Below are 46,215 nucleotides of genomic sequence, written 5' to 3'. Positions count from 1 at the left end.
CCTGACCGCCCTTCAGGACCGGCGCGGCACCCCGGTTCCGGCCCGGCGGCCGGACGCAACGGTCAGCGCTGCGGGCCCTTGTTCTGCTGGTTGAACATCTGCTGCAGTTGCGGGGGCAACTCAAAGTTCGACATGGCCTTCTGCAGATCGGCCTCGCTGGGCTGCTCGTCGCCCCCGAGCCCGAAGACGCTGGCCGGATCGATGGCCGGCTCCGCAGGCTGACCGGTGACCTGTGCGGCACGCTTGGCCGGGTTGCCCGACTCTCCCTTCTTGCCCTTGGCAGACTTCTTGGCCTGCTGCTTCCGCGGCCGTCCACCACCGGCGCCGGGCATCCCCGGCATGCCGGGCATCCCCCCGCCCATCATGCCGCCGGCCATCGACTGCATCATCTTGCGGGCCTCGACGAAGCGGGTGACCAACTGGTTGACGTCACTGACCTGGACGCCGGCACCGCGGGCAATCCGGGCACGCCGCGAACCGTTGAGGATGCCGACATCGGCACGCTCGGCGGGGGTCATCGAGTAGATGATGGCCTCGACGCGGTCGACCTCCTTCTCGTCAATGTTGGCGATCTGGTCCTTCATCGCCCCCATGCCGGGAAGCATGCCGAAGATCTTCGACAGGGGCCCCATCTTGCGCATCTGCTGCATCTGGCCCAGGAAGTCGCCCAGGGTGAAGGTGCCCTTGCCTGCCAACAGCTTCTCGGCGGCGAGCTTGGACTGCTCCTGGTCAAAGGTCTTCTCGGCCTGCTCGATCAGGGTGAGCATGTCGCCCATGCCCAGGATCCGGCTGGCCATCCGTTCCGGGTGGAAGACGTCAAAGTCCTTGAGTCCCTCACCGGAGGAGGCGAACATGATCGGCTTGCCGATCACCCGCGCGATCGACAGCGCGGCACCACCGCGGGCGTCACCGTCGAGCTTGGTCAGCACGACGCCGTCGAAGCCGACACCCTCCTGGAATGCCAGGGCGGTGTTGACCGCATCCTGGCCGATCATGGCGTCGACGACGAAGAGCACTTCGTCGGGGTTGACGGCGGCCTTGATGTCGGCGGCCTGCTGCATCAGGTCCGCGTCAATGCCCAGCCGGCCGGCGGTATCGACGATGACGTAGTCGTAGAGGCGCTGATGGGCGACCTGGATGGCGGAATGGGCCACCTCGATCGGGTTGCCCACCCCGTTGCCGGGCTGCGGCGCGTGCACATGGACTCCGGCCCGCTGTCCGACGACCTGCAACTGGTTGACGGCATTGGGGCGCTGGAGGTCGGCGGCGACCAGCAGCGGCGAGTGACCCTCGGACTTCAGCCAGTGGGCCAGCTTGCCGGCCAGGGTGGTCTTGCCCGCGCCTTGCAGGCCGGCCAGCATGATCACCGTCGGCGGGTTCTTCGAGACACGGATGGTGCGGGTCTCACCGCCCAGGACCGAGACCAGTTCGTCGTTGACGATCTTGATGATCTGCTGGGCGGGGTTCAGCGCCTGCGACAGTTCGAGTCCCTGGCAGCGCTCGCGGACGTTCGCGATGAACTCCTTGACGACCGACAGGTTGACGTCGGCCTCGAGCAGCGCGATGCGGATCTCGCGGGTGGTCTCGTCGATGTCGGCCTCGGTGAGCCTGCCCTTGCTGCGCAGTCCCTTGAAGGTGGCGGCAAGCCGGTCCTGGAGATTCTCGAACACGGTGTCCTCTGGGGTCGCGGGGACACCGGTCGAACACTGCCCGATGGGTCCCCTGAGCGGTCAAGGGACCATGCTACTGCCTTCGTGGCCGGGCAGCCGCTGCCCTATTCGCCGAGAATGCCGGAGACGAATCCCTCGGAGTCGAAGGGTGCGAGGTCGTCGACGCCCTCGCCCAGACCGATCAGTTTCACCGGCACCCCGAGCTCGCGCTGCACCTGGACGACAATGCCGCCCTTCGCCGAGCCGTCGAGCTTGGTCAGCACGATGCCCGACACGTCAACGACGTCACCGAAGATGCGGGCCTGGGTCAGGCCGTTCTGCCCGGTGGTGGCGTCCAGGACCAGCAGCACCTCCGAGACCGGTGCCAGCCGAGCGATGACGCGCTTGACCTTGCCGAGCTCATCCATCAGACCGGTCTTCGTGTGCAGTCGTCCGGCGGTGTCGACGATCACCACGTCCACCCCCTGCTTGATGCCGGCCTCCACGGCTTGGAAGGCCACCGACGCGGGGTCCGAACCCTCCGGACCGCGGACGGTCTGGACGCCGACGCGCTCGCCCCAGGTGGTGAGCTGCTCGGCGGCAGCGGCGCGGAACGTGTCGGCCGCACCCAACAGCACGGTCTTGCCCTCGGCGACCAGCACCCGGGCGAGCTTGCCGACGGTGGTCGTCTTGCCGGTGCCATTGACGCCAACGACGAGGACGACGGCCGGCAGTCCGTCCTGGCCGGTCAGCCCCAGGCTGCGGTCCAGTCCGGGGTCGACCAGCTTCACCAGTTCCCGACGCAGCACCTCGCGGGCCCGGGCCGGGTCGGAGATGCCCTCGACCGCCAACTCCTTGCGCAGGGTGGTGACCAGTTCGGTGGCCGGCCCCACCCCCAGGTCGGAGCTGATCAGGGTGGCCTCGAAGTCGTCCCAGGTGTCGGCGTCGATCCGGTCGCTCGACAGCAGGTCGGCCAGGCCGCGGGCCAGGGCGTTGTTGGAACTGGCGAGGCGACGACGCAGCCGCGCCATCCGCGAACTGGCAGCCTCCGGGACCTCGAGGCCGGTCTCGGCGGGCGCCTCCGGTGCGGTCGGGGGTCCCGGTTCGGCGGTCGGCAGCTGGGGCTTCGGCTGCTGTTCGAGCTCCTTGGGCCCGAACTTGGCGACGAGGTAGGCGACCCCCGTCAGGGCGACCATGAGGCCAATGATGATCCACGCGACGATTTCCCAATTCACGTGAACATCCTAGGCACAGTCACACCCACCCCATGCAGCAGCCCTCAGCGCTTGGCCGCCTGACGCACGCGCTGGCTGCTGGCCTCGTAGAACTGGACCAACGATTCGGGAGCGTCCGCGTCACCGTTGAGGTGCTTGGCCACCATGCCGAGACGTTCGGCAACCGCGGGGTTGCGGTCGCTCATCTTGCCGCGCATGCCAATGGCCACGACGGCGGCGACGGCGACAGCAAGACCCACGATGATGATCATGGCCACGACGACTGAGGGCATGGCACTTCCTTCCGATGCGGTTCGCAGGCGCCACCACGCAGCGCCTTACGACAGCCATTGTCTCATTGACGAGCAGGTGGGCGCGCCGCGACGGCCGTGTCGCGAACAGCGAACTAGGCGCCCTGGGCCGCTGCCGGTTCGTCGCGCAGACGCTGGGACACCACCGTGGAGACCCCGTCACCACGCATGGTGACCCCGTACAGCGCGTCGGCGATCTCCATGGTGCGCTTCTGGTGGGTGATCACCAGCAGCTGGGAGCGTTCGCGCAACTCCTCGTAGATGCCCAGCAGCCGGCCCAGGTTGGTGTCGTCCAGGGCAGCCTCGACCTCGTCCAGGATGTAGAACGGGCTGGGGCGGGCCATGAACAGGCTGACCAGGAAGGCGACGGCCACCAGAGAACGTTCCCCACCCGACAACAACGAGAGCCGCTTGACCTTCTTGCCCGCCGGTCGCGCCTCGACGTCGACCCCGGTGGTCAGCCACTGTCCCGGCTCGGTCAGGATCAACCGGCCCTCACCCCCGGGAAACAGCCGTGAGAACACGTGCCCAAAGGTTTGCTCGACGTCGGCATAGGCCAGTGCGAAGACCTCCTCGACCCGGCGGTCCACCTCGGCAATGATGTCGACCAGGTCCTTGCGGGTCTTGTTGAGGTCCTCCAACTGCTCGGCCAGGAACGCGTGCCGCTCCTGCATCGCGTCGAACTCCTCCAGCGCCAACGGGTTCACCCGGCCCAGGACCTGCAGGTTGCGCTCGGCGGTGCGCAGCCGCTTCTGCTGGGCCTCCCGGTCGTAGGGGACGGGCTCCGGCTTGTCCTCGTCGTCGGCGGCCACCGGGCGTCCATCGGGGTGCACCAGCACGGGTACCCACTGCTCGGGACCGTACTCGTCGAGCAGGATCTGGGGCGCCAGGGCCAACTCGTCCATGGCCTTGTCCTGCAGTTGTTCGATGCGCATGCGTTGCTGCACGCGGGCCATCTCGTCGCGGTGGGCGCCCTCGACGAGCTTCTCCAGGGCGCTGGCCGACTCCCGCGCGGTCCGCCTGGCCACGCCCAGCTCTGCCTCGGCGAGCTGGCGGTGCTGTTCGGCGGCGGTGCGTTCGGCGGTGGCGCCCACCCGGGCGACCTCGACCTGTTCCAGCAGCCAGACCGCGGCCAGGTGGACGGCCCGGGCCGCCTCGGCCTCACGCCTGACCTGGTCGGCGCGAGCCTGCGCCTTGGCCCGCTGCACCCGTTCGTTCTGGGCGGCCCGTTGCAGCGAGTCGGCGCGCCCGGCCAACGCCCGGGCGCGTTCCTCGGCGGTGCGCAGGGCCAGCCGCGCGTCCATCTCGCCCTGTCGGGCAGTCCGCGCCGCCAGGGCCAGGTCGTCGCGTTCGGCCGGGTCGGGCTCGACGACGTCGGCGTCGTCGCTGGCCAGGTCGAGGCGCTGCTGCAGTTCGGCCAGCGCCGCCTCGTCCTGGTGCCGTTTGGCGGTCGCCTCGAGCGCCGTCTGTTCGAGTCGTTCGGCCTCGCTGCGGGCGGAGCGGGCCGTCTCGGACAGCTGCCCCAGCCGTTCTGAAAGGGCGGCCCATTCCGCGTCCGAGGCGTGCAGCCTGGTCAGCGCCTCCTCGGCACGCTGTCGGGCCTGCTGGGCGGCGTGGTTCTTCTCGGCGACGGCGAAGCGCAACCGTTCCAGGTCGTGGTCGCACTCACCCAACTGGGCACGGGCCTCGTCGACGGCGGCCTGCACCTCGATCAGGCTGGCGCCGCCACCGGAGCCGGCCTGGGCGAACCAACTGGACAGCGAGTCGCCGTCGCGGGTGACGGCCGTCACGTCGGGTCGCCCGTCGACCAGCGCGCGGGCCGCGTCGAGATCGTCGACCAGGGCCACCCTGTGCAGGGCGCGGGTGAGCGCCCCGTCGAGTTCCGCTGGGGCCCGGACGACGTCGCGCGCCCAGACGGCGGTGCCGGGCAGGGCCGGCCAGTCGTCGCGGCTGACCGGAGGGCCGCCGAGCAGCAGCCCGGCACGACCCAGGTCCTCGGCACGGACATGGCTGATGGCGGCCAGCGCGGCCTCGAGATCGGCGACGGCGACGGCGTCGGTCGCCTGCCCCAGCGCGGCGGCGACGGCTGCCTGCCAGCCCGGCTCGACCTGAAGCAGACCGGCGACCTGGCCCAGCAGCCCGTCGACGCGGTCCGAGGCGGCCAGCAGCGAGGAGTTGGCGTCGGCTCGCTCGAGCCCCATGCTGAGGCCGTCGATGCGTGAGACCAGGGCGGCGCGGGTCTGCGACAGCGCCGCCTCGTCGGCGCGCAAGGCGGCCAGTGCCTCGTCCAGGGCGCTGACCTGGGCCGATGCCGTCTCGTACTCCTCGTCCAGGCCCTCCTCACCGGCGTCGAAACCGGCCATCGAGGACTCCACCCGGGCGAACTCGGCCGTGGCGGCCCCGGCGCGGGCCATGGCGTCGGCGCGGCGGGCCTCGAGGCGCGCTGCCTCGTCGGCGCCGGCGTCCAGCCGCGACTTCAGGGAGTTCACCTGACCGGTGAGCCGGGCCAGGCCCTCACGGCGGTCCGCGATGGCGCGCAGTTGTGCCGCGTAGGCCTTTTCGGCGGTGGCCAGTGCCTGCTCGGTACTGCTGCGCAGCGCGGTCGCGGTGCTCATCTCCTCGGCCCGGGCAGCGACGTCGTCGCGCAGCAGGGCCTCCTGCTCGCGGACCTCTGCCGCTTCCTTCTCCAGCGACTCGGGGTCGCGTCCTCCCCGGTTCAGCTCGGGTTGGCGCTCGGCGTGGCGCATCCGCTCGGCGGCGATCTGGCGCGTCGTCTGGATGCGTTCGACCAGGGCGGCCAGCGCGTACCAGTTCTCCTGGGCGGCATTGACCCTGGGCTGGGCGGCGCTCAGCGCCGACTCCGCCTCGACCTCGCGGGCACGGGCCGCGTCCAGATCGTGCTGGGCCTTGGCGCGGGCGGCGGCGAAGGCGCGTTCGTCGGCCAGGTCGGACTCGAGCGCCAGGGTGGCCTGGCTGAGGTCGTCGGCGAGCAGCCGGGCCTTGGCGTCACGCAGTTCGGCGGCGATCACGGCCGCCTTGCGGGCCACCTCGGCCTGCCTGCCCAGCGGCTTGAGCTGCCGGCGGATCTCGCCGATCAGGTCGCTCAGCCGATCCAGGTTGGCCGCCGTCGACTCCAGCTTCCGCTGGGCCTTCTCCTTGCGTTTGCGGTGCTTCAGCACCCCGGCGGCCTCCTCGATGAAGCCGCGACGGATCTCGGGGGTGGCCTGCAGGATGGAGTCGAGTTGGCCCTGGCCGACGATGACGTGCATCTCGCGGCCAATGCCGGAGTCACTGAGCAGTTCCTGGACGTCGAGCAGGCGGGCCGGGTTGCCATTGATCTGGTATTCCGAGCCGCCGCTGCGGAACATGGTCCGGGTGATGGTGACCTCGGTGTAGTCGATGGGCAGGGCGCCGTCGGTGTTGTCGATGGTCAGCACCACCTCGGCGCGTCCCAGCGGCGCCCGGCCGGTGGTGCCGGCGAAGATGACGTCCTCCATCTTTCCGCCGCGCAGGCTCTTGGCGCCCTGCTCGCCCATCACCCAGCTCAGGGCATCCACGACATTGGACTTGCCCGACCCGTTGGGGCCGACGATGCAGGTCACCCCGGGCTCGAAGTTCATCGTGGTGGCCGAGGCGAAGGACTTGAACCCGCGCAGGGTCAGCGACTTCAGGTACACCGGCTACTCCGCGTCACTGCCTGCCACCGTCACCGCGCGACGGAATCGCGCCGAGCGGAAGGTCCACAGCTTGTTGACGACGAAGTTGATGGGCATGGTGACCCCGATCTGGATCAGGGTGGCCCAGTACAGCTTGGTGCGCAGACCGTTGGAGTCGTCCAGCCAGTCGATCCGGCCCAGGTAGAGCGGGGAGTCGGTCTTCAGCAGCAGGGTCTGGATGCCCAGCCCGACGGCGAGGGCGACCAGGCCAATGCTCATGAACGAGCCCAGCCCGCTCCACCAGGGGGTGTGGGTGGCGGTGGCCCGGAATGTCCAGGACCTGTTGAGCTGGTAGTTCCAGGTGTTGGCCACCACGAAGGCGGCGACCGCGATCACGTGGTACCAGTACACGCCGAAGGGGGTCGCGGGGATCGCGAAGACGCGCTCCTGGTAGTGGGGCACCAGCCATTTCAGCACGACCGTCACCGCGAGGTTGACCACGATGCCGGAGCCGCCGACGACGCCGAACTTGATGAACTGGCGCAGGTGGCGGCCGCTGCGCTGGAAGTTGGTCTCACTCACAATGGTCTCGACTCTAGTGGGCAGCCGCGGCGGGACGTGGTTGGCGGGGCCGACGCTGGCAGTTCGGACAGCGGTACGAACTGCGGTTCATGAAGGCCTCGCGGACGAGCAGCCGCCCGCAGCGCGTGCACGGCTCCCCCTCGCGTCCGTAGGCCTGCAGTCCGCGTTCGAAGTAGCCCTACTACTCACGCTGGGTACATTGAAAAACGGGTTGACCCGAAGAGAACATTTCCCCGGGTCAGGGACTGTTTCAGTCCCGCAGAACGTCGCCGCAACGCCTGCCTACGCCCTAGAGTACGACCTCTGGATTTGCAATCTGGATGGAGCGCGGTCGAAGGGAGAGGTCGCCGCCCTGAGACCGAACGTGCCGGAAGTCGGGGCCGTGACAATGCCCCGGCCCCGTCACCACCGCATGGGGAAACAGCGTCAGACGAGTTCCATCACGGGCCCGCAGTGCACCGCGCGGTAGATGTCGTTGCGGATCTCATTTGCCTCGTCCGAGGTCAACGTGCGACCGATCGGTCGCAGCATGATTCGTAGCAGCACGTTGCACTGGCCAGGCTGAGTGCCAAGCCGGTCACGGGCCGCCTCAGGAAGGTCCGCGTGAGTAGTCCGGCTGAGCATCTCGACGGACTCGATGACCTCAGCACCATCACCCAGGGCGGTACGGATCACGTCTCCCAGGGTTTCCTCGTCCTCCTCTGCAGCGACGACCACCGAGATATCCCGCCGCGCATGAGGCAACGGCGACACGTGCTGCCACGGATCCAGGTGCCGCATCTGGGCAGCGATGCGCGGATCGCTCGCCCGCAGGTATCGGATGTCAGGAATGGATTTGCGCAGCATCAACGCCCGTTCGAGACCCATGCCCAGGGCCAATCCCGACCACCGCTCGGGGTCGAGGCCGGCACTGTGCAGAACACCGGGATGAATGCGGCCGCATTCGGCCAGCTCGAGCCATTCACCGCCCAACCGGACGTCGATCTGGCGAGCGCCGACGGTGTACGGATGCACCGTGTCGGTGACCATCCACTCGGCCCCGGGCAGCACCGCTTCGACAAGGCGGTCGATCATGTCGAGCATGTCCTCATCGTTCATGTCGGGAGCGTCGCGGATGCGCCATAGATCGACCTGGTGCGGTTCTCCGACATGGCTGCGATCAACAGCATCCCGACGATAGACCAGGCCAGGGACCACGAGGAGCTCATCGATTCCGGCGCGTGCCGAGTATGACTCCAGAGCAGTCGGGATCTCAGCACTGGTATGACTGCGCAGCATGGCGGTCGGGCTGAGATAGCGGGTGTACCGACGGTCTCGAGTGACGTCGGCGGGATCGTATCCGAGGCGGTCGTAGTTGTCACTGACCGCGACCACGGGCGGATTCCGGACGTATCGGACGGTGCACTGCCATCGGTCCTGCAGAGCCGATACGCACGAGGTCAGGAGCTGCTGGATCGCATGCTCGCCTTGGGCGGGGTCGGTCAGGTCGCGTAGGGCAAGCGCCCGCTGAATCTGGTCAGGTGTGAGGTATGTGGCGGACATGGTGAGTCTCCGATTTCAGGGTGGCCGTGAAGGATGCATTGCTTCCCCCGGCCGTGCCTGCGGAGACTCCCGGCGACTATCGGCGCGCGTGAAGGGCCCCGCGGCCGTCTCCCGGCCGGGGGTCAAGAAATCGCTGCTGCCAACTCACAGGTGCAACCTACCACCCGCGCTTGGTCGCGAGCTACCCCCGGTCTACCTGGGAACCTCCCGTCACTGATCCTTGCTCCTGACGCTGGGGAGCCGATTCCGTGACCTGCGGTTGGCCGCACTGGCCCGTTTCCCCGACATGTTCACAGGGCCGGGTGCAAGGCATATCGCCGCCCAGGATTCCAACCCACAGGGCATCGGGAGCACCTTCGCGAGGCTCGCTACGCGATGTGGATGATGAAGCCGCTTCTGTCTCTGCGCAACTCTGGCCGGTCGAACACGCCCGTGACGGACCGGCTTCCTGTGATCCTGGCAGCCCACCGCGACGCCCTGACGATGCTCACTCGCTATCGTCGTCGCCCGACTGGACACCGGGATGCACCCGATCGGCCGATCCGCAGGCTGCGTCCCTCGCGGAGTCTGGAGGCATCCCACTCAACGAAGGAGGAAACATGGACTCCCGCCAGTCATCTCCCACCCCCGGGCGACCCCGGAGTTCCCTGCGCGCAGCGGTGCTCGCTGTCCTGCGTGGGAACGTGTCCGCGCACCAGGCGAAGCATCCGAGGGACCAGGCCGCACGGGAGAACGCACGTCTAGAACTCTCGATCCGCAACACCCAGCGGTGAGCAACCTCTGGCCGGCCGAACTGCAGACGTCCGGCGTCAGAGGAGGCCGCGTTCGTAGGCCACGCGGACGGCGGCCGCACGGTCGCCGACGCCGAGCTTGTCGAAGGCATGGGCCAGGTGGGTCTTGACGGTCGCCTCACTGACGTGGAGCCGGGCGGCCGCGGCACGGTTGGTGAGCCCCTCGGCGATCAGCCGCAGCGATTCCAGTTCCCGGTCCGTCAGCTCCTGCTCGGTCCGCCTGCCCGTCAGCACCGCCAGGGCCTCGGCGGTGAGGACCGGACGACCGGCGGCCACGTCGGTGACGGCGCGCACCAGCTCGGCCCGGCGGGCGTCCTTGAGCAGGTACCCGTCAGCTCCGGCCTCCAGGGCGGTGCGGATGTCGCGTTCGGTGTCATAGGTGGTGAGCACCAGGATCCGTGGCGTGGTGCGGCCCTCGGCCCGCAGGGCGGTGATCGTCGCGAGGCCGTCGCCGCCGGGCATCCGCAGATCCAGCAGGACCACGTCGGGAATCGTCGCACCGATGACGACGAGCCCCTCGCGGCCGTCCGCGGCCTCGCCGACGACCTCGATGCCGGCCTCGGCGGCGAACATGCCGACCAGCCCGTCCCGCACCACGGGGTGGTCGTCGACGATCACGATGCGCACGGGCGGAGCGTTCATCGCGGGATGGCTGCGCGCACGGTGCAACCGCCTCCTTCGGAGGACTCGATGGACAGCGTGCCACCGGCGGCCCGCGCCCGGTCGCGCATGCCCGGCACCCCGTGGCCGGTACTCGCGACATGTTCATCGAAGCCGATCCCGTCATCGCGGACGGTGAGCCGGATCTCATCCTCAGCGTAGGCGATGTCCACCTCGGCTTGGGTGGCGGCCGAGTGCTTGGCGATGTTCGCGAGGGCCTCCTGGCAGATCCGGAGCAGCTCGGCATCGCTCGCGCTGGCCGAGGGCGTGCCCGTGGTCCGGAAGGTCGCTGCGACCCCCGAGGCCTCGGACCAGCCACTGGTCAGGGTCTGCAGGGCGTCGGGCAGTTCTGCGTGGTCCAGCCTGGGCGAGGCCAGGGCCCGCACGGCCCGCCGGGCCTCGGCCAGGCCGTCCCGGGCCGTCCCGTCGGCCCGGTCCAGGTGCTCCCGAGCCTCCGCGAGGGTGGCCGCCTCGCTGGCCGCTTCGATCTGGCGCAGCAGGGCCACCAGCCCCTGGGCCACCGTGTCGTGGATCTCCCGGGACAGCCGTTCCCGCTCCTGCAGGACACCGGCGGCCCGCGCCTGCGCGACCACCTGGTCCTGCAGTGCCCGGTTCGCCCGTTCAGCCTCCTCCAGCTGCTCCAGGGCCTGGGTCAGTCGGCTGACGGTGCGCTGCCGGGTCCGGTCGATGCGCACCATGGCCACCGCCAGCGCGCCGTTGACCACCAGCAGCAGCACGAAGATCAGCGGCTGCTGGAGGACCTGGCCTGGTCCCCCGGACTGAGCGAGGGCGTTCTGGGACGCCGTAGCCACCAGGGCGATGACCTCCGCCGCACCGGAGAAGAGCACCACGGCATCCAGGTAGCCGACGAACGCGTAGATCCCGTACAACGGCGACAGGCTGACCAGCGTCAGGGTCAGCAGGAAATTGGCGACGAAGCCGGCTACTCGCCAGGGCGGGGAGGCTCCGCCTACCTGCCACCAGATGCGGTACCCCACGGCCAGCATCGTCAGCACCACCATCCACGGCACGCGCCCCTGGCTGCTCACCGGGCCGACAGTGGCCAGCGCCGCGCCGAAGGCGACGGCCAGCAGCACATAGGGCAAATACGCCAGCGCAGCCTGCAGCCGCGCACCCTCCGAGGTTGGTTCATCATGCTGATCGAGAACCTGGTCCACGTCGGTCGGGGTCATCGGGCCGCCTCGAACCGGAAGGTCCTGGCCGCGACGCCGAACCCGACTGCCGTCCACACCAGCAGCACGACGATGCCGGACAGCTCCGGCCAGTCCCCGGACAGGGCGCGCAGCATGCCCTCGGCCGCCGCCCCCCCGGGGGTGAGGTCCACGATCGAGGCCACCACCGGAGGCAGCAAGGCCTTGGGCACCCACATCCCGGCAGCGAACCACGTGCAGGCGGCCACGAATCCCCCGATCCCCGCGGCGACCCGCGTGCTGCGTGCCACCCCACAGAGCAGCGCGCCGAGGGACAGCAGCGATACGGCGGCCAGCACGCTCATCAAGAAGAAGGCCGCGGCATTGCCCGGCATCGGCACTCCGAGCACCGCCGGGACGACCACCAGCAGCACGCCCATCAGCAGGCTCACACCCAGCACGAGGGCCACGACCGCGGCCAGGAGCTGCCACGGGGGCACCGGAGTGGTCCGCAGCCGACGCAGCACGCCGTATTCGCGGTACTGGGTCACAATGGTGGGCAGCACCTGCAGGGCCAGGGTCGAGGACGTGAACAGCACCAGCACGGGCTGGTAGACCTGGGCGAAGCTCAGGCCCTGCAGGTAGTCGTGGCGCACCCCCAGGGCGGGCACCAGGGCGGTGACCACCGCGGCGATGAAGGGCAGCACCACCGCCCAGATCACCGGTGCCGGCTCACGTGCCAGCAGTCGCAACTCATTGGACAACAGGGCACCGAACGGTACGGTCGCGCTCATCGGATCTCCTTCTTCCGGGTCAGGGCCAGGTAGGCCTCGTCCAGTGTGGGGGTGCTGACCTGCAGGCCCTCGACGCGCACGCCGGCCCTTGTCAGGTAGTCGAGCACCGCAGTCGGAGCGGCCTGGTTGCCGCGGATGGAGATGCGCTGCCCCTCCACGGAAAGTTCGAGAACAGAGGGCAGGTGCGCCAGACCCGACAACTCATCGGCCCGGCCCGTCGTGAAGGCGATGCGGGTCCTGCCACCATTGTGCGCCAGCACGGCGGGGGTATCGAGGGCCGCGACCCGGCCGTCGTCGATGATCGCCACGCGATCGCAGAGCGCCTCGGCCTCCTCCATCGAGTGCGTTACCAGCACGATGGTGACACCTTCATCAACCAAGCCTCTGAGGAATTCCCAGATCTCGCGACGAGCCGCCGGGTCCAGCCCTGTGGTCAGCTCGTCCAGGATAGCGACCCGTGGATTGCCCACCAGGGCCAGCGCCACGGACAGCCGCTGCTGCTGGCCGCCGGAGAGGTGCTCGAACCGGGTTCCGGCCTGGCCGGTGAGTCCGAACCGCTCCAGCAGCTCGCGGGTGGCCCGCGGGCGCACATAGAACGAGCGGTACAGCTCCAGGGCTTCCCGGACGGTGACCTTCGCCGGCTGCCGGGATTCCTGCAGCTGCATCCCGAGCAGTCCCCGCAGCTCCCGCGGCTCCTCCTGGGGGTCGAACCCGGCCACGCTGACATGTCCGGCATCGCGGGACCGGAGTCCGCCGATCAGTTCCACGGTCGTGGTCTTCCCGGCCCCGTTGGGCCCGAGGATGCCGAACACCTCGCCCGGCTCGACGGAGAAATCGATGCCGCGCACCACGGGTCGGGCGGCATAGGACTTCGTGAGCCCGTGGACATTGATGATTCCCATGGGTCAATCCTCCTTTCCCCTCCCCCTGCGGCATCATCTGATCGGCTAGGCGTCCCTCGCCGATCAGCCACCGAAGCCACAATGCAGGGCCATGAGCCGTCAGCGTGCGCTCGGCCACCCGGCCGCTGTCCCGCTCGTCGGCGGCCGCCCTCTGATCTCTGAACGACGGCAGGATGCCATGGTCTGCTGCTTCAAACGACGTTCAGATGCCTGCAGCAGGATCGCGCACCATTGTCAGCGCCTTCAGATCCCAGGGGTTGGTTCCCTGGCCCCCGCGAGGGCCGAGGGGCGCAGCAGCGGGATCGATATCGCTGCCAGTACGAGCGTGATCACTGCCGACCCGGCGGCGATGAGGCTGAAGGAGTGGGCGAATGCGGCATGGGCGGCCTCGGCCAGGCCGGGAACGTGTTGGATGGTCTCCATCACCCCCTGGCGCACGGCGTCGGTCTGCGCGGCGTCGAGTGTCCCTGAGTACGGTGTCAGGTGGCCGCGGTAGAGCACGGTGCCGATGCTGCCGAGCGCGGCGATTCCGAGTGCCTGGCCGAGTTCGGTGCCGGTCTCGGAGATCGCAGAGGACGTTCCGGCCTCGCGGCTCGGAGCGGTCCCGACGATGATGTCGGTGCCCAGGGCCGCCCCGGGCCCGAATCCCAGGTAGGCCAGGGAGAACCCGAGGACGGTGGGCAGGACTCCGCCGCCGTCCGCGGCGGCGGCCAGGACTGCGAAGCCTCCCGCTGCCACGAGCAGGCCGGCGGCGAGGGTCTGGGCCGGGGTGAGCCAGCGGGCGGCCATCGGCCCGAGGCCGCAGCCGAGTCCGAACGCGACCGCGGGGACGATCATCACCAACCCGGCTTGAAGGGGTGAGAGACCGGCGGCGAGCTGGAGGTACTGTGCGAAGTAGAAGTGGGTCCCCCCGATCAGCGCGGCGCAGATGGTCATCAGTCCCACCGCCGCGGCGAAGCGCCGTTGGGCGAACAGGGACAGGTCCACGAGCGGACGCACCTGGCGGCGCGAACGCCGGACGAACACCAGCAGCGCCACGGCGCTGAGCGCGAGCCCGGCCACCGCCGGGCCTCCCCCGGTGTCGCTCGACAGGACGGCCGATTTGAGGCCGAAGAACAGGCTCAGCATCACCGTGGCGAGCAGCAGCGCGCCCGCGATGTCGATCCGCGCGTCGGCGCTGACCTCCGATTCGGGCAGTGCGCGTCGCGCCCCGACCAGCACGGTGAGCATCACCAGCACTCCGGGTAGGAACACCGCTCCCCACCAGAAGTGGTCCAGGAGCAGACCGCCGAGGCTGGGACCCAGCGCGATGCCGACCATGAAGCACCCCATCCACACTCCGATAGCCCGAGCCCGCTCGTCCGGTGCCGGGAACAGCGTCACGATCAGCGCCAGGCTGGCCGGGGCAATGGTGGCCCCGGCGATCCCGAGCAATGCACGCGCGGCGATGAGGACCTCGACCCGCGGGGCAACCGCGGCGACCAGCGAGAAGACGGCGAACCCGGCGGAACCGGCGAGCAGCAGCCGGCGACGCCCGATCCGATCCCCCAGTGCACCGAAGGGGATCAGGAACACCGCCACCATCAGGCCGTAGATGTCGCTGATCCACAACTGCTCGACGGCACTCGCACCCAGGTCGGCCGTCAGGGTCGGGAGCGCGAGGAACAGGACGTTCTGATCCATCGCCACGACCAGTGCCGGCAGCGCCAGCAGCGTCAGTGCCCGCCAGGGTGCAGGGCTGTTCACGGCGCATCCTCGAACAGCACCCGACGGATCTCCACGCTGCCGTAGTCCGTCACGGGCATCCGGTGGGCCCATTCCTCGACTTCCGCCAGGGAGTCCGCCTCGATCAGGTACTGGGCGAACACCACCTCGCCCTGACTGCTTCCGAGCCGTTCAGGGGGAAGGATGCGTGCCGACGGGTCGAAGCCGAAGGACTGCACGAGCCGGCCCGAAGCCGCGAGTTCACGGTTGACGCGATCCCAGGCGCGCATCTCCTCGGCGTGCTCGGGCGACCCCTCGGCGGGGCCGTGGCCGGGAACGTACTTCGTCATCACCACATAGCGAGACATGACTACTTCCTTTCCAGTTGCAATGTGCAAGTGGTCAGAAACTAGCGTAGACTGCTTGCATGTCGCAACTGGAAAACGATGTTCTCGCCGTCGAGGTCGGACGGTCCGCCTGCCCGATCAACCTGAGCGCCGAGCTGCTCGGCGACCGCTGGAGCATCGTCGTACTGCGCGATCTCACCTTCCGCGGACCACTGCACTTCCGCGAGATCCTGACCGGTTCGATGGAAGGGATCGCGACGAACATCCTGACCAGCCGCCTGAACAAGCTCGTGGCCGCGGGCATGCTCACGCGCCATGGCGATGAGCATCACCGGCAGAAGGTGCGCTATCACCTGACGCAGGCGGCCATCGACTTCGTGCCCGTCCTCACCGCGATCGGAGCATGGGGCAACCGGTGGCTGCCGGCCGACCCCGATCTCGGCAGCGCCGCTGCGGCGCTGTCCTCGGGCGGACTGCAGCTCCAGCAGGAGCTCATGGTCGAACTGCGCCGAGAACACCTCGACGGTCAGCATCTGGGCCCGGACAGCCTCCGCCACCGCCTGCTGCAGAGGTAGACGACGACGGTTGTACAGGATCTCGGTGGGCGGGCGCTACTTCGGATCGGTCAACACGCAGCACCTGTTGGAGGATCCCGACGTGGTCATCCAGGGCAACCGGGTGCTTCACCTGCGCTATCGGGTCCGCCCCTTAACGAGCTGATCCACCGCCCTGAACTGACGATGGTCCACGGTGAAATCACATCGACCGGGGGCCAACTGGCTGCCCACCATCTTCAGGGTGCGAACGTCCTTTGGCTGCATCAATGGCACAGCGCCGCGGTCATGCGGGGAGCTTCTGCCGCGAGCCAGCGTTCGGCCCGCACAGGGCGGTCCTTGACCCCTTGGTTCCACCACCCTCGGAAGACCGGGTCGGCCGCGGCGGCCGCCCCCATCGTGACGAGGGAGTTCTTTGATCGTTGAATGGCCAAAGGGACGACTCGGTGACGTTGGGCGGCGCTCATTCCGTAGGCATCGGCGAAGAGCTGAAGCCGACGGGCCGCGTCGGTGCGCGCCAGCGACGGTGCGCGGTCGGCCGGGTGCAGCAGCGGAACCCACCAGTAGGCAGCGTTGACACAGTCGGCCACCCGCGTCGTGGGCCGGGCAAGGTCGAAGTCGATGAACCCGAAGGGCCGCCCGTCGCGGAAGACAACGTTTCCCGGACAGTAGTCCTGGTGAGAGACCATCTCCGGCAGGTCAAACAGCGGAGGGACAGCCACGTCGGGCGTGCCCGGGATGGATCCCCAAACAGCATCAGCGGGCGGTTCCCACAATTCCGAAGCATCATGGAGCCTGCGGATCAGCCGGGCCAGGTCGACCAGCGCCGCATCCGTGGCTGCCCACGCTGGCAATGGCTCGGCGGGTACAGAGCCGTGAAGGTAGGTCAGGATCTCGCGGCCCTGCTCGTCGTAGCCGAGTGGCTCAGGCACGAAACGGATCCCGGCCTCGCAGAGATGGCGGAGGTACTGGTGGATCGTCGCGGTGAATGGCCTGGCGGGCCGTCGCACCGTCTCACCGATCTTCACCACGTGCGTGGGACCACCCGCCCCCAGCAGCTGTTCATCTGCGGCCATCCCGGCTCCCCTCGCCAAATGTGATTGGTCCAGTACCGAGTGCGGTGTACGCCGTGGGGCGTCGCGTCGCCAAGACCGCCCGTGGCGGCTCGCCGGAGTAGCGGACCACCTCTCTGCTGAAGTGGCTCTGGTCGGCGTACCCGTGCTCCTCAGCGAGGTCGGCGAGCGGCCTACGGCCTATGTCGGCCATCGCGCGCTCGAACCGAACGACGCCGGCGGCGGCCTTCGGCGACAGCCCGACCTGGCCTCGAAAGCGGGCTGTCACGTGGCGATGACTCCAGCCGGTCTGGGCCACCAGGTCGTCGATCCGCGCGCGGCCGCCGGAGACGAGGAGCTGGTTCCACATCCATGCCACGACGGGATCCGGCTCGAGACCGGCGTCGAGCGCCGAGAGCAGTGCCTGCTCCACAGCGCCGATCCGTTCCGCCCAACTGGGGGTCGCGGCGAGTCGCTCGGGCAGCGGGCCGCCGAGGAACGGGGCGACATCCTCGAGGCTGACCACCCGCCGCGCAAGCTCCTGACCAGGGATGCGGAGCAGACGGTACGCGCCGAGCGGTGTCAGGTAGACCTGTACGCAACGCTGGGTCCCCGTGAATCGCGTGGTCGCATGCCCTGGCATGAACCCGGCGACGAACGAGGAGTATCGTCCCCTGCCCTCGCCGTCGGACAGGCTGAGGATCTCCAGGGGGTCGCCGAAGGACACGACCACCGGCAGCAGGCTGCCGGCCGGCTGCCGCCGTTCCACGCGAGTGTCGGCGTGCTCGGACAAGCCGACGATGCCCGCGACCAGCCCGGCAAGCCTGGGGTGCGAACGATGCCGCACCAGCTCAGGGTTCACCATGCCTCCATCATCACCGGTCAGATTTGTTCAAGCCATAGCCGATGCTGAGCACGGACCATGGAGACCAAACGAAACGAATGGAGTGGGGATCATGAGCAAGCTGGTAGCCGTCGAGTTCCTGAGCGTCGACGGCGTAATGCAGGGTCTCGGCTCGCCCGATGAGGACCGGGACGGCGGCTTCGAACATGGCGGCTGGGGTGCTCGGTACGCAGACGTCATGCACGAGGTCGTGGATCCCGGGGGCCTGGCCGCGACCTCGGCGTACCTGTTCGGGCATCGGACCTACGAGAAGCTGGCAGCTTTCTGGCCGTTCCAGCCGGCCGACAATCCGATGGCGGCCAGCTTGAACTCCTCGCCCAAGCACGTCGCCACGCGAACCCGCACGACACTCGACTGGACGGGAGCCGCGCCGCTGCGCGGAGAGCTGACCGAGGCGGTGCGAGACCTGAAGTCCGAGGGCGACGGCGATGTGGTGATCCTCGGCAGCGGCGATATCACACGACAGTTGATGGCATCCGGTCTCATCGACGAGCTGCGGCTGTTCATCCACCCTCTGGTGCTGGGCACAGGCAAGCGGCTGTTCGACGCTGTGCCGGCACCCCGGGCGCTGCGGCTGACAAGCGTGCGCACCACCAGCAAGGGCACCCTGGCGGTGGTCTATTCACTCGACTGTCGACCCTCACGCAGCTATTCACGGATGCGTGTGCCTGGTCCCGTCATGGCCTCATCTCGCCCGGCGGGTCGGAGCAAGGATGATGAGCCATGAGCTGTAGTGCTCGACCACACGACCGCCCAGATCCTGCGCCGCATCGGCGGCTCGGTCGACCTCTGCCGGTGACCAGTCGCTGAAAGTGCTGAACAGATCGTGCACCTGCTCACTGCTCAGCTCGATGTCCCACCGGAAAGTGGCGGTGTGCTCGACGGAGAACAGCCCCGTGCCAGTCAGTCGTGACGCTGTCGCGACGGGGTCCTCCGGGTCAGGTCCGCAGCGCGTTGGGGCACTGCGTTCTCGCACGATCTTGGCTACGCGATCGCGGAACGGGGTGCGGACGGACGGATCGCCGTACACGTTTCGCCAGACGAGCAATCGTCCCGTCGGCACAAGTAGGCGGTGCAGTAGCGGCAGCAAGGTTTCGATATCCATCCAGTGGATCGAAGTCGCGGCGACCGCCAGTTCGAAGGACGCATCATTGCCTTCGAGGTCCTCGGCGCGTCGAACGATCACTGTGGCCATCGGATGTTCCGTTGCGAGCCGAGATGCGAGGTGGGGACCTGGCTCGACTGCCGTGACCTCAAGTCCATCGGCAAGCAGTGGCCCGGTCGCCTGTCCGGTACCGGCACCAAGATCGAGCGCTCGATGCCCGGGACGCAGAAGACCGCGACTCCGCAACGTCTCCCACAGCTCCGGTGGATACGGCGGCCGGGCCTGACCGTAACGTGCAGCGTGACGGTCGAAATGGGCGGGATCGGGAACGTGCACGGCTCGTCCTCCTTTCGTGGCCGATGATCGCATCCGGCCCTGATGGCTCCCAGAACATGGCGTGCGCGTGACCGCCGTCGCCCGATTTTGGGATCTCTACCAGTCTGCCCCGCTATCCCAGGCTTGTCGCCAGCCGCAACAACCGCCTTCGGCCCCGTGATGCTTCCACCATGACGAGCCTCGTCGGCGAGTTGCGGCTGTTCAGACACCCCCTGCTGGTCGGTGCCGACACCCGGGCGTTCTCGCTGACAAGCGTCGGAACCACCAGCATGGGCACCGTGGCGGTGATCTACGCGCTCGAATAGCGGCGGAGGATAATTCAGGCGAACCGGGATCAACGCCGCACCACAACACGGCGACCCGCGCCTGCCACCACCGACACCGAGCAACACAAAAGGATGATGGAACATGGGCGAATACCGAGGCATTCATGACGCCACTCTGTGGGTCGAGGAGCGCGGCGAGGGCGATGCCGTTCTCCTACTCCACGGCGGCATGAGCGATGTGGACGAGTTCGACTCGAACCTCTTCCAGCTTGCGGACCGGTTCCGTGTGATCGGTTACGACAGGCGCGGCTTCGGACGCAGCGCCGACACCGGGCCGTTCACGATGGAGGCGATGGCTGACGATGCGTCCGTTGTCATCGAAGCGGTCGCCGGAGGACCGGCGCACCTGGTCGGCTACAGCGCCGGAGGGATGGTTGCCGCGCTCGTTGCGAACCGGCGACCCGACCTCGTGTCGTCGCTGACGATCATCAGCTCCGCACTGCAGGCCGCCGACTGGATGGTCCGGCCGCAGGCTCCCGCGGACGACTCCGCAGACGCCGGGTACCCAGCGGTCATCGTGGACCGGTACGCCCAGCTGTCACCTGACGGCCGGGAGCACTTTCCCGTCCTCATCCGCAAGGTCGCGGAGCTGGCGGCGCACGATGTCGCCCCCGCAAACGCACTGGCCTCCTACCTGGGCCGGACGCTGGTCGTGACCGCCGACGACGACTTCGTCACTCTGGAGAGCCAGATCGCCCTCTACCGTTCCCTGCGTCACGGCGAGCTGGCCGTGGTCCCGGGCACGTCCCACCTGCTGCTGCTCGAAAAACCCCGGCAGGTGACCGCCCTTGTCCGGGACTTCTTGGAGAACGATCCTTCGGTGACTTTCGCGCCGATCGGCCGGGCCGGATCATGAATCACACACTGCCCGGGACCTGACCCGACTCACGCCCCAGGAGCCGGAAAGCTCATGCGACGAACGGCAGCGGGTTTCGCCGTGAAGGGCGCATGAACATCATCAGCGCGTCTGCCGTGAAATGTGCTGCCTGAGCATCTCCGTCTGGGCCTCTCGACCTTCCGGCATCTGCTGGGTGCGCTCCCGGGCTGTCGTCGGCTGCTGATCTCGGCTGCGCCGGTCGGGCTGCAGCCCATCGCAGTGGCCGGCCGACGTAGGACCTCGAGCCGTCACCACCTCTTCCGTCCCGACCTCCACAGTCACCAGATGCAAGAGGACCATCAACGCGTCTGCCTCATCAGGTGATCCCTGAGCCCGCCGGAGGCCGTCCAACCCAACGAGTAAGTCAAGCAGCGCTGTACGACTAGACGGACTACACTAACTCGTACTTGACTGTTCGACATAGGTAGCTGGGTGGATCAACGTGAGTGATACCGACCGATCAGGTCCTGCAACGGCCGCAGGTGGCCGACTGCGCAACCAACGTGCCGATGCCCAGCGAAACCGGATCGCGATCCTCGCGGCGACGCCCGTTGCTCTGCGGAAGAATCCCGACGCCTCCGTCGCGGACATCGCGGCCGAAGCCGGCGTCGGGCGGATGACCCTCTACGGGCACTTCAGAACCCGTGCCGAGCTGATCGAAGCGGCCGTGATCGAGAGCCTGGACCGCGGCGACGCCGTCCTCTCCGAAGTGCCGCTCGACGGCGATCCCGCCGGGGCCTTGACCCGCCTCATCGCGTCGAGCTGGAACCTCGTCGACCAGTCTCGTTGGCTGCTCGCCGCTGCGCAGAAGGAACTCTCCGCGGCCCGCGTTCGCGAGCTGCACCAGAAGGCCGAAGCACGGATGCGCGGTCTGCTCGAGCGGGGACAGCGAGAGGGTGCATTCCGCTGCGACTTGCCGGTGAGCTGGTTGCTGACCACGGCACACGTCGTCATGAATGCCGCCGCCGACGAAGTCACCGCGCATCGGGTCGACCCCAGGGATGCTCCCCACTACATCAATGCCGTGCTTCAGCCCGCATTCACCCCCGCAGAGAAGAAGGAACAATCATGAGCCGACTCATCGTCAGCATGTGGACCACCATTGACGGCTATGTCGCGGGCCCCGACGACTCCATGGACTGGGTTCGTGCCGACGCCGATCTCATGGACTACGAGACCAGCCTGGTCGAGAACGCCGGAGCGCTGCTGCTCGGCAGGATCACGCACGGCGATTTCGCCTCCTACTGGCCCGCCGTCGCCGCCGGCGAGATCGACGCCGACGAGGGCACCCAACGCTACGCACGCCGTCTCGACCAGCTCGACAAGTTCGTCGCATCACGCTCCGGCGACGTCGCCTCCTGGCCGGGAACCCACCACGTCGAGGACGCAACGGCCAACGAGATCCAACAGATCAAGGACCGATCCTCCGGTGACGTGATCATCTACGGCAGCCTCAGCCTGATCGCCGCACTCAACGCGCTGAGCCTGATCGACGAGTTCCACATCATCGTCAATCCGACCTTGCTCTGTCACGGAAAACCCATCCTGGACGCAGGCCAGCGCCCAACCCAGATGGAGCTCTTGGAGTTCCGGCCATTCTCCACCGGTGCCATCCTGCTCCGGTATGGAGCCATTCAGGCAACCTGACCAATCTCGCGAGGGAGGGGAAACCCGATGTCCAGAGCACTGTCCGGTGAGAACGCACCGGCACATCAAAGGAGACGGCTGCTGCCATCACGAGGCCGGGCTCCCCCGGACTGGGAGGTTCCGTTCGCCGAGACCATTGATCGTGCGGAGAAGTACGTGGTGTCCAGCACGCCGAGCGGGGTCGATTGGAATGCCGAACTGGTGCGCGGCGACGTTGGGACGAGCGCGGCAGCGGCTCAAGCAGGAGCCAGGCGAGGGCCTGTGGGTGGGCGGCGTGACGCTCCCGCTGGCGTTGGCAGACCTGGGCTTGATCGATGTGCGTCGAGTCGCTGCTCGATGAGTACAGCGCAGTGACGGTTGCGGGTGCCCTCGGCGTCGCACGACAGAAGGTCTACGAACTCGCCAGGCCCACCGCCGATCCCGATTACATCCCGACAACTCCTTGGAGGCTTCGGTGAGCGACATACACGAGGCAGTGGTCCTGCCTGATCCGACCGTGAAACGGCTCCTACATCCCACCGACCTGCCCGAAGTGCGATCGTTGTATCTGCGCGGGTGGTGGTTCGGACGGGCGTGTTCCCTTCCGATCGTCGTCGCCCATCGGGGCGGTCGTCTGGATGCAGATCATCGAGCGATCGTGGCGATCGCGGGCAGACGGCACCCGGTTGCCCTGGCCGAACGCCTCGTCACGCTCGCGGCCGTCGCCGTATCGGCAGTGGTCGTCGCCACGGTGGGCCTGGACGGCCAGTGGAATTCGGAGCACTCGACGAGCGCGATCCTGGGCGCGGCCACGATCCTCTTGGCACAGTCACCGTGGGGGATCGCAACCGTTGCTCGGAACCGCCGTGAGCGGTCGAGATAGCGCCGGGTCAACGGACGTGGCGATCATGGGCGATCCTGGATCTGCGCATCGACCCGGTCCGCGGCTGGTCGTGCTGGGTGTCTTGATGGCGTGCTTCGCCTGGGCGGTGATCGTGCCGATATCGCTGACGGCACCGCCGACCGTGTTCCTCGGTGCGGCGTTCGTGGTCGGGATGGCGGGGTTCGGTGCCGCCCTCATGCTGGTCCTGTGGACGGTGGTGAGCCCGAGGCCGTCCCCCGCCAGCACCTGGGCCATGACCGTGATGCTCCTGGCCGTCTCGTTGGTGCTGTGGGCACCCGCTCACCTGTGGGCCGAGCGCCGTGAGCAGCCGTGGGCCTGGTTGGCGGGCTTCGCGATCGCCGCGTGTGCACTGCTGAGCTGGCAGTCGGGGGTCGTGATGGCAGTCGTCCTGGGGGCGGCTGCCTGGATCGGCGGCATCGTGTTCGACGGTGGGATCGCAGCCGCAGTCCTGACATTGCTCGGTAGCGCGGTTGTCGTGTGGGCGATGTGCCAGGCCCTCGTGTGGCTGCTGCGGCTGCTCTGGACGGCGCAGGCCGGAAAAGAGGCCCAGACCGCACTGGCGATCGCCGAGGAGCGCCTACGAGCCGGCCGCGAGCTCCACGACGTGCTCGGACACCGCCTCGGCATCATCGCGCTGAAGGCTGAACTCGCCGCGGACCTCACCGGCCGCGACCCCGGCCACGCCGCCACGGAATGCGAGGCCATCCGCGGGCTCGCCTCCGAGACGCTCGTCGAAGTCCGGCGAGCCGTTCACGGCCAGACGGTCGCTGACCTCGCGACCCAACTCCAGGCCGCAGACCTGGTGCTCCACTCGGCCGGCATCGAGGCGAGCGTCGATGCCGGCCCGGACGTGCTTGCACGCCTGCCCCAGGAACTGTCCCACCTGCTGGCAGCCGTCGTCCGCGAGGCGGTGACGAACCTCCTGCGCCACAGCCGGGCACGACGGGTGTCGATCATGGTCGCGGCCACCGCAGAGGGTCCTACGCTCGTCGTCGTCAACGACGGGGTCCGTGGGCCGGGGCGGAACGAGGCCTCCGGTGGCACCGGTCTGGCCACGCTCTCGGATCGATGCGCAGCGGCCGGTGCGCACCTGAGCGTGGACCGGCGCACCGAGGACCGGTTCGAGCTGCGCGTGGGCTGTCCCCGTGATGCGGTCCGGGCATCATGAGCGCGCCCATCCGGGTCCTGTTGGCCGAGGACGACGAGCTGATCCGAGAGGCACTGGTGGGGCTCTTGGAGCGCGAAGCGGACATCGAGGTCGTGAGCGCCGTCCGTGACGGCAGGCAGGCGACGGAACAGGCTTTGCTGTGCCGCCCGGATGTCGCGGTCATCGACCTGCAGATGCCCAAGCTCGACGGCTTGGGCGTCATCGAGGAACTCGGCCGGGCACTGCCCGACTGCGCCGGGGTGATACTCACGGCCCACGGCCGTCCCCACGTGCTCCGCCAGGCGCTAGCCTCCGGGGCGCGGGGCTTCCTCGCCAAGGGTGCCCCGGGCACCGCGCTGGCCGACGTCGTTCGGCGCGTGAACGAAGGACAGCGCTACGTCGACCCCGTGCTCGCCGCCGACGCGCTCACCACGCCGCCCTCACCGATGACGCACCGGGAGACCGAGGTACTCCTGGCCGCCCAGGCAGACCGGCCGGTCCGGGAGGTCGCGCGGGAACTCTTCCTCTCACCCGGGACGGTGCGCAATTACCTCGCGACCGTGAGCCACAAGCTCGGAGCCGAGACCCGTGCAGAGGCGTACCGGATCGCGCGCGAGAACGGCTGGGTCTGAGACAACTCGTCGGGCCGGGGTGCATAGATTTTCCATGCCAGATGCACGGGTTCACCACGCGGGAGCCGGGCAGAGACTGTCGATCATGAACAACAACACGAGGAATCTCGATACCCACGTCCCTACCCATTCGTCCGGCCGCACTGCGGCTTTCGGACACCATCTCCTGGCACGCTGGCCATCAGTACTCGGAGTGCTCGCGTTGCTCATCAACAACGCCGACGGTCCCGACCCGCATGTCACCGCGATGATCATCATCATCGCCTCGACGTGCTACCTGGCGGCCGCCGCCATCGGCTCCCGTCGAAGCGTCTGGGTCATGGTCGTCGTCGCGAGCGTCGCCGTCGTCCTCGCCGGCCTCACGGGACTCGATCCGACCGTCACCCTGCTCGTCATGGGAGCAGGATTCGCGACCTTCGGGCTCCTGCGCGGCACCGGGGCCGATCGTCGCGAGGTTGGCCTGCAGGCACTGGCGTTCGTCAGCTTCAGCGCCATCGCCCTGACCGCCATGATGTCCAGCCCCACGGTGGCCCTCTACCTGGCCGCGGCGGCGGCGCTCGGCCATACCGTCTGGGACGTGATCCACTTCATCCGCGACAAGGTCGTCAGCCGCTCGCTCACCGAGGCCTGCTTCGTCCTCGACCTCGGCCTGGGGGCTGCGCTGCTGCTCATGGCCTGGACCGTGCCCCCGCTGTGAACGGACGTCGATCCCAGGACGCCGGCACCCCTCGCAGGCGGTCGCTCGCGGTGACGGTAGAGCACGGGCGGTCCGGCTGCCCGGCGAGCCAGGCATCACCGAACTTCGCCGGTCAAGTCCCGGCAGGTGGTGTAGCGCGGGTTCCTTCGTTCAGGCGGTGAGGGCGAGGGGTTCGTTCACCTCTCGAGGTTGGTGTTGGCGATGGTGGTGAGTCGGCTGCGGGTGGACGTCGAGGCCGAAGTAGCGGCGGCCTTCGGCCCATTGTCCGGGTTGCGCGGGCTGAGAGAATAGAGGGCCGCGGTTGGTCTCACTCACAATGGTCTCGACTCCTAGTGGGCGGCCGCGGCGGGACGTGGTTGGCGGGGCCGCCGCTGGCAGTTCGGGCAGCGGTACGAACTGCGGTTCATGAAGGCTTCGCGGACGAGCAGCCGCCCGCACCGCAGGCAGGGCAGCCCGTCGCGTCCGTAGGCCTGCAGGCCGCGTTCGAAGTAGCCGGACTCGCCGTTCACGTTGACGTAGAGGGAGTCGAAGCTGGTGCCACCGACCTCGAGGGCCTCGGCCATCACCTGCCGGCCGAGGTCGAGCAGGTTGAGGGCCCGGGGGCGGCTCAGTCGTTCGCCGGGCAGGTCGTAGTGCAGCCGGGCGCGCCACAGGGCCTCGTCGACGTAGATGTTGCCGAAGCCGCTGACGACCTGCTGGTTCAGCAGCAGTCTCTTGATGCCGCTGCCGCTGCTTCGGATGCGGGCCGCCACCTGACCGGGGTCGTAGCTCGACTCGAACGGGTCGGGGGCGATGTGGGCGATCTCGGCCGGCAGCACCGCACCCTCCGGGCTGAGGGACAGCCCGCCGAACATCCGCTGGTCGACGAACCGCAACTGGACCCCGTCCGACAGGTCGAAGAGCACCCGGGTGTTCGGAAGCAGCGGGTCGGCGGGCGCATTGATCCTGAACTGGCCGCTCATGCCCAGGTGGGCCAGCATGGCGTCGCCGTCCTCGAAGGGCAGCCACAGGTACTTGCCGCGACGCCGCGGCGTGGCAAAGGTGCGCCCGACGGTCTCCACCGTGAAGCCCTCGACGCCGCTGGGGTGGGTGCGGACGGGGCGGGGGTGCAGCACCTGGGTGGCCAGGATCGTGCGGCCATCGATCAACTGCTCGAGACCGCGGCGCACGACCTCGACCTCGGGAAGTTCGGGCATCAGCCGCGCTCGGGCTGGTTGGCAGCGTCGCGGGTGAGCCGCCGGTAGGCCACCTCGGCGGCCCGGGTCTCGGCCAGCCGCTTGGAGGTGCCGTCACCGGTGCCGCGCCGCTTACCGTCGACGACCACGCTGGCCACGTACCGGCGCAGGTGGTCGGGCCCGGACTGGCTGACCTCGTAGCTGGGCACGCCGAGTCCCTGGGCCGCGCAGACCTCCTGCAGGGAGGTCTTCCAGTCCAGGCCGGGGCCCAGGGCGGCGGCCGTCTCGACGAGCGGGACGAACAGGTGCCGCACGAACGTCGCCGACGCCTCAGCCCCGCCCGAGGACAGGTGGATGGCGCCGATCAGGGCCTCGGTGGTGTCGGCCAGGATGGAACTCTTGTCGGCGCCGCGGGTGGTGACCTCGCCGTGGCCCAGCTTGATCATCGGGCCAATCCCCAGCCCGCGGGCGACCCCGGCCAGGCTGTGCGCGTTGACGACCGCGGCACGCATCTTCGCGAGTTGTCCCTCGGGCAGGTCCGGGTAGGCGAGGTAGAGGTGTTCGGTGACCACGATCTCGAGCACGGCGTCGCCCAGGAACTCCAGGCGTTCGTTGTGCGGCCCGTTGCCGTTCTCGTAGGCCCACGAACGGTGGGTCAGGGCAAGCGCAAGGAGCTGGGCGTCGATGGGGACACCCAGCTCCTGGAGCAGTTCTTGGAAGCGGCTCATGACGAGCTGCTCGCTGTGGTCAGCCGAGGGCTGACGGGCAGCACTCAGGCCTCGAGAACCTGACGACGCTCACCCTTGGGGCCGTACTGGCCGCAGGCGGGGCAGGCGGTGTGCTGCAGGTGGGGCTCACGGCAAGCAGGGTTGACGCAGACCACCGTGCTGACGACAGTGGTCTTCCACTGCGAGCGACGGTGGCGAGTGTTGCTGCGGGACATCTTCCGCTTGGGAACAGCCACGGTTATCTCCTCGATCATCCGGCCGGATTGCCGGAAATGTGTCCGGCCAAGAGCCGGTTGTGGTCCTATGACGGCCGAAGCCGATGGTGTGTTTCAGTTCTCCGCGCCCTCGGACAGGTCCAGGAGCTTGCCCCAGCGGGGGTCGATCCTGTCACCGTGCCCGTGGTCGGGGTCATCGTTGAGGTTGGCGCCGCAGACGACGCACAAACCTGCACAATCTTCCCGGCACAAGGGGGTGAAGGGCAAATCGAGTACCACGGCGTCACGGATCAGCGGCTCAAGGTCGACGCGTTCGTCGACCACGAGGTGCGCATCCTCCTCGATGTCGTCGTCCGGGTAGAAGTACAGCTCCTGCAGCTCCAGTGCGAGGTCATCCTCGATCGGACGCAGACACCGTGAGCACTCCCCGGCCAACGCCACCTCGGCGGTCCCCGAGACGTAGACGCCCTCCACCACCGACTCGAGCCTGAGCTCGAGCGGAATGTCGGAGCCTGCTGGCACTCCGATCATCTCAATGCCCAAACCTGCGGGTGCGGGGACGGTCCGGCTGACCTTCTTCATCGTTCCGGCGCGACGACCGAGCTCGTGGACCTCGAGGACGAGGGGCGAGCGGGCATCGAGCGAGCGCTGAGGATTGTTCATGACCAGACCTTCTTGCACCAACGGGGGTTTCCAGGGTGTTGATGACCGACGAGCAACTTTACGCTGTCGGGGCGCTGCGCCCAAATCGCCGGAGGAAACCCTCGTGGGTCACCCCCCGGCGCGGTGCTCGGCCACGCGGGCAACCAGGGCCTCGTTGACCAGCGGGGGCAGAAACTTGGCGACATCGCCGCCGAACCGGGCAATCTGGCGCATCATCGTCGAGGAGACGGTCCCGTAGGTGGGGCCGGCGGGCAGGAAGATCGTCTCGACCTGCCCGGCGTGGTGGTTCATGTGCGCCATCTGCAGTTCGTAGTCGAAGTCTGAGGCGAACCGCAGTCCCTTGACGATGGCGCTGGCGCCCTGCTCGTGGCAGAAGTCGACCAGCAACCCGTCGATGGCCTCCACGCTGACACCGGGCAGCTCGCCCAGCACCCGGCGGGCCAGGTCGATGCGTTCGTCGGTGCTGAACAGGTGGTTCTTGGTGGAGTTGCGTCCGATGCCCACGACCACCTCACCGAACAGGTCCCGGGCACGGCTGATCACCTCGACGTGGCCGAGGGTGATCGGGTCGAACGACCCGGGGCAGGCAACCTTCACGATGACTCCTCGGTGATGGGGTCGGGTGCCGCCGCTGGCGCAAACCAGTGCAGCGTGGTCTCGCCGTAGCGGCGATCCCAGGCGTCGGTGCCCGGCAGTTCGGGGGCAGGGCCGCGTCCGGAGCGTTCGACGACGACCACGCCGTCGTGACGCACCCAGCCGTTGGCCAGGATGCTCGCCAGCAGCGGGTTGAGGGCCTCGACGCCGACGGTGTAGGGCGGGTCGAGCCAGACGACGTCGTAGGCGTTGCCGGGGTTCGGGACGCCGACGACCGATTCTGCCCGGGCGCAGCGACTGGTCACCGCCAGCCCGGTGAGGGCAATGTTGCGGCGGACCACGTCGTGGGTGCGGGCATCGGCCTCGACCATGAGCACCGGATGCGCTCCCCTGCTGGCCGCCTCGAGCCCCATCGCGCCGGAACCGGCGTACAGGTCGAGCACCGACAGACCGGCGAGTTGCTCCTCGACCGCCCGGTCGGCGGTGCCGTTCCAACTGGCCAGCACCGAGAAGAAGGCCTCTCGCACCCGGTCGGTGGTGGGTCGGGTTGCGCCACCGGACGGCGTCTCCAGACGGCGTCCGCGGGCTGTTCCTGCCACGATCCTGCTCACCGTGGCAGCCTAGCGAAAGCCAGTCTGCGGTGCTTTCCACGCCGCGCACGTGAAAAGTCTCACAAACCCTGTGCAAGAGTCCACCCGACAGTGTTGAATTGAGACATGCACCACATCAACAGCAACGAATCAACCGAACTCGAAGAGGACACCTCGTGGGGATACCTCGACAGCGTCGAGGTGGGCCGCCTGGCCACCGCCCATGACACCCAGCCCTCGATCTTTCCCGTGAACTTCGTCGTGGACGGCTCCTCGGTGGTCTTCCGCACCGCCGAGGGCACCAAGCTCGCCGAGATGGTCCTGAACCAGCACGTCGCCTTCGAGGCCGACGACTGGGACGACACCGCCGGATGGAGCGTCCTGGTCCGAGGCACCGCCGAGCGGATCACCGATCCCGACGAACTGGCCCGCGCCGACAAGATGCCACTGCGGCCATGGACGGGAACGGTGAAGCACCACTACGTGCGCATCACCCCGACGACGATCACGGGACGCTACTACCGGTTCGAGTGAGGGCGGTTCGAGCGAGGGCGGTTCGAGCGACTCAGCCCTTCTCGAGCCACTCCCCCGCCGCCAGCAGTTCGGTCTGGCGCACCATGTCAGCCAGGTGGGGATCCTCGCGTTGCGGGTCGTCGGCTGCGAGGCGGTTCGCGATGGTGCGGGCCGCCTCAATGATCGGGGCGTGCTCCAGCACCCGCAGCAGGCGCAGCGTCGACCGGGTTCCGGCCTGGGAACTGCCCAGGATGTTGCCCTCCCGGCGCGCGGCCAGATCCTCCTCGGCGAGCGCGAAGCCGTCCCTGGACCGGGCGACCGCCGCCAGCCGCCGGGCCGCCGGGCTGTCCAGCGGCGCATGGCTGACCAGCAGGCAGACACCGGCATGCTCCCCGCGTCCGATGCGGCCACGCAGCTGGTGCAGCTGCGAGATGCCGAACCGGTCGGCGTCCATCACCACCATCATCGAGGCGTTGGGGACGTCGACCCCGACCTCGATCACGGTGGTGGACACCAGCACGTCGACCTGGCCCGACGCGAACGCCGCCATCGTCTCGGCCTTGTCGTCGGCGCTCATCCGCCCGTGCAGCATGGCCACCCGGCAGCCCCGCAGGGGGCCGGTGGCCAGTTCAGCAGCCAACTCCTCCACCGTCAGCGGCTCGGGCATGCCCTGCTCTGCCCCCGGCTCGATCTCGGGGTCGGCGTCGGTCTGGTTCTTGCTGATGCGGGAACACACCACGAAGGCCTGGCGACCCTCGGCAACCTCCTCGGTGATGCGTTGCCAGGCGCGCTGCACCCAGGCCGGGTGACGAGCGGCGTCCACGACGGTGGTCTGCACCGTCGACCGGCCGGCGGGGATCTCGCGCAGGGTGCTGGTCTCCAGGTCGCCGAAGACGGTCATGGCGACCGATCGAGGGATGGGGGTGGCGGTCATCACCAGCACGTGCGGACGCAGGTCGGCCTTGGTGCCGAGCGCGGCGCGCTGCTCCACACCGAAGCGGTGCTGCTCGTCGACCACGACCAGCCCGAGAGAGGCGAACATCACCTGCTCGGCCAGCAGGGCATGGGTGCCGACGACGATGCCGGCCTCACCGCTGGCAATGTCCAGCAGCACCTGCTTGCGGGCCGCCGCAGGCATCGACCCGGTCAACACCACCACCTTGGTGGCCTGCTCGGGGGCGCCGAGCACCTGCCCCTCACCCAGGTCGCCCAGCAGGCCCCGCAGGGTCTCGGCATGCTGGGTGGCCAGCACCTCGGTGGGGGCGAGCAGTGCCGCCTGGTAGCCGGCGTCGATGGCGCGGGCCATGGCTCGGGTGGCCACCAGGGTCTTGCCCGAACCCACCTCACCCTGCAGCAGCCGCTGCATCGGGTGCTCGTGCTGCAGTTCGCCGAAGATCTCGTCGCTGACGGTGCGCTGGCCCTCGGTCATGGTGAACGGCAGCCGGGCGTCCAGGGCGTCGAGCAGACCGCCGGGTCGGTGCTTCATGGCAGGCGCCGGTTCGCGCGCGGCGTCGGCCCGTCGATAGGCCATGGCCAACTGCAGCGCAAGCGCCTCGTCGAACAGCAGTCGCTCGATGCCATGTTCGGCCTTGTCGCGCGTGTCGGGCAGGTGGACGTCGGCGAAGGCGTCGACCAGGAGCGGCAGTTGTTCGGCCTCGCGCACCCAGTCGGGAAGGGGTTCAGCCAGGTCTGGCTGGACCTGGTCGAGGACCATGGCGATCGTGGCCGAAATCGTCCAGGTGGGCAGCGCCGAGGTCGCCGGGTAGATGCCCACCAGACCCGAACGCGAGACCGAAGCGACCAGGTCGTCCACGTCCCCCTTGCCGGTGGGGTTGCCCCGGTCGTCGAACAGGACGAACTTGGGGTGGGTGAGCTGCGGGCGGTGGTTGAACTCACCGACCCGGCCGACGAAGATGCCGCGGGGGCGGCCCGACAGCAGCGAGAACCAGTACTTGCAGAGACGGGCCTTGCCGAAGAAGGTGGCGCTGAGGCGTCCCCTGCCATCTGTCAGCGTCGCCTCGACCCGCATCCGCGGCTCCTGGCCGGCCATCCGGACCTCGTCGACGACGGCCATCACCGCCGCGTCCTCACCGATCGGCAGACCGGTCAGGTCGGAGTTCTCGGTGCCCGCCAGGTAGCGGCGCGGCACGTGCCGCAGCAGGTCGCCCACGGTGTGGACCCGCAGTGGCGCGAATGCCTTCGCGGTCTTGTCGCCCACCACCTTGGCCAGGGGGGTGTTCAGCCGCTCAAAGGTTGGTGTCTGCCAGCGATTCTCCACCCCAGCAGGCTAGCGGGCACCGGGGACAGCAAAGGAGCCCACCGCGGTGGGCTCCTGAGGTGGCGCCGAAGCGCCGATGCTGCGTGGGACGCGCAGGGTCAGCGGGTGACCTTGCCGGCCTTGAGGCACGAGGTGCACACGTTGAGGCGCTTGGCGGCACCATTGACGGTGGCGCGGACGCGCTGGATGTTCGGGTCCCAGCGGCGGTTGGTCTTCTTCTTCGACCAGGGCACGTTGTGGCCGAAGCTGGGCTTCTTGGCGCAGACGTCGCACACGGCAGCCATGGTGTCTCCTCGTAGTGGATCCGCTGTTGCGGAGTGATTCGGTACCGATCCGGGACCACCCCCGGAAGCGGGCTGGGGCCTGAACGGCCGCACAGCAACCTGACGATCATAGCGGGCGCAGCACCCCCGGGCCAAATGGCCGACCCGGGCCTAGATGGTGATGACGACCGGCACGATCATGGGGCGGCGGCTGTAGGTCTTGGAGACCCACCGTCCGACGGTCCGGCGCACGGTCTGCTGCAGCCGGTGGGAGTCGTCGGCGCCCTCCTGGATGGACTTCAGCAGGGCCTGGCGAACCTCGGTGGTGATCTGCTGGAAGTCGGCCTCACCGAAGCCGCGTCCGGTGATGTCGGGTCCGGTGACCAGGGTGCCGTCGTGCAGGTTGATGGCCGCAACGATCGAGATGAAGCCCTCCTCGCCCAGGATCTTGCGGTCGGTCAGCTCGCTCTCGGAGATGTCACCCACCGACGAGCCGTCGACGAAGATGTAGGCGGCGTCGATCTTGCCGACCACCTTGGCCTGGCCCTTGGCGAGGTCGACCACTCCCCCGTCCTCGGTGATCAGCACCCGTTCAGCGGGGATGCCGGTCTTGATGGCCAGTGCGCCGTTGGCGACGAGGTGGCGCACCTCGCCGTGGACGGGCATCACGTTGCGCGGCTTGAGGATGTTGTAGCAGTACAGCAACTCGCCGGCCGAGGCGTGGCCGGACACGTGCACCATCGCGTTGCCCTTGTGGACGATGTTGGCGCCCAGACGGGTCAGGCCGTTGATGACCCGACCCACGGAGTTCTCGTTGCCGGGGATCAACGAGGAGGCCAGCAGCACCGTGTCGCCGGGGGCGAGCCGGATCACCGGGTGCTCGTGGTTGGCGATGCGCGCCAGGGCGGACAACGGCTCACCCTGGGAGCCAGTCGAGATGATGACGACCTGGTCGTCGCGGTACTTCTCGATGTCCTTCATGTCGATCAGGGTGTTCTCGGGCACCTGCAGGTACCCCAGGTCACGCGCCACCCCCATGTTGCGCATCATCGAGCGTCCGACGTAGACGACCTTGCGGCCGTACTTCACCGCGGCGTCCATCACCTGCTGCACGCGGTGCACGTGCGAGGCGAAGCAGGCCACGATCAGCTTCTGGTTGGAGGTGCTGAACACCCGCTCCATGGCGGGGGCGATGTCACGCTCACTGGTGGTGAAGCCGGGCACCTCGGCGTTGGTGGAGTCGACCAGGAACAGGTCGACGCCCTCCTCCCCCAGGCGGGCGAAGGCGCGCAGGTCGGTGATCCGACCGTCCAGCGGCAACTGGTCCATCTTGAAGTCGCCGGTGTGCAACAGGGTGCCCGCCTTGGTCCGGACGAACACCGCCAGCGCATCGGGGATGGAGTGGTTGACGGCAATGAACTCGCAGTCGAACTCGCCGGCGGTGATCCGGTCGCCCTCGGCAACCACCCGCAGGTCATGGTTGCGGATGCGGTGCTCCCGCAGCTTGTTCTCGAGCAGGGCCAGGGTCAGCCGGGAGCCGTAGACGGGAATGTCGTTGCGGCGGCGCAGCAGGTAGGGCACCGCGCCAATGTGGTCCTCGTGCCCGTGGGTCAGGACCAGGGCCTGCACGTCGTCCAGTCGTCCCTCCAGCGCGTCCAGTCCCGGCAGGATGAGGTCGACGCCGGGGTGGTCGTCCTCGGGGAACAGCACGCCGCAGTCGACCAGCATCAACTGTCCGTTGATCTCGAGGCTGGCCATGTTGCGGCCGACGTCGCCGAGCCCACCGAGCGGAATCACGCGCAGGGTGTCGTCAGGCAGTTTTCGGGGGGTCTTCAAAGTATTGGCAGCCACCGCCCCAGACTAGTGGGTCCGGCTGGCCTGCGCGGCGACGATAGGCTCGCAGGCATGAGTCATGACCGTCCGTTGACCCCGTCGGGCAACCCTGCTGCCGTCCGCCTGGCGATGCCCGTCGAGGCCCAGCAGATCGCCGAGATCCAGCGTCGTGCCTGGAACCAGGACCCCGTGCACCAGCCGTTCCTCGCGCAGGTGGACCTGGACGAGATGGCCCAGGCGTGGCATCGGGCGATCACTCGTCCGCCGCTGGCCCACTACCGGGTGCTGGTGGCCACCGAACCGACCGGTCGTCCGGAGGCCACCGAGGTGCACGACCAGACCCGCTTGGCGCAACGGGTGGTCGGCTTCGCGGCCATTGGCCCCAGCGACGACCCGGACGCGGACGCCCGGGATGCGGAGGTGGCGGAGTTCATCATTGATGACATGGGCCGTGACCTGGGCCACGACGGACGGCTGCTGAACGCCCTGGTCGACACCATGCGCGCCGATGGCTACGTGCGGGCGACGTGGTGGCTGCGGTCCACCGACGACGCGTTGCGCCGGTTCCTGACCGAGGCCGGGTGGGGCGCCGACGGTGCGCACCGCGAGCTGGGCACCGAGGACGAGTCCGTGGTGATGCGCCAGGTGCGGATGCACACCGACATCACGCCATGAGTTCGCTGACGGCGACGTCGCGTCCGCTGATCGCCAGGGAGAGCCCCGTCGGGGTGACCGTCAGCGACTCGTAGGTGATCGAGGGAAGCGTCGGCAGCACCAGCTTCTCGTTGACCCGGTCGAGCGCCGACTGCAGCAGCATCGTGGGGATCGGCACCCGCGCGGCCCGGGCCCGGGGGTCCTCGAGGATGATCCGTCCGCTGCTGCGCTCCACCCGCGGCAGGGCGGTGATCTGGACCCCGATGTCGGCGCCCAGCACCGAGACGGTCCGGTCGATCTGCACCCGCCCGTCCGAGGAGGGGCGCACATCGATGCCTGACAGTCGGGACAGTTCGGCCCAGGTCACCAGCACCGTCGCCTCGAGGCTGCCCAGCCTGGCGTTGCGCGGCTCGCTGAAGCCCGTGATGTCACGGGCGGTGCCGCTGACCGACTGCAGGGTGAGGGTCGAGTCGCCGGAGCTGAAGGTGGCCTGGGGGGCGCTGATCTCGACCTGCCCGACCCGCCCGCGGGCCAAGGACCACAGCACCACCGGGTCGGCGACGGTGGCGGTGGCGGTGGCACTGAAGGCGTCGGAGAGGGCCTGGGAGATCCGGGCGTCGGCGCTGCGGCGGGCGTAGTTCTCGGCCACCACCCCGGCGATGCCGAGCACCAGCAGCAGCGCCAGCACGCCGGTCAGGATCACCAGCCCCCACGGGCGGCGCTTCCTGCGGGGGCCCGCCGGGGTGGCGGCGCGCCCGGCGCCGGCCAGCACCGCGTCCCGGTCGAGGTCGGTCAGGGTCGGTTCGGCGGGCATCTCGTCGACGTCGAATGACTGGGTGACCTCGTCGTCGGCGCTCACCGTCTCAGCCCACCCCAAGGATCGGTTCGATGCCCAGGGTCAGTCCCGGACGATCGGCCACACCACGCACGGCCGCGATCACCCCTGGCATGAACGAGACCCGGTCGAAGGAGTCGTGGCGAATGCTGAGGGTCTCACCCTCGCCACCCAGCAGCACCTCCTGGTGGGCGACCAGACCGCGCAGCCGCACCGAGTGCACCCGGATGCCGTCCACCTGCGCCCCACGGGCCCCGTCGACCTCGTGAATGGTCGCGTCGGGACTGGGTCCGACCCCCGCGCGGGCTCGGGCCGCGGCCATCCGTTGGGCGGTGGTGGTGGCAGTGCCGGAGGGGGCATCGGCCTTGTCGGGATGGTGCAGTTCAATGATCTCGGCCGACTCGTAGAAGGCTGCGGCGCGGCGAGCCGCGTCCATCATCAGCACCGCGCCCACCGAGAAGTTCGGCGCGATCACGACGCCGACGCCCGGCTGCTCGGCCAGCCACGCCTCGACCTGGGCGATCCGTTCAGGGCTGAACCCGGTGGTACCCACGACGGCGTGGATGCCGTGGCCGATGGCCCACTCCAAGGTGTCCATGACCACGTCGGGGTGGGTGAAGTCGATGATCACCTCGGCGGAGGCGGCGGCCTCGCGGTCCTCACCGGCGTCGATCGCAGCGACCAGGTCGAGGCCCGCCCGCTCGACGGCCCGGCAGGACTCGGCGCCCATGCGCCCCTTGGCTCCGAAAACGGCTACGCGGGTCACGTGATCTCCCCCAGGTTCGTGGCTGTGCTGGGACCACCTCGGTCCCCCGTCGAGGCTACCCGAGTGGCGAATCGGACCACTTGCGGACGCGCTGGCCAAGGCGCACCAGCGGCGTGCGGGCACCGGCCAGGGCGAGGCGCGGGCGGGCCGACAGCACCTGGCGGGCCGCGGTGGTCGCCTGCTCGGGGGTGACGGCCATGATCTCGGCGACCAGGTCGTCGATGGATCGCGGGTCGTGGCGCAGGGTGGCGGCACCCCAGTGGGTCATCAGGTTTCCCGGGTGGTCCAGGTGCAGCAGCGTCTGCCCGCGCACCTGCTGCTGGGCCGCGGCCAGGTCGTCGGGGCCCACGCCGGTCGCCAGCAGGTCGGCAATGATGCGCCGGGTCTCCTCCACGATCCTGGTGGTGCGACCGGGCAGGGACTGCCACTCCACCGTGGCCGCCCCGGCACCGTCCCAGCAGGTGTCACCGGCGTCGATGGTGTAGGCCAGGGAGAGCTCCTCGCGGACCCGCTGGAACAGGCGCGAACTCATCCCGCCGCCGAGGATGACCATCACCAGCGACAGGGCATGCCGGCGCGGGTCGTCCAGGCCGTAACCGGGCCAGGCCAACGCGGTGGTGGTCTGCTGCATGCCCCAGAACCTGGTGACGGGTTCACCGGGCTCGACCCACGTCACGGGCGGCTCGTCGGCAGCCACGGCATTGCCCCCTGAGGGCTGCTGCCAGGCACGGACCTCGGCGAGTTGGGCGACCAGGGCGTCATGGTCGACGTCCCCGCTGGCAGCCACCACGATGTTGTCGGGTCGGTAGTGGCGCCGCCAGAAGTCCCGGATGACCTCGCCGTCCAGGCCCTGGATGGAGGCGGTGGTGCCGATCACGCTGCGTCCCAGCGGACTGTCGCCGAACAGGGACTGCTGGGACAGTTCGGCGCAGACGTCGACGGGGTCGTCGTCGTGCATCGCGATCTCTTCGAGCACGACCCGGGTCTCGGCGGCGACGTCCGTGGCCGAGACCACCGACTCGGTGAGCATGTCGGCGATCACGTCAGCAGCCAGCAGGCCGTGCTCGGGCAGCACCACGGCGTGGAAGCAGGTGTGGTCGCGAGCCGTCCACGCGTTCAGGTCACCGCCCAGCACCTCCAGGCAGGCGGAGATGTCCTGGGCGCTGCGGCGCCGGGTGCCCTTGAACAGCAGGTGCTCGAGCATGTGGGAGCAGCCGTGCTCATCAGGCCTCTCGTGACGTGAACCGACGCCAATGAAGAAGCCCACGTGGGCCGAGCGGCTGCCCGGTACGCGCTGGGTGACAATGCGGACACCGCCCGGCAGGACGCTGCGACGAACAACGTCGCGGTCCTGCCGAGCGGTGCCGGTGGGATGGGTATCCCGGTGGGTCACTGGGCGTCGGCCTCAGCGGGGGCCTCGTCGTCAGCGTGGTCCTCGGTCACCGGCGAGAGCGACAGCTTGCCGCGGTCGTCGATGTCGCTGATCTCGACCTGCAACTTCTGGCCGACCGAGAGCACGTCCTCGACGTTCTCGACGCGCTTGCCACCGTTGAGTTCCTTCAGCTTCGAGATGTGCACCAGTCCGTCCTTGCCGGGCAGCAGCGACACGAAGGCGCCGAACGTGGTCAGCTTGACGACCGTGCCCAGGTAACGCTCACCCTTCTCGGGCAGCGTCGGGTTGGCGATGCCGTTGATGATGGCCCGGGCCGCCTCGGCGGACTCGCCGTTGTCGGCACCGATGTAGATGGTGCCGTCGTCCTCGATCGAGATCTGGGCGCCGGTGTCGTCCTGGATCTGGTTGATCATCTTGCCCTTGGGGCCGATGACCTCGCCGATCTTGTCGACCGGGATCTTCACGCTGATGATCCGCGGTGCGTAGGGGCTCATCTCGTCGGGGGCGTCGATGGCCTCGGCCATCACCTCCAGGATGCTGTGACGGGCGTCGCGAGCCTGCAGCATGGCCTTGGCCAGCTCGTCGGCGGGGATGCCGTCGAGCTTGGTGTCGAGCTGCAGGGCGGTCACGAACTCGCGGGTGCCGGCGACCTTGAAGTCCATGTCACCCAGCGCGTCCTCGGCACCCAGGATGTCGGTCAGCGCGACGTAGTGGGTCTTGCCGTCGATGGTCTCGCTCATCAGGCCCATGGCGATGCCGGCGACGGCGGCCTTCAGGGGCACACCGGCGTTCAGCAGGGCCAGGGTGGAGGCGCAGACCGAGCCCATCGAGGTGGACCCGTTGGAGCCGAGCGCCTCGGAGACCTGGCGGATGGCGTAGGGGAACTCCTCGCGGCTGGGCAGCACCGGCACCAGCGCCCGCTCGGCCAGGGCGCCGTGGCCGATTTCGCGGCGCTTGGGCGACCCGACGCGGCCGGTCTCACCGGTCGAGTAGGGCGGGAAGTTGTAGTGGTGCATGTAGCGCTTGTGGTTCTCGGGGGCGAGGGTGTCAAGCTTCTGCTCCAGACCCAGCATGTTCAGGGTCGAGACGCCCAGGATCTGGGTCTCGCCCCGCATGAACAGGGCCGAACCGTGCACGCGCGGGATCACGTCGACCTCGGCGGACAGGGTGCGGATGTCGGCGACGCCGCGACCGTCGATGCGGACGCCCTCGGTGAGGGTGCGGTGGCGCACGATCTTCTTGGTCAGCGCCTTGAAGGCACCCGAGATCTCGTTCTCGCGGCCGGCGAACTGCTCGGCCAGCTGCTCGGTGACCTGCTGGCGCAGGCCGTGGGTGGCCTCGTCGCGCTCCTGCTTGCCGGCGATCTGCATGTCCTTGGACAGCTGCTCGGCGGCCAGGCGCTCGACCTCGGCGTAGACGTCGTCCTGGTAGTCCTTGAAGACCGGGAAGTCGAAGGTCTCCTTGGGCAGCTTGGCTGCCAGCTCGGCCTGCGCGTCGCACAGTGCCTTGATGAACTTCTTCGACTCCTCCAGGCCCTGGCCGACGACCTCTTCGGTCGGGGCCTGGACACCGGAGCGGACCTTCTCGAAGGTGGTCTCGGTCGATTCGGCCTCGACCATCATGATGGCGACGTCGCCGTCGGGCAGCACCCGACCGGCCACGACCATGTCGAAGACCGAGTCCTCGGACTGCTCAACGGTCGGGAAGGCAACCCACTGGCCCTCGATCAGGGCGATCCGGACGCCACCGATGGGGCCCGAGAAGGGCAGACCGGCGAGCTGGGTCGACATGGAGGCGGCGTTGATGGCCACCACGTCGTAGCGGACGGTGGGGTTCAGCGCCATCACGGTGACGACGACCTGGACCTCGTTGCGCAGGCCCTTGACGAAGGTGGGGCGCAGCGGACGGTCGATCAGGCGGCAGGCCAGGATGGCGCCCTCGCTGGGGCGGCCCTCGCGGCGGAAGAATGAGCCGGGGATGCGTCCGGCGGCGTACATGCGCTCCTCGACGTCAACCGTCAGCGGGAAGAAGTCGATGGAGTCGCGGGGGGTCTTGGCGGCCGTGGTGGCCGACAGCAGCATGGTGTCCTCGTCGAGGTAGACGGCTGCGGAGCCGTCTGCCTGCTGGGCCAGCAGGCCCGACTCGAAACGGACGACATGCTTGCCGAAACGGCCGTTGTCGATGATGGCCTCAGTGAAATGAACGTCAGGTCCCTCCATGGGGACTCCTCTCGTGATCGGCCGCCGTCCACCGTGGACAGCGGCTCATGACCACCGGCCGGGCGTTGCTCCGCGTCGGGCGTCCAGCCGTGGGGGCGCACCTCCGGCATGTGCAGGAAGGTGGCGCCGGGTCGGCATGGGTGCAACTCACCGGGTGACTGCCCCAGCCGGTCTTCGATCGAGGCATGCGGGGCGTGATGACCCGAGTGCCACTACCGAGGACCAGACCGTTCTCGCAGTCGATCGTGGTGGTACATGATGTGGTGGTACATGGTTGTGCAATTGTCTCCCGCCCAGTCTAGCCGCCGGCGCAGGTTTGTGCCTCATCGTGGCCGCCGAAGGCATGCCACAACGACGAACGCACCGGCCATCCCGGGCGGGACGAGCGGTGCGTTCGTGGGTAGGACTGGGTACGCGATCAGCGACGCAGGCCGAGGCGGGCGATCAACTCACGGTAGTGGTTGATGTCCTCCTGGGCGACGTAGTTGAGCAGGCGGCGGCGCTGGCCGACCATGAGCATCAGGCCGCGACGCGAGTGGTGGTCACCCTTGTGCTGCTTGAGGTGCTCGGTCAGGTGCGAGATGCGCTTGCTCAGCAGGGCGATCTGGACATCCGGGGAGCCGGTGTCGCCTGGCTTGGTCGCGTACTCTTCGATGATTTGCTTCTTCGTCTCAGCATCCATGGCCGATCCCCTTCGTCTCGTTGCGCGGCGCACCGACCAATGGCCGGGCTCTCTGGTTCCGCGGGCGCTCTGACGCCAAGGGATGACTCTACCCCGACTCCGCGGACCCGCGAAATCGCGGGCGCAGCCAACCGAGCAAAGCCCCCCGTCTGATGCGGCCGTGCCCGGGTACGCCTAGCATGTGGCTAACAGGCGCACGTGACGTGCCGCCCGAGGAATGAGGAGGACCGTGATGGCCAGGACTGAGGCGAGGGTGCGACCCGCCAGCAAGGCAGATCTGGACACGCTGCGTTCGTTCCCCCATGCCGAAGAGGTGGACGTCTTCTTCCAGGCCGCCACCCTGCAGGAGGCCATCGTCGCGGTGGTCGAGGTCGACGGAACGGTGGTCGGCTCTGCGGTGCTGGACCTGATCAGCGAGTTGCGTCCCGAGGTCAAGCGCATCTGGGTCATGACCGATGCCCGCCGGCAGAAGTTGGGTTCCACCCTGACCCGGTGGCTCGAGGACCAGGCCCGTGAGCTCGGCTACGAGGCCACGCACATGGCGATCGACCCGAACAACGAGAAGGCGATCCCGATGGCAGTCGACCTGGGCTACTCGGCGACCGGTGACCACTTGTTCGTCGACCAGCCCGACACCATCCAGGTCGAGGACCCCGAGGCGGCCAGCGAGCACTTCGCCATCTTCCGCAAGTCGCTCACGATGCGTTGACCCGGCCCAGGACCTCCCGGGTTCGTTCGACGTCGTGGTGCATCTGCTCGATCAGTGAGTCCACCCCGTAGAACTTGACGTTGCCGCGCAGACGTTCAACGAAGTCCACGTGCACCAGTCGGCCGTACAGGTTCAGGTCGGTGCGGTCGAGCACGTAGGCCTCGACCACCACGTGCGGGACGTCGTCAAAGGTGGGGTTGGTGCCCACCGAGATGGAGGCCGGCATCGGCTCGTCCTGGCCGTCGACGGTCAGCCAGCCGGCGTAGACCCCGTCACCGGGGGCCGCCCGACCCCGCTCGACGGGCAGGTTGGCCGTGGGGAAACCCAGGTCACGGCCACGCTGGTGGCCCATCATGACGATGCCGGAGTAGCGGAACAAGCGGCCCAGGTGCACCGCCGCCTCGGCGACGTCGCCGCGGTCCAGTGCCTCCCGGACGGTGGAGGAGCAGGTGGTCGTCTCGTGCACGGCGAGCAGGTCGACCTGGTGGACGCGGTAGCGACCCTGCCCCAGTTCGCGCAGCGTCTCGACCGTCCCGGCGGCCCTCTTGCCGAAGGTGAAGTTCGAACCGACGATGATCACCGTCGGGTTCAGCGGCATCAGCACCCGGTCGACGAACTCCTCGGGAGACCAGCCCATCACGTCGGGGGTGAAGGGCACCACCCGCACCTCGTCGGCGCCGGCCCGCCGCAGGTGGTCGATGCGTTCGGGCAGGTCCGTCAGCAGGGGCGGCTCGGTGCCGGGCCGGATCACGCTCTTGGGGTGGGGCCAGAAGGTGACCACGACCAGCGGCAGGTCCGGGGCCTGCGCCCGGGCCTGGGCAAGCAGGGCCTGGTGACCGACATGGACGCCGTCGAAGTTGCCGATGGCCACGACGCTGTTCTGTTGAGGCTGCACGAGTGTGGATTCTAGGCGGTCTGGCTGGCTGGGGCGAAGACGGTACGCGGACGAGCCCATCCGGGCGCGTCGTCTGGGCCCAGCAGGGCGACCAGGTCTCCGTCAGGGCCCAGCGCTGCGACGTCGTCACCGGTGACCGTGACGGGGATGCGCTGGCCGTAGCCCAGGGCCCGGGCGTCGGCCTCGCTGACCTCGACGCAGGTGAAGGCGCCGCGGGCCACCTCACCCATGGCGACCAACCCCGGCGCCCGCTCGTCGTCCAGGTCGGGCGCGTCGTCGGGCAGGTGGAACGTGCCGATGCGGGTCCGGCGCAGCATGGTCAGGTGTCCACCCACCCCCAGGGCGGCGCCCAGGTCGCGGGCCAGGGCCCGCACGTAGGTGCCCGAGGAGCAGTCGACGGTCACGTCGAGGTCGAGCAGGTCGCCGGCCGGGCGGCGCGCGGTGACCTCGAAGCGGCTGACCTCGACGACGCGGGCCTTGAGATCCACCTCCGTGCCGGCGCGGACCAGCGCGTAGGCACGTTTGCCGTCCACCTTGATCGCCGAGACCGAGCTCGGCACCTGCGAAATGTGTCCCCGCAGCCCGACCATCGCGGCCTCCACGGTGGCCTCGTCCAGGTGCCCGGCCGCGACGACCTCGGACAGGTCGCCCTCGGCGTCGTCGGTGCTCGAGGACTGGCCGAGCCGGATGGTGGCCAGGTAGGTCTTGTCCCGCCCGGCCAGATGGCCGAGCAGTCGAGTGGCCCGGTTGACGCCAATGATGAGCAGACCGGTGGCCATCGGGTCGAGGGTGCCGGCATGGCCCACCTTGCGGGTGCCGAGCAGTCGCCGCAGCCGCCCGACCACCTGGTGGGAGGTCCAACCCTGCGGCTTGTCGACCAGCACGATGCCGGACTCGGAGGCGTGACCCATCAGCTCAGTTCTCGTCCTCGTCGTCGTCCTCGTCCTTGCGGTACGGGTCGGCGTCCCCGGCGTAGCTGGCACCGGCGGCCTGCGCCTGCAGTTCGGCGTCGCGGCGGCGGGTCTCGGCGAGCAGGTCCTCCAGGGCGGCGGCGGTGTCGGCGGTGGCATCCAGCACGAAGGCCAGGCTGGGCGCGTAGCGCAGTCCCAGCCGCTTGCCGACGGTGGTGCGCAGCATCCCGGTGGCCGAGACCAGGGCGGCCTCGGTGCCGGCGCGTTCCTGCTCGTCACCCATCACGGTGTAGAAGATGGTGGCCTCGCGGGAGTCCCCCGTCAACCGGACGTCGGTGACCGTGATGAAGCCCAGCCGCGGGTCCTTGACGCGGCGCTCCAGCGTCTCGGCCACGACGACCTTGATCTGGTCGGCCAGCTTGGCCACGCGGGGGTTGGTGCTCATGGTTCCTCCTGTTGTGCGGATGGGGCGACAGCAGTGGGGCGAAGCGATCACTCGCCCCGCCCCACACGCTAGTGCGTTGTTAGTGCAACCAATCAGTCGCGCGACTTCTCGACCATCTCGTAGGTCTCGACCTCGTCACCGATCTGGATGTCGTTGTAGTTCGACAGGGTCAGACCACATTCGTAGCCCTCGCGCACCTCGGTGGCATCGTCACGCTCACGGCGCAGCGACGCAATGCTGGTCTCCTGGATGACGACGCCATCGCGGATGAGACGAGCCTTGGCGTTGCGACGCATGAGACCGGAGGTGACCATGCAGCCGGCGATGTTGCCGAACTTCGACGACCGGAAGATCTCGCGGATCTGGGCCATGCCCAGCTGCTTCTCTTCGTAGATCGGCTTGAGCATGCCCTTCAGCGCTGCCTCGATCTCGTCGATCGCGGCGTAGATCACCGAGTAGTAGCGCAGGTCGACGTTCTCGCGGTCGGCCATCTGGGCGGCGTGCGCCGTGGGGCGCACGTTGAAGCCCAGGATGACGGCCTTAGACGCGGCTGCCAGCGAGACGTTCGTCTCGGTGATGGCACCCACACCGCGGTCGATGACGCGCAGCGACACCTCGTCGCCGACGTCGATCTTCGACAGTGCGTCCTCCAGGGCCTCGACCGAACCAGCGCCGTCGCCCTTGAGGATGAGCAGCAGTTCCTGCGTCTCGCCCTTCTCGAGCTGCTCGAACAGCTGGTCGAGGGTCTTGCGACGCGAACCGGCAGCCTGGGCCGCGGCACGCATCCTGGCCTCGCGCTTGTCGGCGATCTGGCGGGCCATCCGGTCGTCCTCGACGACCAGCAGGTTGTCGCCGGCGCCGGGCACGCTGGTCAGGCCGAGCACCTGCACCGGCATTGCCGGCGGGGCCTCGGTGACGTTCTCGCCACGGTCGTTGATCAGCGCACGGACACGGCCGTGGGCCGAACCGGCCACGATCGAGTCACCGATGCGCAGGGTGCCACGCTGGACCAGGGCGGTGGCCACGGGGCCACGTCCCTTGTCCAGGTGTGCCTCGATGGCGACACCCTGACCGGCCATGCTCGGGTTGGCGCGCAGGTCGAGTGCGGCGTCGGCGGTCAGCACGACCGCCTCCAGCAGCGCGTCCATGCCCTCACCGGTCACGGCGGAGACGTTGACGAACATGGTGTCGCCGCCGTACTCCTCGGGAACCAGACCGAACTCGGTCAGCTGGCCGCGCACCTTCTCAGGGTCAGCGGTCGGCTTGTCGACCTTGTTCACGGCCACCACGACCGGGACGTCGGCAGCCTTGGCGTGGTTGAGCGCCTCGATCGTCTGCGGCATCACCCCGTCGTCGGCGGCCACCACCAGGATGGCGATGTCGGTGGACTTGGCGCCACGGGCACGCATCTGGGTGAAGGCCTCGTGACCAGGGGTGTCGATCAGGGTGATCTTGCGATCGACGTCGTCGACGGTGGTCTCGACCTGGTAGGCGCCAATGGCCTGGGTGATGCCACCGGCCTCCTTGCCCGCCACGTTCGCCGAACGCAGGTAGTCGAGCAGCTTGGTCTTGCCATGGTCGACGTGACCCATGACGGTGACGACCGGCGGACGCTGTTCGAGGTCGTCCTCATCGCCCTCGTCGGTGCCGAAGTCGAGGTCGAAGCTCTCCAGCAGTTCGCGGTCCTCGTCCTCGGGCGAGACGACCTCGATGCTGTAGTTCAACTCGGCGCCCAGCACCTGCAGGGTCTCGTCGGAGACCGACTGGGTGGCAGTGACCATCTCGCCCAGGTTGAACAACACCTGCACCAGCGATGCCGGCTCGACGCCGATCTTCTCGGCCAGGTCGGTCAAGGACGCGCCACGGCGCAGACGCACCGAAGAGCCGTCGCCCTGACGGACGCGCACGCCACCAATCAGCGGCGCCTCCATCTGGTCGAATTCCTGCCTGCGCTGCTTCTTGGACTTGCGGCCACGACGCCCACCGGCGCCGCCACGACCGAATGCACCCTGGGTGCCGCCGGTACGACCGCGGCCACGGCCGCCGCCACCGGTGACCGGACCGGAAGGGCCGCCGCCCATGCCGGGACCACGGTTGGGTCCGCCGGGGCCGCCACCGGGGCCGCCGCGACGAGGACCACCACGGCCGCCGGCACCACGTGCCTGGGTCGGCTGCAGGGCCTGGGACTGCTGCTTGGGCATCATCGCCGGGTTCGGGCGAGGCATCCCTGAGGTGCCGCCGGGGCGCGGCATCCGCTGGCCATCGGCACCGGCACCGCCGGGACGAGGACCACCCTCACGCGCGCCGGGGCCGGGACGGCCGCCAGCGGGAGCGCCACCCTCGGGACGCGGGCGACGAACGCCCATGCCCCTGCCCTTATTACACACCTCA

Annotated in this window: 48 protein-coding genes; 14 read left to right on the top strand and 34 right to left on the bottom strand. The window is 68.8% G+C overall.

The features are described from left to right. Positions 1 to 62: 62 nt before the first annotated feature. From ffh to IPV09_RS10500, 13 genes are all read right to left on the bottom strand, one after another. Positions 63 to 1,670 carry a signal recognition particle protein gene (gene ffh / locus IPV09_RS10560; protein ID WP_207475208.1) on the bottom strand — a complete coding sequence of 536 codons (1,608 nt, stop codon included), beginning with the start codon at positions 1,668 to 1,670 and terminating at the stop codon, positions 63 to 65. 104 nt (positions 1,671 to 1,774) lie between these two features. After that, positions 1,775 to 2,884 (bottom strand): signal recognition particle-docking protein FtsY, encoded by a 1,110-nt coding sequence (gene ftsY / locus IPV09_RS10555; protein ID WP_207475207.1) that lies wholly within the window; start codon positions 2,882 to 2,884, stop codon positions 1,775 to 1,777. 44 nt (positions 2,885 to 2,928) lie between these two features. Continuing rightward, complete coding sequence (locus IPV09_RS10550; protein ID WP_207475206.1) at positions 2,929 to 3,156, bottom strand: hypothetical protein; 228 nt, start codon at positions 3,154 to 3,156, stop codon at positions 2,929 to 2,931. 113 nt (positions 3,157 to 3,269) lie between these two features. Then, complete coding sequence (smc, locus tag IPV09_RS10545; RefSeq protein ID WP_207475205.1) at positions 3,270 to 6,851, bottom strand: chromosome segregation protein SMC; 3,582 nt, start codon at positions 6,849 to 6,851, stop codon at positions 3,270 to 3,272. A 3-nt stretch (positions 6,852 to 6,854) separates the two neighbouring features. Next, the gene (locus IPV09_RS10540; RefSeq protein WP_207475204.1) at positions 6,855 to 7,412 is read right to left on the bottom strand and encodes a GtrA family protein; all 558 of its coding nucleotides are present in this window, start codon (positions 7,410 to 7,412) and stop codon (positions 6,855 to 6,857) included. Positions 7,413 to 7,425: 13 nt separating this feature from the next. After that, a complete protein-coding gene (locus tag IPV09_RS10535) occupies positions 7,426 to 7,572 on the bottom strand; it encodes a zinc finger domain-containing protein (RefSeq protein WP_207475211.1) in 147 nt (48 codons plus the stop codon). A gap of 266 nt (positions 7,573 to 7,838) precedes the next feature. Further along, on the bottom strand, positions 7,839 to 8,954 hold the full coding sequence (locus tag IPV09_RS10530; protein WP_207475203.1) for a hypothetical protein: 1,116 nt from the start codon (positions 8,952 to 8,954) through the stop codon (positions 7,839 to 7,841). 809 nt (positions 8,955 to 9,763) lie between these two features. Next, complete coding sequence (locus IPV09_RS10525) at positions 9,764 to 10,387, bottom strand: response regulator transcription factor (protein ID WP_207475202.1); 624 nt, start codon at positions 10,385 to 10,387, stop codon at positions 9,764 to 9,766. After that, positions 10,384 to 11,598 (bottom strand): sensor histidine kinase, encoded by a 1,215-nt coding sequence (locus IPV09_RS10520; protein ID WP_207475201.1) that lies wholly within the window; start codon positions 11,596 to 11,598, stop codon positions 10,384 to 10,386. Before IPV09_RS10520 ends, IPV09_RS10525 begins: the two co-directional genes overlap by 4 nt. Continuing rightward, entirely contained in the window at positions 11,595 to 12,350 is a 756-nt protein-coding gene (locus IPV09_RS10515; RefSeq protein WP_207475200.1) for an ABC transporter permease, read from the bottom strand. The genes IPV09_RS10520 and IPV09_RS10515 overlap by 4 nt, the downstream gene beginning before the upstream one ends. After that, a complete protein-coding gene (locus tag IPV09_RS10510; protein ID WP_207475199.1) occupies positions 12,347 to 13,252 on the bottom strand; it encodes an ABC transporter ATP-binding protein in 906 nt (301 codons plus the stop codon). Before IPV09_RS10510 ends, IPV09_RS10515 begins: the two co-directional genes overlap by 4 nt. A gap of 243 nt (positions 13,253 to 13,495) precedes the next feature. Beyond that, entirely contained in the window at positions 13,496 to 14,998 is a 1,503-nt protein-coding gene (locus tag IPV09_RS10505; protein ID WP_207475198.1) for an MFS transporter, read from the bottom strand. Further along, on the bottom strand, positions 14,995 to 15,324 hold the full coding sequence (locus IPV09_RS10500; RefSeq protein WP_207475197.1) for a YciI family protein: 330 nt from the start codon (positions 15,322 to 15,324) through the stop codon (positions 14,995 to 14,997). The genes IPV09_RS10505 and IPV09_RS10500 overlap by 4 nt, the downstream gene beginning before the upstream one ends. 59 nt (positions 15,325 to 15,383) lie before the next feature. On the opposite strand from IPV09_RS10500, the gene IPV09_RS10495 reads away from it, so the two are divergent. Together IPV09_RS10495 and IPV09_RS14430 are read left to right on the top strand one after the other, a co-directional pair. After that, entirely contained in the window at positions 15,384 to 15,878 is a 495-nt protein-coding gene (locus IPV09_RS10495; RefSeq protein WP_207475196.1) for a helix-turn-helix domain-containing protein, read from the top strand. Between the two features lie 10 nt (positions 15,879 to 15,888). Beyond that, entirely contained in the window at positions 15,889 to 16,023 is a 135-nt protein-coding gene (locus IPV09_RS14430; protein WP_255521342.1) for a hypothetical protein, read from the top strand. 100 nt (positions 16,024 to 16,123) lie between these two features. Here IPV09_RS14430 and IPV09_RS10490 read toward each other — a convergent pair whose 3' ends face one another. Next, positions 16,124 to 16,933, bottom strand: coding sequence for a phosphotransferase enzyme family protein (locus IPV09_RS10490; protein WP_207475195.1), 810 nt, complete (start codon positions 16,931 to 16,933; stop codon positions 16,124 to 16,126). Beyond that, the gene (locus tag IPV09_RS10485; RefSeq protein WP_207475194.1) at positions 16,920 to 17,774 is read right to left on the bottom strand and encodes an AraC family transcriptional regulator; all 855 of its coding nucleotides are present in this window, start codon (positions 17,772 to 17,774) and stop codon (positions 16,920 to 16,922) included. The genes IPV09_RS10490 and IPV09_RS10485 overlap by 14 nt, the downstream gene beginning before the upstream one ends. Before the next feature lie 91 nt (positions 17,775 to 17,865). Here IPV09_RS10485 and IPV09_RS10480 point away from each other — a divergent pair, with 91 nt between their 5' ends. After that, on the top strand, positions 17,866 to 18,540 hold the full coding sequence (locus IPV09_RS10480; protein WP_207475193.1) for a dihydrofolate reductase family protein: 675 nt from the start codon (positions 17,866 to 17,868) through the stop codon (positions 18,538 to 18,540). Here the strand turns inward: IPV09_RS10480 and IPV09_RS10475 are convergent. Next, positions 18,499 to 19,287: a class I SAM-dependent methyltransferase gene (locus tag IPV09_RS10475; protein WP_242681498.1), complete on the bottom strand. Its 789-nt coding sequence runs from the start codon at positions 19,285 to 19,287 to the stop codon at positions 18,499 to 18,501. The two genes, IPV09_RS10480 and IPV09_RS10475, sit on opposite strands and share 42 nt — an antisense overlap. Positions 19,288 to 19,424: 137 nt before the next feature. Between IPV09_RS10475 and IPV09_RS14425 the strand changes: the two genes are divergently transcribed. The 8 genes from IPV09_RS14425 (at position 19,425) to IPV09_RS10440 (ending at position 25,463) form a co-directional block, all read left to right on the top strand. Continuing rightward, positions 19,425 to 19,559 carry a hypothetical protein gene (locus IPV09_RS14425; RefSeq protein ID WP_255521338.1) on the top strand — a complete coding sequence of 45 codons (135 nt, stop codon included), beginning with the start codon at positions 19,425 to 19,427 and terminating at the stop codon, positions 19,557 to 19,559. A gap of 103 nt (positions 19,560 to 19,662) precedes the next feature. Further along, positions 19,663 to 20,436, top strand: a complete 774-nt coding sequence (locus tag IPV09_RS10470) for an alpha/beta fold hydrolase (protein ID WP_207475191.1) — start codon at positions 19,663 to 19,665, stop codon at positions 20,434 to 20,436. Between the two features lie 463 nt (positions 20,437 to 20,899). Continuing rightward, positions 20,900 to 21,529 carry a TetR/AcrR family transcriptional regulator gene (locus IPV09_RS10465; protein WP_370590285.1) on the top strand — a complete coding sequence of 210 codons (630 nt, stop codon included), beginning with the start codon at positions 20,900 to 20,902 and terminating at the stop codon, positions 21,527 to 21,529. Then, entirely contained in the window at positions 21,526 to 22,104 is a 579-nt protein-coding gene (locus IPV09_RS10460) for a dihydrofolate reductase family protein (RefSeq protein ID WP_207475190.1), read from the top strand. Before IPV09_RS10465 ends, IPV09_RS10460 begins: the two co-directional genes overlap by 4 nt. 454 nt (positions 22,105 to 22,558) lie before the next feature. Further along, positions 22,559 to 22,966: a hypothetical protein gene (locus tag IPV09_RS10455; RefSeq protein ID WP_207475189.1), complete on the top strand. Its 408-nt coding sequence runs from the start codon at positions 22,559 to 22,561 to the stop codon at positions 22,964 to 22,966. A 25-nt stretch (positions 22,967 to 22,991) separates the two neighbouring features. Continuing rightward, positions 22,992 to 24,155, top strand: a complete 1,164-nt coding sequence (locus IPV09_RS10450; RefSeq protein ID WP_207475188.1) for a sensor histidine kinase — start codon at positions 22,992 to 22,994, stop codon at positions 24,153 to 24,155. Beyond that, the gene (locus tag IPV09_RS10445; RefSeq protein WP_207475187.1) at positions 24,152 to 24,766 is read left to right on the top strand and encodes a response regulator transcription factor; all 615 of its coding nucleotides are present in this window, start codon (positions 24,152 to 24,154) and stop codon (positions 24,764 to 24,766) included. The genes IPV09_RS10450 and IPV09_RS10445 overlap by 4 nt, the downstream gene beginning before the upstream one ends. Positions 24,767 to 24,959: 193 nt before the next feature. Then, positions 24,960 to 25,463: a hypothetical protein gene (locus IPV09_RS10440; RefSeq protein WP_207475186.1), complete on the top strand. Its 504-nt coding sequence runs from the start codon at positions 24,960 to 24,962 to the stop codon at positions 25,461 to 25,463. Positions 25,464 to 25,792: 329 nt separating this feature from the next. On the opposite strand, the gene mutM is transcribed toward IPV09_RS10440, so the two are convergent. From mutM to rsmD, 6 genes are all read right to left on the bottom strand, one after another. Continuing rightward, on the bottom strand, positions 25,793 to 26,659 hold the full coding sequence (gene mutM, locus IPV09_RS10435) for a bifunctional DNA-formamidopyrimidine glycosylase/DNA-(apurinic or apyrimidinic site) lyase (protein ID WP_207475185.1): 867 nt from the start codon (positions 26,657 to 26,659) through the stop codon (positions 25,793 to 25,795). Next, on the bottom strand, positions 26,659 to 27,366 hold the full coding sequence (gene rnc, locus IPV09_RS10430; protein WP_207475184.1) for a ribonuclease III: 708 nt from the start codon (positions 27,364 to 27,366) through the stop codon (positions 26,659 to 26,661). The genes mutM and rnc overlap by 1 nt, the downstream gene beginning before the upstream one ends. Before the next feature lie 44 nt (positions 27,367 to 27,410). Further along, positions 27,411 to 27,602, bottom strand: coding sequence for a 50S ribosomal protein L32 (gene rpmF / locus IPV09_RS10425; RefSeq protein ID WP_207475183.1), 192 nt, complete (start codon positions 27,600 to 27,602; stop codon positions 27,411 to 27,413). A 93-nt stretch (positions 27,603 to 27,695) separates the two neighbouring features. Then, positions 27,696 to 28,244: a DUF177 domain-containing protein gene (locus tag IPV09_RS10420; RefSeq protein WP_207475182.1), complete on the bottom strand. Its 549-nt coding sequence runs from the start codon at positions 28,242 to 28,244 to the stop codon at positions 27,696 to 27,698. Positions 28,245 to 28,352: 108 nt separating this feature from the next. Next, positions 28,353 to 28,841: a pantetheine-phosphate adenylyltransferase gene (gene coaD / locus IPV09_RS10415; protein WP_370590284.1), complete on the bottom strand. Its 489-nt coding sequence runs from the start codon at positions 28,839 to 28,841 to the stop codon at positions 28,353 to 28,355. After that, complete coding sequence (rsmD, locus tag IPV09_RS10410) at positions 28,838 to 29,449, bottom strand: 16S rRNA (guanine(966)-N(2))-methyltransferase RsmD (RefSeq protein ID WP_207475181.1); 612 nt, start codon at positions 29,447 to 29,449, stop codon at positions 28,838 to 28,840. Before rsmD ends, coaD begins: the two co-directional genes overlap by 4 nt. Before the next feature lie 105 nt (positions 29,450 to 29,554). Between rsmD and IPV09_RS10405 the strand changes: the two genes are divergently transcribed. Further along, positions 29,555 to 29,962: a pyridoxamine 5'-phosphate oxidase family protein gene (locus tag IPV09_RS10405; RefSeq protein ID WP_207475180.1), complete on the top strand. Its 408-nt coding sequence runs from the start codon at positions 29,555 to 29,557 to the stop codon at positions 29,960 to 29,962. A gap of 31 nt (positions 29,963 to 29,993) precedes the next feature. On the opposite strand, the gene IPV09_RS10400 is transcribed toward IPV09_RS10405, so the two are convergent. From IPV09_RS10400 to IPV09_RS10390, 3 genes are all read right to left on the bottom strand, one after another. After that, entirely contained in the window at positions 29,994 to 32,219 is a 2,226-nt protein-coding gene (locus IPV09_RS10400; protein WP_207475179.1) for an ATP-dependent DNA helicase RecG, read from the bottom strand. A 98-nt stretch (positions 32,220 to 32,317) separates the two neighbouring features. Continuing rightward, positions 32,318 to 32,503, bottom strand: coding sequence for a 50S ribosomal protein L28 (gene rpmB, locus IPV09_RS10395; protein WP_207475178.1), 186 nt, complete (start codon positions 32,501 to 32,503; stop codon positions 32,318 to 32,320). Between the two features lie 150 nt (positions 32,504 to 32,653). Continuing rightward, on the bottom strand, positions 32,654 to 34,333 hold the full coding sequence (locus IPV09_RS10390; RefSeq protein ID WP_207475177.1) for a ribonuclease J: 1,680 nt from the start codon (positions 34,331 to 34,333) through the stop codon (positions 32,654 to 32,656). Positions 34,334 to 34,387: 54 nt separating this feature from the next. Here IPV09_RS10390 and IPV09_RS10385 point away from each other — a divergent pair, with 54 nt between their 5' ends. Further along, positions 34,388 to 34,990 carry a GNAT family N-acetyltransferase gene (locus tag IPV09_RS10385; protein ID WP_207475176.1) on the top strand — a complete coding sequence of 201 codons (603 nt, stop codon included), beginning with the start codon at positions 34,388 to 34,390 and terminating at the stop codon, positions 34,988 to 34,990. On the opposite strand, the gene IPV09_RS10380 is transcribed toward IPV09_RS10385, so the two are convergent. The 5 genes from IPV09_RS10380 to rpsO form a co-directional block, all read right to left on the bottom strand. Beyond that, positions 34,980 to 35,828 (bottom strand): DUF2993 domain-containing protein, encoded by an 849-nt coding sequence (locus tag IPV09_RS10380; protein WP_207475175.1) that lies wholly within the window; start codon positions 35,826 to 35,828, stop codon positions 34,980 to 34,982. The genes IPV09_RS10385 and IPV09_RS10380 overlap by 11 nt on opposite strands. A gap of 4 nt (positions 35,829 to 35,832) precedes the next feature. After that, positions 35,833 to 36,570 carry a 4-hydroxy-tetrahydrodipicolinate reductase gene (dapB, locus tag IPV09_RS10375; RefSeq protein WP_207475174.1) on the bottom strand — a complete coding sequence of 246 codons (738 nt, stop codon included), beginning with the start codon at positions 36,568 to 36,570 and terminating at the stop codon, positions 35,833 to 35,835. Between the two features lie 55 nt (positions 36,571 to 36,625). After that, positions 36,626 to 37,963 (bottom strand): pitrilysin family protein, encoded by a 1,338-nt coding sequence (locus IPV09_RS10370; protein WP_207475173.1) that lies wholly within the window; start codon positions 37,961 to 37,963, stop codon positions 36,626 to 36,628. Next, entirely contained in the window at positions 37,960 to 40,182 is a 2,223-nt protein-coding gene (locus IPV09_RS10365; protein WP_207475172.1) for a polyribonucleotide nucleotidyltransferase, read from the bottom strand. Before IPV09_RS10365 ends, IPV09_RS10370 begins: the two co-directional genes overlap by 4 nt. Before the next feature lie 418 nt (positions 40,183 to 40,600). Next, entirely contained in the window at positions 40,601 to 40,864 is a 264-nt protein-coding gene (rpsO, locus tag IPV09_RS10360; protein WP_207475171.1) for a 30S ribosomal protein S15, read from the bottom strand. Between the two features lie 232 nt (positions 40,865 to 41,096). Between rpsO and IPV09_RS10355 the strand changes: the two genes are divergently transcribed. After that, positions 41,097 to 41,573, top strand: a complete 477-nt coding sequence (locus IPV09_RS10355) for a GNAT family N-acetyltransferase (protein ID WP_207475170.1) — start codon at positions 41,097 to 41,099, stop codon at positions 41,571 to 41,573. Here IPV09_RS10355 and IPV09_RS10350 read toward each other — a convergent pair. The 4 genes from IPV09_RS10350 to infB all read right to left on the bottom strand — a co-directional run. Beyond that, positions 41,560 to 42,468 carry a bifunctional riboflavin kinase/FAD synthetase gene (locus tag IPV09_RS10350; RefSeq protein WP_370590283.1) on the bottom strand — a complete coding sequence of 303 codons (909 nt, stop codon included), beginning with the start codon at positions 42,466 to 42,468 and terminating at the stop codon, positions 41,560 to 41,562. The two genes, IPV09_RS10355 and IPV09_RS10350, sit on opposite strands and share 14 nt — an antisense overlap. An 11-nt stretch (positions 42,469 to 42,479) precedes the next feature. After that, positions 42,480 to 43,379, bottom strand: coding sequence for a tRNA pseudouridine(55) synthase TruB (truB, locus tag IPV09_RS10345; RefSeq protein ID WP_207475168.1), 900 nt, complete (start codon positions 43,377 to 43,379; stop codon positions 42,480 to 42,482). 4 nt (positions 43,380 to 43,383) lie between these two features. Next, positions 43,384 to 43,824, bottom strand: coding sequence for a 30S ribosome-binding factor RbfA (rbfA, locus tag IPV09_RS10340; RefSeq protein WP_207475167.1), 441 nt, complete (start codon positions 43,822 to 43,824; stop codon positions 43,384 to 43,386). Positions 43,825 to 43,916: 92 nt separating this feature from the next. Beyond that, a partial coding sequence (gene infB / locus IPV09_RS10335) for a translation initiation factor IF-2 (RefSeq protein WP_207475166.1) occupies positions 43,917 to 46,215 on the bottom strand: 2,299 nt, incomplete at its 5' end.

It is taken from the genome of Tessaracoccus sp. SD287 (genome assembly GCF_017355265.1).
Lineage (GTDB): Bacteria > Actinomycetota > Actinomycetes > Propionibacteriales > Propionibacteriaceae > Aestuariimicrobium.
This window is presented reverse-complemented; position numbering and strand designations above follow the sequence as displayed.

Excerpts from the sequence above, each read along its gene's own strand:
- truB (WP_207475168.1), bottom strand. The coding sequence starts at position 43,379 with ATGGGTCACGCCTCCGAGTCCGGCATCGTGCTGGTCGACAAGCCGCAG.
- IPV09_RS10365 (WP_207475172.1), bottom strand. The coding sequence starts at position 40,182 with ATGGAGGGACCTGACGTTCATTTCACTGAGGCCATCATCGACAACGGC.
- IPV09_RS14425 (WP_255521338.1), top strand. The coding sequence starts at position 19,425 with ATGACGAGCCTCGTCGGCGAGTTGCGGCTGTTCAGACACCCCCTGCTG.
- IPV09_RS10500 (WP_207475197.1), bottom strand. The coding sequence starts at position 15,324 with ATGTCTCGCTATGTGGTGATGACGAAGTACGTTCCCGGCCACGGCCCC.
- IPV09_RS10420 (WP_207475182.1), bottom strand. The coding sequence starts at position 28,244 with ATGAACAATCCTCAGCGCTCGCTCGATGCCCGCTCGCCCCTCGTCCTC.
- rnc (WP_207475184.1), bottom strand. The coding sequence starts at position 27,366 with ATGAGCCGCTTCCAAGAACTGCTCCAGGAGCTGGGTGTCCCCATCGAC.
- mutM (WP_207475185.1), bottom strand. The coding sequence starts at position 26,659 with ATGCCCGAACTTCCCGAGGTCGAGGTCGTGCGCCGCGGTCTCGAGCAG.
- rbfA (WP_207475167.1), bottom strand. The coding sequence starts at position 43,824 with ATGAGCACCAACCCCCGCGTGGCCAAGCTGGCCGACCAGATCAAGGTC.
- IPV09_RS10520 (WP_207475201.1), bottom strand. The coding sequence starts at position 11,598 with ATGACCCCGACCGACGTGGACCAGGTTCTCGATCAGCATGATGAACCA.
- IPV09_RS10355 (WP_207475170.1), top strand. The coding sequence starts at position 41,097 with ATGGCCAGGACTGAGGCGAGGGTGCGACCCGCCAGCAAGGCAGATCTG.
- IPV09_RS10475 (WP_242681498.1), bottom strand. The coding sequence starts at position 19,287 with ATGCGATCATCGGCCACGAAAGGAGGACGAGCCGTGCACGTTCCCGAT.
- rpmB (WP_207475178.1), bottom strand. The coding sequence starts at position 32,503 with ATGGCTGCCGTGTGCGACGTCTGCGCCAAGAAGCCCAGCTTCGGCCAC.
- rpsO (WP_207475171.1), bottom strand. The coding sequence starts at position 40,864 with ATGGATGCTGAGACGAAGAAGCAAATCATCGAAGAGTACGCGACCAAG.
- IPV09_RS10405 (WP_207475180.1), top strand. The coding sequence starts at position 29,555 with ATGCACCACATCAACAGCAACGAATCAACCGAACTCGAAGAGGACACC.
- IPV09_RS10480 (WP_207475193.1), top strand. The coding sequence starts at position 17,866 with ATGAGCAAGCTGGTAGCCGTCGAGTTCCTGAGCGTCGACGGCGTAATG.
- IPV09_RS10530 (WP_207475203.1), bottom strand. The coding sequence starts at position 8,954 with ATGTCCGCCACATACCTCACACCTGACCAGATTCAGCGGGCGCTTGCC.
- IPV09_RS10515 (WP_207475200.1), bottom strand. The coding sequence starts at position 12,350 with ATGAGCGCGACCGTACCGTTCGGTGCCCTGTTGTCCAATGAGTTGCGA.
- IPV09_RS10470 (WP_207475191.1), top strand. The coding sequence starts at position 19,663 with ATGGGCGAATACCGAGGCATTCATGACGCCACTCTGTGGGTCGAGGAG.
- IPV09_RS10495 (WP_207475196.1), top strand. The coding sequence starts at position 15,384 with ATGTCGCAACTGGAAAACGATGTTCTCGCCGTCGAGGTCGGACGGTCC.
- IPV09_RS10385 (WP_207475176.1), top strand. The coding sequence starts at position 34,388 with ATGAGTCATGACCGTCCGTTGACCCCGTCGGGCAACCCTGCTGCCGTC.
- IPV09_RS10525 (WP_207475202.1), bottom strand. The coding sequence starts at position 10,387 with ATGAACGCTCCGCCCGTGCGCATCGTGATCGTCGACGACCACCCCGTG.
- IPV09_RS10445 (WP_207475187.1), top strand. The coding sequence starts at position 24,152 with ATGAGCGCGCCCATCCGGGTCCTGTTGGCCGAGGACGACGAGCTGATC.
- IPV09_RS10485 (WP_207475194.1), bottom strand. The coding sequence starts at position 17,774 with ATGGTGAACCCTGAGCTGGTGCGGCATCGTTCGCACCCCAGGCTTGCC.
- IPV09_RS10450 (WP_207475188.1), top strand. The coding sequence starts at position 22,992 with ATGGGCGATCCTGGATCTGCGCATCGACCCGGTCCGCGGCTGGTCGTG.
- IPV09_RS10550 (WP_207475206.1), bottom strand. The coding sequence starts at position 3,156 with ATGCCCTCAGTCGTCGTGGCCATGATCATCATCGTGGGTCTTGCTGTC.
- IPV09_RS10490 (WP_207475195.1), bottom strand. The coding sequence starts at position 16,933 with ATGGCCGCAGATGAACAGCTGCTGGGGGCGGGTGGTCCCACGCACGTG.
- IPV09_RS10510 (WP_207475199.1), bottom strand. The coding sequence starts at position 13,252 with ATGGGAATCATCAATGTCCACGGGCTCACGAAGTCCTATGCCGCCCGA.
- IPV09_RS10460 (WP_207475190.1), top strand. The coding sequence starts at position 21,526 with ATGAGCCGACTCATCGTCAGCATGTGGACCACCATTGACGGCTATGTC.